The sequence below is a fragment of the Planotetraspora kaengkrachanensis genome (assembly GCF_016862895.1).
Taxonomy (GTDB): Bacteria; Actinomycetota; Actinomycetes; order Streptosporangiales; family Streptosporangiaceae; genus Planotetraspora; species Planotetraspora kaengkrachanensis.
This window is the reverse complement of the sequence record NZ_BONV01000053.1, coordinates 1-54,473: the sequence shown is the minus strand read 5'-3', so window position 1 is coordinate 54,473 and position 54,473 is coordinate 1. Positions and strand designations below refer to the sequence as shown.

The following is a 54,473-nucleotide window of genomic DNA, read 5'->3' as shown; positions in this document are numbered from 1 at the left end:
GTGGCCGCGTCGCACGGGACGATCACACTGTTCGCCGAACGGGACATCGCCTGAACCGGCGACGCGGCCGCGCCCAGTGTGATCCCCGCCAGCGTGACGGCGCCCACGCCGCCGAGAATTCTCGAAAAAGAGCCCATCGGGCCGCCTCTGCATAGAAATGGACATTTGTCCTGTCGGTGGCGAATGGCCTGTCGACATCGCCGACAATGAGGGAAACACGCCTGGGCTTAATGAATGTTCATGGAGCGCCCGCGTTCGGAACAGTTGACCAAGATTTGCAGGCGCCTTTCACGGCCCCGACAACCTGCATGCCGATGGCTCCGTTCCAGCCGGGACGACATCTCCCTCAGCGAAACGAGGCGGCGCGGACCGGCTCCTCTACTTCAGAAGTTCGATGAGGCAAGTCGGGCATTTACGAAGTTGCCGTGCGGCAAAAGACCGGGTGGGCTAACGCTTCGGCAACGCCCGGCAACCGTTCAGCGAAAAGGCGCGTCCTCACCTCGCTGGACACTCTCGACTCCTGGAGCACAGCCATGACCCAGTCCGACGGCGGGCCCGCCTATCCCATTCATCAGACATCGCAGAATCCCCGACACCAGCAGCCGTACAGTCGGCCGTACGGCCCGGCTGGAACGTTCCAGGCGCCACCGAAGAAGGGGGGCCGCGGCCTCACGTGGATTCTCGCCGTCAGCGCGATCCTCGCCGTGTTCGCGGCGTGCGGCGCTCTCGCGTCCAACGGCTCCGGCGCCCCCGCCCCGGCGGGCGGCACCGCGTCGAGGGAAGCCCAGCGGGCCGAGACGGCGACCGCGGGAATCGGGACACAGGTCCGGGACGGAGACTTCGCTTTCAAGGTCACCAAGCTCGGCACCGCGTCGAGGGTCGGCGACCGCTATCTGGGCAAGGACGCGCAGGGTCAGTTCGTCCTCGTCCACGTCACGGTGAAGAACATCGGCGAGCGGTCTCAGGCGTTCACGGGTGAGGCGCAGAAGCTGTTCGACGCGACGGGCAAGGAGTTCTCCGCCGACTCCGAGGCGGCGATCTACCTGGGACAGGCGTCGAAGTCGCTGTACGAGGAGATCAACCCGGGGAACTCGGTGAAGGGCATCGTCGTGTTCGATGTGCCCAGGGGCACGGACGCGGCCTCGATCGAGTTGCACGACTCGCCGCTCTCAGGCGGCGCCGCGGTCGTGCTGAACTGACGCGCGCCTGGCCGGTCGGCGCAGGCCGGGTCGAGCGCCCGCATTCCCTCAGGAGACGTGAGCTCCTGACGCGAGGCGGGCGCCCGGCGCCGGCCCTGAGACCCGGCGGGAATCCCGCGACTAGGATCTTTTTCGTGCGCGATGACCAGCCCCCTCGAGCCGGGATCGCCGCGGACGGGCCCGCGACGCCCTCGCTCCCTTTGGCCGGCCAGGCCCCACACGAGCGCGCGGACGCAGCGCGCAATCGGAACCGGCTGCTCGACGCCGCCGCCCGCCTCGTGGCACGGCACGGGGCGGAGCACGTCTCCATGGACGCCGTGGCCGCCGCCGCGTCGGTCGGCAAGGGAACCGTCTACCGGCGGTTCGGCGATCGCGCGGGCCTCATGCTCGCACTGCTGGATCACGCCGAACGGACCTTCCAGGAGGCGTTCGTCTCCGGCCCTCCCCCGCTCGGGCTCGGCGCCCCGCCGAGGGAACGGCTCCACGCCTTCGGCACGGCGGCGATCCGCCACGAGATCCGCTACCGCGACCTGTACCTGGCGGCCGAGCAGAAGCCGGCCCGCCGCTATGCCAACCACCCGCCCAGAGACGTCCATGCCCTGCATCTCACGACCCTGCTCCGGGCCGCCGGGGTCACGGGTGACATCGAGTTGCTGGTCGAGGCCCTGCTCGGCTACCTCGACCCGGCGCTCGTCAACCACCTGCACACCCGGCGCGGGATGCCGGTGGAACGCATCGAGGCGGGCTGGACGGATCTGGTCGACCGTCTCCTGCGCTGGCTCCCGGCCTGATCCGTGACCTGACGTGGTCACAGGCGCCGGCTTCTCCAGGCACCGAAGAGCGACGCCAGGGAGATCGCGAGCACGGTGGGCGCATGGTTCGGCGACAAGATCATCGCAAGGATGAGCGCGGCGGCGACCAGCAACCCCACTGCGACACGGCGCGGTCTCCCCGAGAGACGGATGAGCGTGAAAACGCCGATGGTCCGGCGTGTGAGGACCCGCACGTGCGCCCAGGCGCGCTGATGCCACCGGGTGTGCGGCTTCGGGATCTCCTTGTCCTCCCGGGCGGGCATGTGGACGACGAGCGAGGCCGGCACGGCGGCATCGAGCCTTTCGATGAGATCGGCCGACTTCCGCCACAGCCCCGGTTCGACCGCGACGCTCACGCCGTCGAGACCGATCAGTGTCCGCCCCCCGTCCGGCCGGCTGAGCATCGCGGCGACCGCCTTGAACCGCACGGTCCACTCGTCGTCGGGACCGAACAACGAGATCCCCTTGGGCCCGATGACCAGGTGTGACCGGTCGACCGGGTGATCCGTCGGCAGGTACCTGTCCCCCTCCACCCATGGTTGCGAGCTCGCCGGTGCCGCGGCGAAGCGCTGGTAGGGGAACGGGTGCCCCTGCGGCGCGTGAAGCAGGGCGTTGGTCATCGCCTCCTTCGCCACGGCGTTGAGCGCGTCGGCGGTGACCGCGTCCAGTTCGCGTGCGCGGTCCTCCTCGTCCCTCCACTCCCTTCCGTGCAGGACGTCCCACGCCGCGGTCGCGACCGTTCCGACTTCGGCACCGGGTTCTTTGCGCTGGGCCCGGACGGCGTCCACCGCTGCAGACGTCTCCTCCACGGTGAAAGGTCTGTCGAGCTCCGCCAGGAACGCCTCGACGAGATCGGGCAATTGCTCCGGCCGCCCGTCCGCCCAGACGACCAGCTCGGCCCGGTGGGCGTTATGAGGGTGGTAGCCGATCGCGGGCGTGTAGGTGAGCCCGCGATCGTGCCGCAGCGTGCGCGTCAGTCGCCGCTCCAGCGCCTTGCCGTAGACGGCCGAGGCGGTCGAGCGGGTGATCACCGAGTGCATGCCGACGCCGTCGGCGGGGCCGGGGAAGTACGACGGCGTGCGAATCAGCAGGTCGCTCGCGACGGGGGTGGGCATGCGGGGGCCGTCGGGCAGGTCCAGTCGCAGCCCCTCGGGCGGCGGGCCCCCGGCGATCCAGAAGACCGCGTTGCCGCGCGTGAACCAGCGCCTCGCCCACTCGGTCAGCTCGTCGGGCGTGATGTCGTCCAAGCCGAGCTGGTCGTAGGCCGGGAGACCGAATTTCTGCGCTCCGTAGCGCCAGATGAGGAACCGGCCGATCACCCCGTGCGACTGTCCGGCCTCTTCTGTGCGGAGAATGCCACGTTCCACCGGCAGTCGTTCCAGCGGCAGGTCACGCAGAGCCGCGCAGACGACCTCGAAGAAGGACACGATGTCGTCGGCCTCGCCGTGCGTGACGAACAGTGTGGTCGTCGCGTCGACCTGGCCGTTGTAGTGATAATCCGCCTGGCCGACACGATAGAGCGTCAGGTGCTCGGTCAGATGGGTGATGCCTCCGCGAGCGAGCACCTCGTCCGCGCGGCCCACCCGGAACGCCAGCCCTGCGGTCAGCTTGTCGCCCGACGGCGTCCAGACGACGGGTACCCCGTCGACCTCGGCACGCTCGATGTTCACTGTTCCTCCGTATTCGGTCGCGGCAATGGTGAAGCGGCTCTGCGGCAGTGGGGCGTGATTAGGCGCGAGCCGCAGCGGTGTTAACCGGCTGGACGACCGAAGGACGCACTATTGTTACATCAGCCACAAAAGCAACATTGGGCACTTATGTAACATATCGGCGTGTTCTCCGCTTTGCGATCCAAAATTTCCCGGAAACCGATGCTCGACGCATGCCTTGGCGACCCGGACGCGTCACGGCTCCGGGACGCGCTGGAGCGACGCGACTGGCGGTCGGCCGGCGATTTCTTGAATTCGGTCACCGACCCCGACCACCGCGCCTTCTACCTGGGCATCTGCCAGGCGGCCCCGGGAGTCCAGGAGTGGATCGACGAATGGGTCGCGGCCGAGCCGGATGTGACGCTTCCCGTCCTGGTACAGGGCACGAACGGCATCCAGTGGGCGTGGGACGCACGAGGGAGGGCGCGCGCTTCTCACACGACGGCCCGTCAGTTCCGTGAGTTCCATCGACGGCTGAAAATCGCGGAGGACAGTCTGCGTGACGTCGCCCGCCGGGATCCTGACGACGTCGACGCCTGGTCCGGCCTCGTCACCACCGCCCGGGGGCTCGAGCTGGGAAAGACCGAGGCGTGGCGGCGCTTCGACGAGGTGACGAGCCGTCATCCCCTGCACGTGTACGCGCACGAGCAGATGCTGCAGGGGCTGTGCGCGAAGTGGTACGGCAGCGACAAGGAGATGTTCTCCTTCGCCCGCAAGGCCGTCACGAAATCGCCGGAGGGAAACCCGCTCGGCCATCTGGTCGCCGTGGCCCATATCGAGTTCTGGTCCGGCAACGGGCAGGACAACCACCTGTCCCGTTCGGAGGTGCGGGCCGAGTTGCACGCCGCCGCGAACCGCTCCGTACGGCATGCCGACTACCGGGCCAAACTCGGCGGGCAGGTTTCGCACAACTGGTTCGCCCTCGCGTTCAGCCTCGCGGGTGACCACACGGCGGCCCGGGAGCATTTCGAGGTCATCGGGCGATCCCTGACGCCTTCTCCATGGCAGTTGTTCGACGATCCTGTGGGGATGTTCAGGAAGATGCGGGCGACCGCCCGTAAACGCGGGTGACACGCGTCCGGCGATGAAACGCGGCCGCCGCCGCGGCGCGAAAACGCCGATCGACCCGTCCATTTCATGGTGCTATCGTCCGGTCAAAGTGGATCTTCCGGGACCGACGGGAGTTGACGTGGGTTTATTCGACTCCGAAGCGCGACGTGAGCGGCGGCTGCAGAAACTCCAGGACGCCTCCAATGCCCATGCCCAGGAGGCGCTGCTCTACTGGCGGACGGGGAGCGTGGACCAGGCCGTCCAGAGCAACCAGAAGGCCCTCGACATCATCCGCGGCCTCCGGCAGGAGGAGCCCGAGAGCGACCAGCATCTCGCCCAGCTCGCGGGCAAGCTGTACAACCACGCGGGAATGCTCATCCAGGGCCGCCGTTTCGACGAGGCGCTGGTCGCCGCCCGCTCCTGCGTGAGCAGCTACCTGGAACTCACCGGCGGCGAGGTGAGCAGGGACGCGATGATGATGGACGGGCTGCTCAGCCTCGCCCATTCGTTCCGCCCCGTGACGACCCCCCGCGGCGGGCTCGCCAAACTGGCCGGGATGACCGCCGACGCCAAGTGCAGACTCGCGACGGCTCTGGCCCTGTCGAACGCGCCGGGCTCCGCCGCCAAGGCGCGCAGGCTCGGCTCCGAGGCCGTCTCCGCGTACGAGACGCTGGTCGAGTTGGACGCGGGCTACGGCGCGGACCTCGTGCGGATCCGCGAACAGGAGGCCGAGATCCGCCGGCTCGTCGGCGGGAGGAGCTAGCCACTCGACCGGCGGGAGGAGCCGGACGCTCGACTCACGTGCTGCCGACCAGGGACCGGCCCAGCGTGATGAGCGTGTCCTCGGACCGGCTGCCGGGCTCGGCCTGACCGACGACGAGGATCTGGCCGGGGGCGCTGTTGACGTTGAACCCCTCGAAGTGGATCGCCAGGTCGCCGAACTCACGGTGGTGCATGTGCACGAACTGCTGCGTCCTCGCGTACACGTCGTGGCGCGCCCACACCCGGCGGAAGGCCTCGCTCGACCGCGTGAGCTCATCGACCAGTTCGCGCAGGAAGGGGTCCTCGTCGTCCCCGCCCGCCAGGACGCGAAGGTGCGCCACGTAGGCGTGCGCCTCCCGCTCCCAGTCCTTCCAGAAGAACTCCTGCGACTCGGGATTGAGGAAGATCAGCCGCAGGAGGTTGTCGCTGTGCTCCATCCACCCGCACACGGCCATGGACAGCGGGTTCCGCACGAGCACGTCCCACCGGCGGTTCACGATGAACGCGGGGCCGCAATCCCAGTTCTCCACGAGCCTGAGCAGCTCAGGGACGGGATGGTCGACCGGCTGCCGCTGCGACGCCCGCGCGCGGGCGAGGCGGTGCAGATGCTCGGTCGCCTCGGAGCCGAGGAGGAGCGCCCGGGCCAGGGAATCGATCACCTGATCCGACGGGTGGCGTTCGCGCCCCTGCTCGAGCCGCATGTAGTAGTCGGTGCTGACGCCGGCCAGCATGGCCACCTCGTCCCGGCGCAACCCCGGCGTCCGGCTGTTGTCGTCGGCGCGCCGCAGCCCCACCTGGTCGACGGTCGTGGCCTCTCGCCGGGCACGAAGGAACTCACCAAGAGGGCTCCCCATAAGGGACACAATATGAAGAAATAGGTCAAAGCCCCGCAAACTCCCGAAGGTTTACCAAGGCGCCGGAATGTCCCGCGCTGGGCGGATCTTCCGGCGACGGCGCAGTACGATCATCATCGGTTCGAGAGCGTCCCCTCCGGCGACCACCCACGCAGGGTCGCCGCCCTTTCGGAGCGTCGAATGACCGAGCAGCCCCCGTCCCGCCGGCCCTACGCTCGCCCCTCCGCACCGCCGTCCCACTCGCCCCGTCTGGCCGTCGCCGGTCTGCTCCTCGGGGTGACGGGGCTCGTCACGGGTGGGTGCTCGGATGACCACGAGGTCACGTTCGAGGTGGTCGGCGCGAACGGGACGAAGACGGCCCAGAACGTCTCGGTCGGCGTCGGATTCGGCACCTCGTACGACTCTCCCGTCACCCTCCCTTACGCCAAGACCGAGCCGGCGCCGGATGACGTCCACGCGTTGTCGCTGTACGCGGACGCCGCAGGCGCCGATGGCGCCATCACCTGCCGGATCAAGGTCGACGGAAAGACGGTCGCCGAGTCCGGCGACTCGGTCCACTCCTGCCACGTGGAGACCAAGGGCCTCGGCACGTAGCCGCGACGCGGAACCCGCCCGTCGCGCGATCACGCTCGTGTCCGCGTGATCGTTCACCGAATGTCCCGTCACCAGGAGTCCGTACGGCGATGTAAAAAATTCTGGACATGAGGTCAAAGATTGGCTACTTTCGAGATGTCAAAGATTCTGTACATCACGGAGAAGGTCATGACCCTCGAAGAGAAACGGGCGTGGATCCGGCTGGTGGTGGCCGTCGCCGCGTACGGCGGGTACGTCGTGGTGGTGCTGGGCCGGGCCGCGGGGCGTCCGCCGGCCGAGGCCCCCTATGCCGCGGCGCTGCTGTGGAGCGTGGGCGCGGCCATCGTCGCCGCGATCGTGGCCGAGGTCGTGGCCGGAGCGGTGAACCCGAAGGCGTCCCGGGCCAAGGACGTGCGGGACCGGGAGATCGGGCGGCTGGGTGACTACGTCGGCCAGTCGTTCGTGACGATCGGCGCGGTCGCGGCGATGCTCATGGCGGTCGCCGGCTGGGACCGGTTCTGGATCGCCAACGTCATCTACCTGTGCTTCGCGCTGTCGGCGGTCCTCGGCAACGTCACCAAGGTCGTCGTGTACCGCGGGAACTTCCCCCAATGGTGAAGCCGACCCGTGTGACCAACCGAATCCGTGCTCTGCGGTTCGCGCACGACGAGATGACCCAGGCCGAGCTGGCCGAGCGCATCGGCGTGACCCGGCAGACCGTCATCGCCATCGAGCAGGGCCGGTACTCGCCGTCCCTCGAGATCGCCTTCCAGATCGCCCACGTGTTCAAGGTTCCGCTCGAAGAGGTGTTCCAGTACCCCGGCTCACAGGAGGAGACGACATGAAAGCCATCGCCCAGGACGTGTACGGCTCGGCCGACGTGCTCCGATTACGCGAGGTCGACCGGCCGCCGATCGGAGAGGACCAGGTGCTGGTCCAGGTGCACGCCGCCGGGGTGGACCCCGGTGTGTGGGTCTGCATGACCGGCCGGCCGTACGGCGCGCGGGTCGCGTTCGGGCTGACACGGCCCAGGGTCGCCGTGCGGGGCCGGGCGCTGGCCGGGGTGGTGACGGCGGTCGGCTCCGGCGTGACGCGGTTCCAGCCCGGCGACGAGGTGTACGGCACCACCCCGAGCGGCAGCTACGCCGAATACGCGGCCGCCCCTCACAAGCGGCTCGCTCCCAAGCCGGCCAAGCTGTCGTTCGAGCAGGCCGCCGCGGTTCCCATCTCCGGGGTGACCGCGCTGGAGGCCGTCCGCGACGGCGGGCGGGTCCAGCCGGGGCAGAACGTGATGGTCGTCGGCGCCGCCGGCGGCATCGGGTCGTACGCGGTGCAGATCGCCAAGGCGTTCGGCGCGAGGGTGACCGGCGTGTGCAGCACCGGCAAGGTGGAACTGGTGCGGTCGCTCGGCGCCGAGGAGGTGATCGACTACACCCGTGAGGAAGTCGACCGCGACGGCCCGCGTCACGACGTGATCATCGACACCGCGGGGTGCCGGCCGCTGTCGCTGCTGCGGCGCGCCCTGACTCCACGCGGGACGCTGGTGCTGGCCGGCGGCGGCCACGACGCCGGCGGACTGCTCGGCGGCTACACCCGCCAGCTGCGCGCACCCTTCGTTTCCATGTTCATCGGACAGCACCTGCGCGGCCTGGCGTCCAAGGAACGCGCGCAGGAACTGGAGGAGCTGGGCCGGCTGATCGATGCGGGCACGGTCACCCCGGTCATCGACCGCACGTACCCCCTCGGCGAGACCCCCGACGCCATCAGATATCTCGCACAAGGCCACCCCGCGGGCAAGGTCGTCATCACCCTGAACGACTGACGGTCCGTCAGATCCACCGCGGCCGCCAAGCGGCGGCCGCGGCCGTCAGCGGTTCGCGGGCATTCTGAGCAGGAGTGCGAGGCCCGCCGCCGCGACGGACAGGACCGCGGCGAGGGCGAAGGCGTGCTGATAGTTGGCGAGGGCGACGGTCGTCGTGGCGCCGCCGACTCCCGCGGCCAGGATGGCGCCGGCCGCCGGGGAACCCGCGGCGGAGCCCACCGACCGGATCACCGTGTTCAGTCCGCCGGCCGCGGCGACCTCGTCGACGGGTACGACGCGAGCGATGATCTGGTAGATCACCGAGACGCCCCCGCCGATGCCCAGGCTCAGCACACAGAACGACGCGATTATCGACCACATCGCCGCCGGCCAGAACGTCAGACCGAGCGCGCCGAGGCCCATGCTCGCCATCGCGATGACCATGCTCGGACGGTGACCGACGCGTCCGAGCAGAGCGGGAGCCGCCCGGCCGCCGACGAACACGCAGACCGCGGACGGGAGAAGAACGAGACCGGTACGCAGGACGTCGTAGCCGTACCCGTAACCGGTGCCGGGATCGGCTTCGAGGATGCTCGGCAGGCAGACGTAGATGATGTAGGAGACGAAGCCGTTCACCAGGACGAGCACGTTGGCGATGGCCAGGGACGGCCTGGTGAGCGACCTCACGTCGACCAGCGGTGTCGCCACACGGTGCTCGACGATGACGAGGACGGCGAAGGCCGCGACCGCTCCGCAGAACAGGAGCAGGGTGGGCCCTGCCGTCCAGCCCCAGGAGGGCGCCTGGGTGACGCCCAGCAGAAGGCTGACGAGCGCCACGGTCAGCAGCACGGCGCCCACCCAGTCGGTCCGGCTCGCCTGCCCGGTTCGGTGAGTGTGCGGCACCCAGGCGACCACGAACACGAGGCTGATGACGATCAGCACTCCCGTGAAGACGAACATCCCCTGCCAGCTGGTGACCTTGAGGATGGCGCCGCCGATGACGAGAGCGGCGCCGGCGCCGAGCCCGAGCACTCCGGAGATCCAGCCGATCGCCGTGTTCATCGCCTTGCCGGTCGAATGGCGGCGGACGATCGCCAGCGCCAGAGGGAAGGCCGCGGTGCTGATCCCCTGCACCGCGCGACATGCGATCAGGACACCGATGGTGGACGCGAACGCCGCCGCGAACGTCGCGATCGCGAAGACCACGAGGACCACCACGAGCACCCGTCTGTGGCCGAGCCGGTCTCCGAAGGATCCCGCAATGGGAGCGAGAACCGAGCCCGTTAGCAGGTAGGACGTGAGCACCCACCCGCTCGCACCGAGCCCCGCATGGAGGTCCGAACCGAGAACCGGCAGGGCCGGCACGAGCATCGTCTGCATCAGCGCGTACACGAGCACGACGAAGACGAGCGCTGACACCATGCGGCCGTTCTTCGCCGCGGCGGGGGCGCCGCGGGCGGGTGTCAGGACGGCCGTCTCTGGCGTCCCCGCAGTCGGGTGGGACATTTGTTTCCTCCTTCAATCGGAACGGAATTTCCGTTCCGATTGATTCTGATAGCGTCGCCGCATGGGTGTCAATCCGTCTCTCGCCGCACGTCAGGCCGAGCCCGACCGTCCGGCACCCGGCCGCGTCCGCGAGGCCCGGGCCAACGACCTGTCCGTCCTCATCGCCGCGAAGGAGATCTTCGCCGAGCGCGGTTTGTCGGCCCCGATGTCGGCCATCGCCGAACGTGCGGGAGTGGGCGTCGGCAGCCTCTACCGTCGCTATCCGAGCAAGGAGGCCCTGGCGCAGGCGCTGCGGATCGCGGCGATGGACCAGATCTGCGAGATCGCGGAGGACTCCATCGAGCAGGTCCCGGCGGAACAGGTCTTCGCGAGATTTCTGGATCGCTACCTGGCCGATTCCTTCGGGCCCCTCGTCTCCGTTCTCGGAGGCCGCGTGGCCGACCCCCCTGAGGTACTCGCCGCGGCGGACCGCATGCGCGACGCTCTGCAACGCGTGGTCGACGTGGCTCGGGAGTACAAGCAGATCCCGGAGGACTACGGACCGACCGACATCGTGGTGATCATCGTTCATCTCCGGGGGGCTCTTCCGGGCGATCCGGCCACGGTGGCCAGGTACACCCGGAGGCTGCTGGAGCCGTTGCTCGCGGGTCTCCGCGTGATGGCCTCGTCCGGACGGGCCCACGACGCCGCGGCTGCCCCTCAATGGGACGAATGGCTCGCCTTCTGGAGCGGCAGACAGCCATGAATCTTGCAGTGACCCGGAGTCACAGGGCCGGGTGACATCGTGTTGCGGTGAACATCTTCCGACGTCGGCGGGGTCGCATCCGTTTCCATGGCGATTGCCCCGCATGCGGCCACGACTGGCGTGAGCACCCTGGCCAGCCACCCACCTGGCCCTTCTGAGCCGCCTGGAGAAAACACTACGATCACGGCATGGGAAGCAATCCTGTCGGAACCTTTCTCCCCCTGATCTTCATCTGCGCGCTCATCGTCGTCGTTCTCGTGGCTGTAAGGGGCGCGAGAGCGCGCAGTGTGGGTCGCAGCGTTGGTTCTGGCGGTCCTGCCGACCTGGCGACGAAGGTCCGGGGGCTGAAAAGCCAGGGACGGTACGAGCAGGCCGTTTTCCTCGTCCGGGGTGAAACCGGCTTCAGCGAAGACGCGGCACGCTCGTTCGTGGACAGGGTGTGACGGAACCTCTGCCAAGCTCTATTGGTACCCGGCCGGGCGGACCAGGCCCGTCTCGTACGCGTAGACGGCGGCCTGGGTTCTGTCGCGCAGCCCCAGCTTGACCAGTATCCGGCTCACATGGGTTTTCACCGTCTGCTCCGCCACCACCAGGCGGGCGGCGATCTCCGCGTTGGACAGGCCCTGCGCGATGAGGCTCAGTACCTCGGTCTCACGTTCGGTCAGGTCGCCGACGCGCTCCTTGAGCGGGGCCCGGGGGGCGGCGGTCATCCGTGAGAACTCCGCGATGAGGCGTTTGGTGACGGCCGGGGCGAGCAGCGCCTCACCCGCCGCCACCACCCGTACGGCGTGGGCGAGCTCGGCGGCCGACGCGTCCTTCAGCAGGAATCCGGACGCTCCCGCGCGCAGCGCCTCGTACACGTACTCGTCGAGGTCGAACGTCGTCAGCACCAGGACCTTGACGACGGTCCCGGCCGTCGTGGTGATGCGGCGGGTCGCCTCGATGCCGCCGAGTTCGGGCATCCGGATGTCCATCAGCACGACGTCCGGTGCGAGTTCGGCGGCCTTGGCGACGGCGTCGAGACCGTTGACGGCCTGGCCGACGACCTCGATTCCGGGCTCGGCGTTCAGCAGGACCGTGAAGCCCTGACGCACCATCACCTGGTCGTCGGCGATCAGCACCCGGATGGGCGTCATGCTGTGTCCTCCGCATGCGGTCCCCCTGCACCGGCGGGCAGGGTCGCGCGCACCTCGTAACCGCCGTCGGATGTAGGGCCGGCCACCAGCTCGCCTCCCAGCATCACCGTACGCTCGCGCATGCCCAGCAGCCCGTGCCGCGGCTCGGAGGAGGGCGCTGCCGGCCGGTCCGGTACGGCGTTGACGACGCGGACGGTCAGCGCGTCGGCCCGATACCCGAGCTGCACGCGCACCGCGGCGCCGGGGGCGTGCCGCATGGCGTTGGACAGCGCCTCCTGGATGATGCGGAACGCGGAAAGTTCTACGCCCGGCGGCAACCGGCGCGGCTCGCCCGTGGTCTCGATGGAGAGCGTGAGACCCGCACCCCGCACCGTCTCGGCGAGTTCGCCCAGCCGTTCCAGGGTGGGCTGCGGCGCATGGCGGGCCTCGTCCGCCGGCGCGTCCTCCGACCGCAGCACGCCCAGGACCCGCCGCAGTTCCGTGAGAGCCTCCACGGCGCTCTGACGGATGCCCGCGAGGTTCTCCTTCAGCTCTTCCGGCGGGTCCTTGACCAGGTGGGGCGCGACCTGCGCCTGAATGGAGATCAACGACATGTGGTGGGCGACCACGTCGTGCAGTTCCCTGGCGATCCGGTTGCGCTCCTCGAGCACCGTGCGTCTGGCCCGCTCCTCGGCCGTGAGCTCCTTCTGTGAGAACAGCCGGGCGCGGGCCACGCGTTCGCCACGGAGTACCGCACCGATGCCCACCACGGCGCCGACCGCCGTCACCGACACGAAGAAGGGAGGCGTCACCACGATCTGAGCGGGACCGATGCCCGGGTTGACGAACGTCAGGCAGGCCACGCCGGTCAGGACGCTGATCGCCAGCGTCTCGCCCACGACCCGGGGACGGACCCGCAGCGCCACCAGGTACAGCACCCCCACCTGGAGCGCGATCAGCTGAACCGACCAGGGGATCGACATCACGCGGAGCGCGGCACCTCCCGGGACGTCCCAGGACGCGGCGGGAGGTTCGACAATCCTCGCGGCGACGACCAGGACGACCGTCGACGCCCACCAGGCCGGCATCGGGCGGAACATCGCGGCGACGAGCAACCCCGCCTGCACCATGGTCAGTGTCGAGACCCGCGGATCCGGACCGGAGCCCTCGATGGCGCCGGTGACCGCGAAGACCACCACCACGACGTGCGGCAGCCGGGCCAGCCAACGGGGCCCCACCATGGGCGGAAGCGGATCGTAGACCCACGTCAACAGGTCCGTGCGCAGAACACGCGGCAGCGTCGGCAGCACCCTCATCAGCTCTCGCCCCACGCGCCGTTTGCCACCTTCGAGTCTTTGATCGGCGACGTCCACCTTAGGGCGGATGCAGGACCTTCGCCCTCGGCACTGCCGCGATTTCCCGGCGTTCCCCGCTCGTACGTGCGGAACGCGGCCGAGCACACGAGCAGCGCCGCCGCGAACGCCGGCAGCCAGGCCAGCCGGGCGAGCACCCAGCCGGGGCCGTCGGGGACGGTGTGCAGGCCGGGGAGGGGCTCACCCCCCAGCAGGCCGATGGCGGAAACGGCCATCATCGCGGTCTGATGCCAGAGGAAGATCGTCATGGCCGACAGGTTCACCAGGGCGACCGCGGCCCACGTGATCCTGCGGCGCAGTATCCGCCGCAGCCGGCCGAGCAGCAGCAGGGCCACCCCGCACTGGGCGAGACCGAAGGTTACGGCCGCGATAGTGGGCGGGTCGAGGTTCGAGACGGCGGCGCCGGGCACCCCGACCATGTCGGCGGGGTAGCCCGCCAGCAGGACGAGCCCGGCGGTGGCGGTGACCCCGCCGACTACAAGCGCCCATCCGGTCCCCCGGCTCCGCATCGCGCCCCGGGTCCAGGCCGCCCCCAGGCAGTACGGCACCAGCCAGCCGGCAGCCACGTTGACCCAGCCGAGCCAGGCGGGGCCGCCCAGGCCGTACCGGACGAGGTCGACGAGCGCGACGACGGCGAGCGGCACGAGCGGGTGCAGCCGGGCGGCCAGCGGGGTGCCCGCGGTCAGCGCCGCGAAGACCAGCAGGAACCACAGAGGGGACACGACGAGCTTGACCAGCGCGCGCACCGTCCCCGAGTCGGTCCCGAAGGCGAGCATCGCGACCGCCGCCACGGCCCACACCGCGAGCACGGCGGCGACCGGCCGGAACAGCCGGGACATCCGGGCGCCGAGCCACCGGAAGTACGTCACGTCGCGGGCGCGGGCGGCGGCAAGGCTCTTCGCGCCGGCCAAGCCGCCCACCAGGAAGAAGACCGCCAGCGTCTGGAGCAGCCAGGACACAGGAGCGAGGTGCGGCATGGCGCGAAGCGGGCTGGCGACGTGCATCGTTCCGCTGTCGACGACAAGAGCGCTCACGAGCCAATGGCCGAGCACCACGCCGAGGATGGCCAGCGCGCGCAACGCGTCGACGGCGCGATCACGGCCGGGTGGGGTCGCCGCGTCGATCCGCAGGACGAGGTCACGCACGAGGGTCCTCCTCGCACGGCGCCTGCCCCGAGACGATCCTGGCGATGTTCGACAGGGCCGCCCCTGGCCTGAGGTAGTCGCTGTGTCCGCCGTCACCTGCCACGAAGACCCTGGCGCCGAACGAGGGCGACACCGGGTCGGCGCCCAGCCCGACCGTGATGAACGGCAACCTGAGCCGCGTGTGCGGCACATCGCCGATCCAGTCGCCGGCGCTCCGGCCGGCCCAGACGGTGGCGCGGGTGTGCAGCGCGCCGACGTCGTCGACACCGATTCCGGCACTGCCGACCAGGACGACGTCGGCGACGTCCAGCCCGGACGCCGCCCGCCCGCAGACCACGGTGCCGTACGAGTGACACACGAGCGAGAGCCGGGCGGCGGGCTCGGCGACGGCCAACTCCCGCACGAAGGCGCTCAGGGCCGGGGCGGCCCGGTCGGCACGGCCGGTGGTCAGCACCTCGGCGCTCACCGTGCTCGGCGTCTCATACCCGAGCCAGCCGATCACGGCGGATCGGTCACCGAGCGCCTGCTGCAGCCTCATCGCGCCACCGCGCAGGAGTCCGTACTCGTCGAGGTTGGTATCGGAGCCCGGAACGAGCACGGCGATCCGCTCGGCCTGAGCGAGATCGCCGAAGACCTCCACGGCACGGCCGCCGTCACGGCCGTCGAAGAACAGGAAACGCCGCGTCCGGTCGGCCATGGTGCGCAACATCGCGGCCCGCCACCGGTCAGCGTGGGCGGCGGCCGTTCGCCCGGCCGCCTGGATCGCGTCGCGGGTGGCGGCGTACCGCTCGGCGAGCGCGGCCGGGGTGAACGTCCGCAAGGGGGCGAGGGCGGGCGGGACGGGTGCCTGGACGGCCGCGGGGCGGGCCGCTCCCGACACCGGTCCGGCGATCGAGAGGGTGACGACTGCGGAGAGCAGGGCGCGGCGCAGACGGCTCATACGTGGGGGGAAGGCCACAGGTGAGGCCCTTCTGTACGGCTTCGGAGGCTGACGGCACCGAAGCTACGCATCACACCCCGTAGTCGGCCTCCCGCTGGAGAGTGCATCTCCCGCGTAGCTCCGAAGTACTACGAGAGGGAACACCGAGCCGTCCGCGGGCGCCTTCCGGCATCGCCGAGTGTGCGAGTCAGCCGAGCTTTCCCAGCTCCGAGACCGCGAGATGCCAGGGGTATGACTGGAACGCGTCGGCTCCGGAGTCGAGAGCGTGCGGTTCGAATTCACCGGGACCGAGGAGGACGCGGACTCCCTCGGCACGAAGCGTCTCAACGCTTCGGTGAAAGGGCTCTCGGCCGGCCAGCGCGCTGTTCACAAAGGGCAGCACGACGACGGGGATGCCGAGTCCGGGCGCTTCGGCCAGGAGGCCCAGGGCATAGGTGTCCGTGATGCCCAGGGCGACCTTGTTGATCGTGTTGAAGGTCGCGGGGGCGACGATGAACGCGTCCGCCCGTGGCGGCTTGGGATCGCCTGGCTTGCGGTACCGGCTGCGGACGGGACGGCCGGTCTGCTGCTCCAGCGCCGCGACGTCGATGAAGTCGAGCGCGGGAGGGGTGGCGACGATCTGGACGGTCCACCCTTCGTCCTGGGCCATGGTGACCAGGCGGCCGACGTCGCCGGCCGGGCCTGCGGCGCAGACGATCACATAGAGGACCTTGTCAGGCTGGGTCACGCGGTGAAGATACCGCGCTCATCCCGAGTCTGCGGCCGTCAGCCGTCCAGCCCGAGCAACCTGGTGACCAGCTGGTGCAGGTACGCACGGAACCGCTGCAGGTACACGGTGTTGCGCGGCCCACGGAGCTCGCCGCTGGGGGTGAGCATGCCGCCCACCACGAAGCCGCGTACGCACCAGACGATGATCTCGAGGGTGACGTCCAGGTCCACGCCAGGTCTGACTATGGGGCGAAAAACGTCCTTGACCCGGTCCCGAAGTGGTTTGAGGTACAGAGCCTCGACCTCGGTGATGTCGGCGGCGTCGGACAGCCATCGGTGGATCCACAGCTCGGGCACCTCCGGGTGGTCGATGTAGAAGTCCAGATAGCGGTCGACGACCAGGAGGACACCCGCTCGATCAGGTGTGAACGCGGCGAACGCGGAGTCGTACATCGCCCGCGTGTGGAGGTAGGTCTCACGCATCACCGTGAGGTAGATCTCGCGTTTGTCACCCACGAGGTCGGTGACGGCATCCTGGTCGAGTCCGGCGGCGTCGGCGATCATCTGGATCGGAGTTCCGTCGTACCCGAGAGACGCGAAGAGCCGGGTGGCCTTCTCGATGATGCGCTCCCGCATCACGTTCGGCTCGAGCCCGACTTCGCGGCCGGCCCCTCCCATGAACCTCACGTTAGTCGCGTCTCTGCCCCCGCCACCCGTTGAGGGGTCCCGATGGCGCCACATGCGAGGCGTCAGCGGGCGTCACAGGCTACGGCCGGCACCTCCGAGGCCCACATACTCGAACTCACCGGCCTCACCTGGCTCACCGGCGGCGCAACCGTGGTCTACCGCCGGGCCTGAGATCTCCCCTGGTCGGAGGAGTTCCTGGGCGCGTTGCCAGTCAGTGCCGCGGCTCTTCTGAGGTGCCGGTTCGCCGGTTGTGGTGGTCCAACAGCCTGGACAGCAGCTCGGCGAACCGCTCTCGATCCTCGGATGAGAGTGGAGCCAGCAGTTCGTCCTGGGTTTCCGCCAGCCGCTTCTCCAGTCGCCGCAGCTGCAGCTCGCCCTCGGGCGTCAGCGAGATGATGTTGCGCCGCCGATCGGAGGGGTCCGGGGCGCGCTCGACCAGGTTGCGCTCGGCCAGCTCGTTGATCGTCGCGACCATGTCGCTGACGTGGATGCCGCTACGGCGGCCCAGCGTGGCCTGGCTGGCCGGGCCGAACTCCTCCAGGGTCGCCAGCAGGCGGTAGTGATAGCCGCGGGCGCTGACGGACGAGAACCCGTCGGCCACCAGGCGGTGCGCGTGGTTGGCGGTCTGGGTGAGCAGCCAGCTCGGCAGGCTCTCCCACCCGGCGGGCGGCTTGTCGGACGGGTTCTCCATGTGGCAAGCCTAACGAATCGTTGGGAGCACCAATGATTGTGATATCGTTCGGACGCCAAACGTTAGGCGCACAAACGTTTCATGCCCAAACGAATCCCCCCGGAGTCAGGACCATGATCAAGCCGTTCCGCATCGACATCCCGCAGGCCGACCTCGACGACCTGACCGACCGGCTCTCCCGCACCCGCTGGCCCAACGAGGTCGCCGACGCCGGATGGGACTACGGTTTCCCGCTGACGCGGCTCAAGGAACTGGCCGAATATTGGCGCACCGGTTACGACTGGCGCGAGCACGAGGCCAGGCTCAACGAGCTTCCGCACTTCACCACCGAGATCGACGGCCAGAACATCCACTTCGTCCACGTCCGGTCTTCGAAACCGGACGCGCTCGCGCTGATCCTCACCCACGGCTGGCCCGGTTCGTTTCTGGAGTTCCTCGACGTGATCGAGCCGCTGTCGCGCGACTTCCACGTGGTGATCCCGTCCATCCCGGGTTACGGCTTCTCCGGGCCGACCCACGACCGCGGCTGGGACATCGTCCGGGTCGCACGGGCCTGGGCCGAGCTGATGCGCCGTCTCGGGTACGAGCGCTATGGCGCGCAGGGCGGCGACTTCGGCTCGGGCATCTCGACGGCGCTCGGCGCGGTGGCGCCCGAGCAGGTCGTCGGGGTGCACGTCAACTACCTGCCGACCCGGCCGATACCGGACGCCGACATCGAGCTGTCAGAAACGGACGAAGCTCGGCTGGACCAGGTCCGGCAACTGATGGCGAATCGTCCGCCGTACCAGGCTCTGCAGGCCACCACCCCGCAGACCATCGGCTATGCGCTGACCGACTCTCCGGTCGGCCAGCTGGCCTGGATCGCCGAGCGCTTCGCACAGTGGACGGACCCCCGTTCGCAGATCAGTGACGAGCGGATGCTGACCGGCATCTCGCTGTACTGGCTGACCGCCACCGCGGCCTCCTCGGCGCGGCTGCACCGCGAGACTCCGCGGCGGACCGAGCCGTGCCCGGTACCGGTTGGCGTGGCGGTGTTCGCGCACGACATCACGCAGTCGGTGCGGCCACTGGCCGAGCGGCTGTACGACATCAGGCACTGGTCGGAGTTCGAGCGCGGCGGCCACTTCGCCGCGATGGAGGTGCCGGAACTGCTCGCCGAGGACGTCCGGGACTTCTTCCTCACCCGCATCAAGGAGGACTCCCAAGTCGGCACTCTCTAGGAGACACCGCCGGCTTCCATTCGCCCACTTCTCAGAAGGGCGGGATCTGCTCCGGCACCAGGCCGGCCTGCCGGAGCAGGCCATGCAGATCGGTTTCACCCCAGAATTCGACTATCCGTCCGGCATGGAGGCGGTAGGACTTGATGCCCGTCATGGTGAGATCGCGCCCGGTGCGGTCGTGAGTGTAGGTCAGCGTGAACACGACTCCGATCGCGGCCCAGCAACTCCTTCTTCTCATCACCGGCTTCCGTCGTAGGCTGAACCTCGCACGTGATGAACGGGAGGCGAGGTGGCCGAGACCACGGTGGCCGAGGTGATGGCCGAACTGGCCGACCTCGAGGACCCGAGGACACGCGAGGTCAACGAGAAGCACGGTGACGATCACGGTGTGAATCTCAGCAAGCTGCGCGCGCTCGCGAAGCGGCTGAAGACGCAGCAGGAACTCGCGTGCCGGCTCTGGGAGACCGATGACACCGCGGCGCGACTGCTGGCGATCCTGATCTGCCGTCCGAAGGCGTTCGAGCGTGACGAGTTGGACGTTATGTTGCGCGAAGCGCGCACACCCAAGGTGCACGACTGGCTCGTGAACTACGTGGTGAAGAAGAATCCGCACTCCGGAGAGTTGCGCCTGGCCTGGTCAGCCGATCCGGATCCCGTGGTCGCGAGTGCCGGCTGGGCGCTGACCACCGAACGCGTCGCGAAGAAGCCCGAAGGCCTCGACCTCGCCGGACTGCTCGACGTCATCGAGACGGAGATGAAGGACGCCCCGGATCGCCTGCAGTGGGCGATGAACCACTGCCTGGCTCAGATCGGGATCGAGCACACCGAGCACCGCGCCCGTGCCGTCGACATCGGTGAGCGCCTCGAAGTGCTCAAGGACTACCCGACTCCCCCGGGCTGCACCTCTCCGTTCGCGCCCATCTGGATCACCGAGATGGTGCGCCGGCAGCACGACAAATAGGGATTCGCGCTCACGCTCGTGCCGCTCGCGCCTGGGCTGTACTGACCATGGACGTCAGTGACGGTGGAGTGGGATCAGCGACACGCTGTCGATGGTCTTTGAAATGGGTGAGGGCCTTCTGGCGTGGTGTAAGTCGACCAGTTACTCAGCCCGGCCGGCACCGTCGCTCGCGAAGGACACTGTGATGCCCCTTTGGCACGTCTACCATCCGGTCGGCACCTACACCGCGCGGCAGAAGGAGGAATTCGCTGCAGACGTCGCGCAGCACTACGTAGGTGCCGGTCTGCCGAAGTTCTACGTCATCACCCTCTTCCACGAAGTGCCGGAATCCTCGTTCCTCATCGGCGGCGAACCGTCGGACAGCGCCGTGCGAGTGGTGATCGAGCACCTCGCTCGCCAACCGCGGGATCCCGCCGCGCGAAACCGGATCGCCGAGGAGTTGAGCCACCTGCTGGCCCCCCACACTCGGGACCGGGGCCTGTACTGCGAGTTCCATGTCGACGAGACTCCCCGGGATCTGTGGATGATCGACGGGCTACGGCCTCCTCCCGAGGGCAGTGAAGCCGAACGGCTCTGGGTGCGCGAGAATCGGGCGGTTCCCTACTACTGACCGGCGGGGACCGCGATACCGCGCGATTTGAGCACTGCGAACTCTCTGAACAGGCCCGAGACGCCCCGCCCGCCGTTGTGACAAAGGAATGGGCGGGGCGTCCGGCTACTCAGATCTCCTGCTCGTGCGAGTGTCGCTGCCGGCCGCGTCCTGTTGGGGGGACGGCTTGCCGAGCGCTCAGCGGATCAACCTTGCACGGGAGGCAGGCCGCCCGCGAAGTCCCCTCGTCAGTCCGCGGTCATCCCGCCATCGATCGCCAGCGCGGCTCCGGTGATGAACCTGGCTTCGTCGCTCAGCAGGAACGCGACGAACGCCGCGATCTCGTCCGGCTGGGCGACCCGCCCGATCGGGTGCATCGCCCCGGCTGCGCGCAGGGCCTCCTCCGGTGTCGGGCCCATGTTGGCACGCAGCAGCGGGGTGTCGACGCCGCCGGTGATCAGGGCGTTGATCCGAATGCCGGCCGCGGCCGTTTCGAGTGCCGCCGACCGGGTGAGGCCGACCACGCCGTGCTTGGCGGCGCTGTAGGAGGCCGCGCCCGCTTGCCCGGTGACGCCGTTGGCCGAGGCGTTGTTCAGGATCGCGCCTCCGCCGTTCGCCAGTAGCACCGGAATCTGGTGCTTCAGGCCGTAGAAGACGCTGCTGAGGTTGAGCGCCAGCTCGGCGCGCCAGGCGTCGCCCTCGATCTCGGTCAGCGGGCCGACCGCCGTGGCGGCGCCGACGTTGTTGAACACGCCGTCGAGCCGGCCGTACCGACTCACCGCCTGGCGGACCAGCTCCGCCGCCTCGGCCTCCACCGTCACATCGGCCGGGATGAAGGTGGCCTCTCTTCCGGCGGCGCGGAGGTCCGCCACCAGCGCGTCGCCTGCCTCCTTGCCACGTGCTGCGAGGACGACTTTCGCGCCCTCGGCCGCGATCCGTTCGGCCGCGGCACGGCCCATGCCGGAGGTGGCACCGGTGATCAGGATGACTTTCTCTACAAACCGCGTGGACACGATTTCCCCCTAGATGGTTCTCATTGGATACCAGGTGCGTAATCCGTACCTTTGCAGCGCTGCGGGAACGCGGCAAGAGAGCACTTCAACGTGACCAGGTATCACCGGGAGAACCACCCCTATGGGAACCAGGTACCTCTCGTATACTGCGGGCATGGCACACCCGATCCCGGAGGTGGACGACACCACGTCCGAGTTGTGCGAGCAGGCCCGCCTCGCCCTCATCCGCGACGTGCTCGAACGGGTCGGCGACAAGTGGTCGGTGGTGGTCATCTGCCAGCTCGGCGACACCACCCGGCGGTTCAACGAGCTGCGCCGGATGAGCGAGCCCATCACCCAGCGCATGCTCAGCGCGACACTGCGGGGGCTGGAACGGGACGGCCTGGTGACGCGGACCGTCCACGACACCAAACCCCCACGAGTCGACTACGCCCTGACTGCTCGCGGGCTCAGCTTGCTCGGGATCCTCCGCTCCCTGGGCGGATGGGCGGAGGACAACTGCGCCGGCATCCTCGAATCGAGGACCGAATTCGACGCCCGATGAGTCGGACGCCTCGACTTGTACGCCCCGAGGCGGGACATCACCGCCTACTGGTCGTTTCCGATAGACGTACGGGCTGAGGGCGGGGACGGGCCCTGGACCGTCCCCGCCCCGCACGTCACCCTTCGAGCGCCATGTACAGGCGGGTGCCTTGCGGCTTGTAGCCGACGCGTTCATAGACGCGGCGTGATCCCTCGCCCGAGTACTCCAGCCACACCGACTGCGCCCCCTGGGCGAACATGGTCTCCGTCAGCGCGGCTGTGACCGAGGCGGCGATGCCGCGGCCGCGGAAGGCGGGTCGAGTACCCACACCTGCCAACTCCGAAGTGCCCACGGCCGGCGCGGAGCAGGAGGCCCCACCGGCGCAGCCGCCCCCGGGCGCCCGGACGAACCGCACCGCGCCGCCGTTCTCCTGGGTGCGGCGCAGCCGGGCCACACCTTCAGGGGAGGAGGCGAACTCGCCGGAGAACGCCTCGGCCAAGGCACCGTCGATCGACGCGTAGTCCTCGTCCGTGGACGGGGTCTCCACAAGGAGGGGGGCTGCCGTGGCTGGAGGCATCGTCAGCGTGGCCGGAGTGCAGACCAGGTACTCGTGTACCTCCTCCACGGTGAATCCCGCCGCGCGCAGTGCGGGCTCCACGTCGGGCGCGGCGTCCGGCGCGAACTCGAGCCTGGGCTTGAGACCGCGATCGCGGAACGCCTCGATCAGCGCTGCGACATCCCGGCTCGTCGGCCGAGCGCCGGGCTCAGGGGTCGCGTAGTTGATGTACGGGCTGGTGGTGCTGGGATCGAACCCTGCGACGAAGCCACCTGCCTGGACGACCACGGGGCGGCGACGAAGGTTGGCGACGGCAAAGCTCTGGACGTTGGAGTCCATGATGATGTTGACCTCACGTGTATGACATGGTGGAGCGCGATCCCGCCGCACCGGGGCGGATCGGTGAGCCGCGCAGACTTGTCAGACCCGGCGCTGAGCCGGGACCTCCCTGTACAGGGAGGCGAGGCGGTGTGTCAGACACCGCGCGTAGGGCCGCCGTGAGGAGACGAACGTGGCACTGACGATGCCGGTACTGGAGACCGGTCAGTGCCGACGGCGGCCGCTGAGGGACGCCGAGACCATGGACTTCAATCCTTCTGCCGTATATATGAGTGCCGCAAAGCGGGGCCAACTTTGCCACGGCAACCGCGAGTGCGCAACGGGGGTTCTTTTCATCACCGCCGACCAGCAGGTCGGCGGCCCGATCATCCTCGTCCGCGGGCGACGCGGTCAGGATTCGGGGGTGTGCCAGCCGATGCCGGTCAGTTGCTGCGAGCGCTCCCACAGGCGACGGCCGAGTTCTGGATCTTGGGCTGCCGCCGACGGCTGCACGGGTATGGGATGTCCAGACCGTCCGCCCCGGCCGTCAGGTCCGATGTAGGAGCCGCCGGCGAGATCGGGCTCGGTCGCCGCGAAAAGCTGCGGCAGAGCTCCCATCTCCGGACTCTGCGCGAAGAGCCTGCCGAGAACGCGCATGGCGATCCCCGTGATCCCGGTGCCTTTGCTCTGCATCGGCGTGTTGCTGTAGCCCGGGTGCGCAAGAATGCTGGTGATCGGCGACGATGACGACTGCTCGCGCCGGGCGAGCTCCACGGCGAAGACCGCGTTGGCCAGCTTCGATGCCGAGTAGGCGGCGATAGGCGAGTACTTCCGCGACCACGCGACATCGTCCAGATCAAGTTCGCCCTTCTCATGCATGTACGACGTCACGGTGACCACCCGCGGCGCAGGCGACCGGCGCAGCGCCGGTTCCAGCAACGCCGTGAGCGCGAAGTGGCCGAGGTGATTCGCAGCGAGATGGCGCTCTGCGCCCAGCGCGGTCACGGAGTGCTCGACCATGGAGATGCCCGCGTTGTTGACCAGTACGTCGACGGACTCCTCCGCGCCGATTTGCTCCGCGGCCCGGCGAATCGAGTTCAAATTCAGCAGATCGATTTGACGCACCTCCACCTCGGCCCCGGGATACGCCCTGCGGAGCGAGGACGCCACCTCTTCTCCCCGTGCCGCGTCACGAACAGCGAGCAGCACCCGGCCGCCGTGCGCCGCGAGCTCGCGCGCCGTCACGAGACCGAGACCGCTGGTCGCACCCGTCACGACGAAGGTGCGGCCCTTCTGTTCGGCCATTCGGTCCGCGGTCCATCCCCCACCGTCCGGCTTGCTTGCGTTCGTCCTGGAACCCGTCGTCATCTCTTGATCTCACATTCTTTGCTGGCGCGCGCCGCGGCTGTCCAACGCGATGGCCGGCCCCGGATACGCGGCCTTGATCAACCCGCTTCAGCAGGTCTGGGAATGTGGAGAAGCTAAACCTTTCCATTAATGTGAAGGTCAAGCGCCGACCGCGAGGTCGCGTACCGGTGCGACGGCGAGGCGCGCCGTCTGCGCGGATGCCTAATTGAGGAGAGCGATTTGAAGATCGGAGACCTGGCCGCGAAGACGGGGGTCGCGCCGCGACTGCTTCGTTACTACGAAGAGGTCGGCATCCTGCACCCGTTCCGGAGCGGCAACGGATATCGCACCTACGGCGAGCCTGCCATCGATCGTGTACTGCAAATTCGCGAACTTCTCGAAGCCGGTTTCACGACGGAGATGATCCGCGAGGTTCTCCCCTGTCTCGATGCCGCGAAGGAAGAAGCGAAGGCCCCGGTGTGCCCGGCAATAAAGGACCTGGACGGACTGCGACGCCAACTCGTCAGCATCGAACGACGCATCGACGTGCTGCAGCGCAACCGGCACGCGATCGAGACATATCTGCGCGCCTGCGAGGACGCCGCGGCCGCCACCCCTACAGCCTCCGATAGGGTCCCGGACCTGGTTGTGGAGTGATCGCGGCGACATGCCGAACCTCTATCCCGGGGCGACGGTCATGGCCGAATCGACGACGGCTGATTCGTGGGCCGCAGCCATCGGGATTGAATTCCACGAGGTGCGTATCCAGACCAATGCACATGACCTGTCACTGGTATTTTCCGGCTTGGACGTGAGCGAACTGCCGCCCGGCTACACGCCTTTCTCCGTACCTGGAGAGGCCGCGGACAACCTGCAGTAGCGCACACCGAACGGTTCTTTCCTCGATACGGTCAGTTTGCCGTGCGCGTGCCGGGCGTCGCGACGATCATTGGGGCGTCCTCCGCGACGGCAGATCGTGACGACTGTGCGCCCATAATGCAGAGCCACTGCGTGGACTATCTGATCATCGGGCTGTACGCCAGGGCACACCCTTGATCACAAATGGAACCAATGGATGCGGCGGCACGTGGTGCACACGAAGCAGGTCGCGTCACGGTTCGCCCAGTCGAGGTTCATGAATGTCATGCCCGTGGTCTGGAGCTTCCACTGATGGTATTCGAAGAGCTCGTTCTGGCATGTGTCACAGCTCAAATTGTCGCCGTGTGGAAGCGTGACGGTCTGGGGTTCGCTCATGTTGACGATACTAATCGCACCCCCCATCTGACACGTGATCATGCCGTTGATATGGCCTAATGCGACGCCTCACGTATTTGTCGGCAGGTGCACGGCACCCAACTTTCGAAACCGGGAACCCCTTGCCGCCGCCGTCAGGGGCTACCCAGAATCGAACCCCTGTCTAATTGCACGCCAATTGAACGACGATCAAGTCGACGATCCCGTCACCGGTCGGACCGAGATCGTTTCTTCATCGATGTAGTGCTCCAGTGGAAGCGCGACATCCGTGGGAAGGGTCGCGCCGTCTCGGCGGTCGATGAGGTGAGTGCGTCGCCGGCCAGCATGGCGCGCCAGGCGGCCCGAGCGGACTACCAGGTCGGCCGTCTCGTGGTGCTCTACCACCGAGGCGCTGGCGCGGACACGCGGCGACATCCTGCAGGACCGCCCGGCGCCCGGCCGACACAGGGTTCCAGGGGCCGGAGGAAGGCCTCCATAACTGCTGATCCTGCCGGTCGCCGAGGTGATTCAGCCAGTTCGTCCGATCGCGACCACAGGTCCGGCCGTACGAGCGCAAGGCGCGTGGCACTCACGCGGCGCCTCGTCCGACCGGAATATCGCACCATCGCAGACATGACATATCAGGGCATAATAGATTATTTCATGCCAGAATAGCTAATATGGGGCTAAGAGGTTCAATAACTAGGTAAGTGATACACAAAAGCGACCAATCGCCGTTTGTTGCTTAAGAGACATGGAAAACAACGCATTACACAGACAATTCGGCAATAGCTCGCGATCAACACTTCGTGACCATTTGGCGAAATAGAACACGGGGCGCAAGCCCGTTCAAGGGGGAATGAATGCCCAACTTGAAAAGCATCGTCGGGACTCTCGCAATCGGCACCGCGCTGACCGGCGGCACCCTCACCGTCGCAACTGCCTTCACCGCGAGCGCCGCGAATGCCGGCGTCATCTCCGGCTGGGGCGATTCCGACCGCGGCTCGGGCAGCAGCAATTGCGGGCGCAGCAGCGGCTGCAGCAGCAGCAGTTGCAGTCGCGGCAGCAGTTGTGGCCGCGGATGTGGCGGCGGCGGATGTGGCGGCGGCTGGGGCTGGGGCGGCGGCCGCGGGAACCACAACCGGAACTCGAACCACCAATCCCAGCATGCACGCCAACACGAACACCAAAGTCAGCACCTGATGCGGGACTTCACCCTTCAGGTGTCGCCCTTCCAGACGAACCGCAATCAGGCCAACCCATGGCAGAACTCCAGGGCAAGATCTGCTTCCGCGCTGCCGACCACACCGTTCATGTAGCGGGAATGGTGAGATGATCCCGTGATTCAGCCTCCCTGGCGGTGCCAGGGAGGCTGGGCACCGCAGCGGGTCGGCGGCCGCCGTCCTGATCCGCTCCGCCCGCCAACGACAGGAGCCACGGGAGAGGCAATGGACGTCGATAGCGTCATCAAGCAACTCCACGACGTCGTCCGCGTTCTCCTGACGGACTTCGAGATCAGGTACGGCTACCCGCCAGACACCAACGCCCTGGTACCGGCCGATGGAGACGAAGAGCTTCGCGCCTTGTCGCAGCAGCTAGGAGCTCCTCTTCCAGCTGACATCTCGGCCTTCTTTGGCGCCGTAGAAGAGGCGAGTCTTCCGGACCTGTGGAACGGCTACTTCATCGGACCCCCGAGCTGGATCGCCGAGCTGCACCGTTCCCGAGAACCGAGGTTCATCCGCCATGGCACCACGACCCACGAAGTGATGATCATCGCTTCGTGCGGTGGCGGAGTGCTCTACGCGGTCCCCCTACCTGATGGCCGTCCGATCCTGGCGCTACCGAACAGTGCAATCCAGAACGGCGTCTACGATGCCGACGTCGCAGGCTTCGGACCAGTGGCAGCCAATCTCGACGAGTTCATGCGGACGTTGATCACCGCAGCACTCGCTGAGGACTCCATCGATCCCTTCGATCCGTACCAGCACCATCTCGGGGACCCGAAAGTGGCTACGCCGTTGGTCTCAGATGGCGATCGCCCTCGAAATTAGAATGCGCGCGGAATATCGCTCCGCTACCGTCTCTTTTGTACCTCCCGGTGCGCAGGCAACGGATGCTTCGCTCTCTCAAAGCGGTAACGCGGGTTCGAATCCCGCCGCCGGCTTCGGCCGGTGTCGTCTAGTGGCCCAGGACGCTACGTCACCGTCGCCGCCATGACCTCGGGAGGCCACAACTTGATATGCGCTCCCCGGTGCGAAGGCCCCGGCTACTTCTCTTTCTGTAAAAAGACAACGCCGGTGCCGCTCCCGAACTCGGGGAGTCACAACTACATATGCACCTCCCGGTGCGACGACAGCGGTTACTTCAACACGGGTTCGATTCCCGCTGGGCCGACTCCGCCGAAGAGTCCCCAGCCGCTCATGGCGAGCAATCGGCTTCGGCCGATCGAAATCGACCGCCGTCACCTTGATCTCGGGAGGAACACAACTTCAGAACGTGCCCGGTGCGCAGATGAGGGCTACTTCCACTGTTAATGGGGAGGTCGCGGGTTCGAATCCCGCCGGGGGCCACTGGTCCCTGTAGCTCAGTTGGATAGAGCGCCTATGTTTCCTTCGTCGCTTCTGACCTCGGGCGCACCCTCTGAAAAGCGGGCTCCTCCCACCACATGGGGAAGGGGCCCGTTCTCACGTCGAAATGCAACACCAAGGCCCTAGTTGGTCAGGCTGGGGGCCACCCCGAACGCCTTGAGCAGCAACTCGGCGCCTTCCCTGTCGAACGTCGGATACTTGAGCAGCAGCCCCTTGTCCTCACCGCTGATGGACAGTGTCACGGACGTCATGACGGCGCGCTTGACGTCCTCGATCGACAAGAGCGCACGGGGGATGTCGCCGACGATCTTTGCGGTGGGGCGGGCGGTCAGCCAGTGCGCCTCGAGCAGCAGCAGCCGCTCGCTGGTCAACAGGACGTAGTAAGCCTTGTTCATGGCATACATGCCGACCGTGCCGCCAGAGAGCACCATCGAGGCGGCGGCCAGGGCGGCGTTGCGGGCAATCGAGACCTTGCCCACCCGGGCCCTACCGGTCGCGGCCGGCGTCTCACCGGGGTTGAGCAATGGGGTGGCAATAGTGACCAGGGCATCGTGCAGCTTCTGCTTCATGTGTTCTCCCCGCAGCGGCCGGGTCCGCCAGATCGGCGGCGGCAGTGAAATTTCGCATCGGCATGCTACGGGCAACGACGACACCCAACCACTAATAATTCGGGCGACTAGGGCGAAGTATTTGGATCGAGACATTAGGGGCATCAGCCGCTCGCCAACGCCGTCCGCCTCGCGCAACTCCTACCTGCCCATCGGCGACCGCAGCCTGACGTGCGGTGCTAAACAGAGACACCGTGAGAGAGGCAGCAATGGACCAAGGCACCCGCGGCGAGCTCATCAGTCGGCTGGCCGAGGCGATCAGGTCCGTCACGACCGCGCACCCGCTGCGGGTCGCCATCGACGGGCCGCCCGCCGCCGGCAAGACCACGCTGGCCGACGAGCTCGCCGTCGTCCTGCGCGCGCAGGACCGCGACGTCATCCGCGCGACCATCGACGACTTCCTCTTCCCCCGTGCACAGCGCTACCGACGCGGCCAGTACTCGGCCGAAGGCTGCTACTTCGACGCCCACGACCACGCCGCGCTGCGCCGGGTCCTGCTCGATCCGCTGGGCCCAGGCGGAGACCGAAGGTTCCAACACGCGGTCTACGACAGAGACACCGATACCCCATCGTCCCCGCCGGCCACGACCGCCCCCGTAGACGCCGTACTGCTCTTCGACGGCGTCTTCCTCCTGCGCCCAGAACTCATCGACCGGTGGGACCTGCGCATCTTCGTGTCCGTCCCATTCGAGCAGACGGTAGATCGCGCCCGGGACCGAGGCACAGCGCCGGCCGGATCCACCGCCGACACCGCCGAAATCGAACGGTCCTGGCGCAACCGCTATATCCCCTCCCAACAGCTCTACTTCGCCACAGCCCGCCCAACCGATCACGCCGACATCATCGTGTACAACGATCAGCTCCAACGGCCGACCTGGGAAGTCCGAGCACACTCATCGATACACAGGATTTGACAATTGCTCCCGCACGAGCAGGACGCGCATCTGCACCGTTGAGATTCCAATCCCGGTGGGGGCTCAATGGGTTGCGGTCCCTCGTCATAGTCGGCTGGTTGTTGACCACAACGATCGCTGCTGGTATCTCGCGCAACCTTTCGCGTCAATGATCGCGAGAGCGGATGCCCCTCGCACGAAGGTCTTCGTGGCACAAGCCAACCGTGGGCTCTGAATTCAACCTCGGGGCTGCATCGCGAATCTCGGAGGTTTCGCCACTACCGCCTCAGGCGTGACGGCGATTATCGCGCTGATGAAGTAGACCATTGAGATCATCCAACGATCGCCGCCATGGATACGTATCGAGGCGGTCGGCCCCAGTGCTCGGGGGGTGCGGCTCGAACTGGCCAGGACCAATGAGGATTCGAACGCCTTCAGCGCGGAGCAGTTTGACAGCCTCCCGGAACGGTGCGCGAGTAGCTAGGGCGCTGTTGACGAAGGGTAATACCACCACGGGAATGCCGAGTCCTGGTGCTTCAGCGAGAAGCCCGAGCGCATACGTGTCGGCGACGCCTTGGGCGAATTTGTTGATGGTGTTGTAGGTCGCGGGGGCGACGATGATCGCATCAGCTCTTGGCTGCTTCGGTTCATCGGGTTTGCGATATTGACTTCGGACGGGGCGGCCGGTCTGCTTCTCCAGCGCTGGGACGTCAATGAAGTCAAGCGCCGGTGAGGTAGCGACGATCTGGACGGTCCAGCCGTCGTTTTGGGCCATGGTGACCAGGCGGCCGACATCGCTGGCCGGTCCGGCAGCGCAAACAATCACGTAGAGAACCTTGCCGGACTTGGTCACGCGGTCACTCCCAAGGATTCGGCGTATTCGCGTGCTTCGCGCCGCACGCTGATGGGCGCGGTGGTGAGGATGTCGTGGATAAGCCGGTGCGTTGCCGGGCGACTGGTGATCTCCTCGGGGGCGATCTCGCCGGCGGCCCGCAGGATGTGAAGAGCGCGATCATGCTTGCCCCAAGCGAGAAAGGCGCGGGAGGTGTCAAGCAGGACGGTTGCCTTGCGCTCGTTGATCGGTAGGGCATCGAGGTCGATCCTTCGGGCGTTCTTGATCGCGGTGCCTGCGTCGCCGAGAACGAGTGCGATGCTCACACGGTGGCACAGGACGTTGTTCGGCCCGAACGCGGTCCACATGTGGTTACCGTCGTAGCCGAGCCGGCGGCCGGCATCCTCGGCTTCGTCAAGGAGTTCCGCGGCGGTGTGCCGGTTGCCGAACTGTGCGGCGGCGACGGCTCCACGTAGAAGGAGCGTGCCGTACACGGACAGGTCGTTTGGGGACGGCTGGGTCAGGGCGGCATTCAGGCGTTTGGCGGCTGTACTCGCCATGTCAGTCGCTACGCGGTGGTGGCCGCCGTCCATGAGGGCATGGGTGATGATCCTGGCACTTGAGCCGATCATCAGCGGGTTGCTGCTGGCATGAGCGGATTGGACGCTGCGGTCAGCGGCGAGCCAAGCAAGGCCTTTGTCCTCCTGCTTTAGCAGGATGGATGCTGCCACGTGATGCGCCTCGGCGGACAGAGCATGCGCTCTGATTCGGGCGTCGCCTTCCACGGAATCGGAGGCGATGCGCAGAGCACGAATCAGGGACGGCAGCGATGCGGCGACCTCGGAGTATCGGCATGCCTGGTACGTACGCTTCGCCTGCGCCACGGTGGTGGCCAACTGCCCCAGGTCCGGAAGGTCTCCCGCGGCTATGGGGTATTCGGTGAGTGCTGCGGCAAGGTCGTCGATGCCAGCAAGCTGCTCGTTGTCGGTCAGAGGTTGCGCTATTACTGCGCTGAACAAGGCGGCCCCCGCAAGCCCCACGAAGTCGCGTCGTCGCACGCCGGTCACGTCCTCCCCTCGTTGGACGAGATCCACGGTACGGGGCGCGTTTGGGGTGATGAATCCCGCAACGGCATCCTGCCGTGGGATGAAGACGCCCTTGGGGGCCAGCCCCAGAGCCATTCGTGCCGGGTCGGGCAGGTTGAGGCCATCGGCGAGGCGCTCGAACACCTCTAGAGCTGTGACCTGCTGGCTTCCGTTCATGATGGCGCTGACCTTGCCCTGGCTGAAACCAGTCATGCTGCCAATCACCGTCTGGCTCAGCCCACCATACTGACGGACCAGTCGGAAGACCACGCCGATGTCGCGGACCGTCAGCGCGGCGAGCATGTCCGGACGCTGCCATATCGAGGCGGGGACCTCGTATGGCCGGGCGGAGCCTGGCTGCATCCGCGGCCCTCCCTTCACACGGGCGACAGAGAGTGTCTTCACTACTACGCGGTCATCATCCATCCCGCCGAGGGATGCCGCACGGGGATGGGCTGCGAAGGCCCGCGCATACGACCCTTAATCCATGATTGCGGAGACGAAGACGCGCGGCTGTCCAGGGAAGGACCTGCGATTCGTTCGCGGGACATCGGTTGGTCCTGAGCAGTGGCTTCACGACGTAGCCTTCGACCCGGTCGCGGGCGGCTACGAATGCTCAGGTTCCGGCTTGCCAGTGGCGGTGTGATGGATACTGATCGCCTCATTGCGGCACGACCGCGTCCGACGATCACCCCCGCTCGCTGTGCGGAGCGATTGCGCATCCAGCTGGAGCGGCACGGCGTGGAGGCCGACGTACACGAGGGATACGGCCTTGCCTTGGTGTCGGTCTGGATTGAGTTGGTCGTCTGGACCGACGGACGCTGGTTCCGGTGGAGTTCAGGCCGCACGTCGATCAGCGGACGCCCCGTCTACTCCTTCACCCCAGCCCTCGACGTCGTCACCGCGGCACGCCGAATCGCCGACCGCTACAACGAACTACGACGCAACCACCCGTGTTCGCCCCACTTCCTCGGTGAAGAGTCGTGAACCTCTCTGATCGTCTCCACAGCCCGCATATCCCACTGCCGCAACACGAGTGCCGTCCTCTGGCCTGGGGACAACCATGGCCGACGCAGCGGGTGCTGGTCCTGGCGTGGACATGCGATTGCCGGGCGAAGTTCTACGAACTCTGCCAGTCCGGAGGCATGGCATTCATCCGACGAACCATACAGTGCGACGGCGCACCACAAATCTCAGAAAGCCACCGCTGGCCGATACACCAAGGCTGGACAATCTGGAACTCCCTACTGGCCGGCCAAACCCGATGAAACAACAACATCACCAGTGGATCGCCCTTCGCGAACAGGGACGCTGACCTGCACGTGATCGCTCTTAGTAGCGGTGGCCAGGCCAGTGGGGGTCATCCCAGCGGGCCGGGCCGGCAAGGCCGAGCAGTCGGATCCGGTGGAGTAGCTCTACGGGGGCGTTCCGAGCATGGAGCCGGGCAGGGGCATGGCGGATCAGCCAGGACGTCAACTCGATACGCGTCTCTTCCTTGTCGTTCCAGCTTTCCCAGGGGAGTTGGTCTCCCAGTAAGTCGTACTCCCAGTGCGACACCGCTTTGGCCAGGTGGTGGTCAGAGACGGTGCCCGTCTGTGCTTCCCAGACGTGCAGCCACGGGCCGATTGCGGCGGAGGCTTCGGTGCATAGAGCAAGGACTTCGTGCGTGGGCACAGTGGGATCCGGGTCGATGAGAGTGTTGGCCCACCAGGCGCTCAGGAATTCCCGCACCGCTGCGGCTTGCTCGGTAGGCCACTGCTGCCAGTCGCCGCGAGCGAATGCGCGTCCGACCTCATCCATGCCGAAGAGAGGCTCGATGAGGCCGATGATGAGAGCCCTCGACAACTGGGGCAGAATGCGGCGCAACACGGATGCATGGTCATTCCAGTCGCTGGGCCAAGTGCGACGCAGGAGATCAAGGTCCAACTCCACGTCCGGCACCTTCAACTGCGCGAGCTCTTCTGCGCTTCCCCAGTGGCACACACAGTTTTGCTCGTCAGGATGGGCGGTCATGCCGCGGAAAGTGATCGCCATGTGGTTCAACGCGGCGTCGAGACGGAATCGCGCGGGCGTCTGGGCGAGGTTCATCGTGGGCATTCGCCTTCAAAGACTCCGGAAGGTCACACATCCGAAGATTGCTACTTTAGCGGCATCCGTGCCCCTGACGCGCTGTGAAGAGACGGAAGCGACGTTGTCAGCTTGGGAAGTGCATGGATCACACCTCGTGGGGGCGCTGAGCTGGGCTTCGGGCCGGTCCTGAGCGACCGTTGTTGCCCCCTCGTCACCCTGGCCAATGGCCGCTAATGGCCCGGCGAACGTAGCTCTGAGCCGTCCTTCTCGATTGATTCGACCGGCAGACGGAGCTGTGCAGGATCTCAGAGGCGGCGATGGACTGGGAGGATTCTCGTCGTGACCCCTCTGCCCCAACCCGACGACCTCACATCGTTGGTCCTGCGTACCGACTTCACCGACAACACGGCGTGGGACGCCCTGAAAGCCGCCCTCATCACTGCAGATCCTTACCCCAACGCGACCTTCGTCAGTGACGCTCAGTATGCCGGGGTGAGCATTGAGGCCCTGGTCCAAGCGGATGCCGAGGCGGACGACGAGGACAAGCTGACCTACCTGTTCCTCGCTGACGCGACCACCATGGCCGACGACGAACACCCACTGCTCGCCGTCGACCTCTACGACGAGCCCGGTCGCATCTTCCGGGTGCCGCTCCGCTGGTACGACGAGGTCTCCGCCAACCTGTCCATCGCGAACCTGGACTTCGCCGACTTCGCCGACTTCGCCGACGCCACCAATGAGTCCGGCATGTTCCGGGGCTTCGAGGGGGACTGACGGAACCGCGGCAGGGCACACGACGGTCGGTCTGTCGCGTGGTCTTTTCGACGCGGCGCGCACCCTCCGCGGCTGATCATTCGGCCTTGGTCTGCTCGGCTTGTCCCGGGTCGATGGTTGGGCGGGATTGATCAGGCTCCTGCCTCAGCCCCTTACGGTCCCGACGGCTGTGTATTCGTATCGGAGTCGGAGGCCCCGCCGGAGGCCGGCCTTATCCGCGGGCACGCCCAGGCGGGGCCTGGCACGATGGCGGAGTGGCGACTTACACCGACCTCGTCTTTGTGAGCAATGACGACCTACAGTCGGTCGCGGCCGAGGTGGCGTTGGCACTGGGAGTGACCCTCGAGTGGCGCGAGAGTTGGTATCGCGGCGGTGAGTACCTTCTTTCCATCGGCGAGTTCGGGGACGAGAGAACGTCGGTCCAGCGAAACGTGGAAATAGATGAACTCGCCGAACCGGATTACCCCGATGCGCTCACTCTCGTCCAAATGGAAGGGACAAGGCGGCCGGAGGAGATTGAGCACCGGCTTAGCCAAACCAGCATGATCCTGATCCGCCGGTCCACCCGGGACCAGCCCGATCGAGGCAGCGAACAGGACTCCGAGACCAGGCGTTGAAACCGGCGCGAACCGCAGTGCTGCGACTGATTCGTCGTGTCCCATGACTTGGACGGGGTCTTCCCCGTGGGCACACTGAACGCCCTCCGGCTCGGGCGACTCCTCGTCGCCGAGGTGATGGCGAGCCGGCCCGAATGTCGAGCGTGGGTGGCGGTTCACCCGCTACTTACGGATGCCGACAGTGCCGCTCAGCGGGAACACTGGACACGTAGCGACGCTCGACGCAGCTTTCGGCTGACGCATCGCGAGTTCCTCACCGAGCATCTCGACGGCTGGGACTACGACATCGGAAGCAGCGAGATCAAGCGAACCGTCGCGACTGACGAGGCGGACCTACGTGTCCGACTGCGAGCTTGGGAAGTACCGCCCGAACACCTCACATACCACTGGGATACCGACTTCCGGCGTAGCGCGCTGCCAGCTTGGGAATTGTAGGGAGCCTCCCGCTGCTAGGGCCCCCGACAAGAGCTACCCGGAGCCGCCGCACCACCGTCGACGCCCGTTTATCGCACCTCCTTCAACGGTCATGAGGCTGCGGCCCGTTCGCGGATCTCCACCGCCGTCTCAAGCATCTGCCGAGTGCTGGTGAACCAGTCCTGCAGATTCAGATCCACGATGAGCTCGTCTGCGCCGGCCTCTGCGGCCGTGTGGATGTCGTCCATAATCTGGTCGAGAGTGCCGACGAACGGCGATCGGTCAGGTCCTGGCGGACGGTCGGTGAAGGTGACGTTCCCCACCACGACCATCTCCATCCGGCTTGCGTCCCGGCCATACTCAGAAGCCATTTCCCGGATACGGTCCCAGCTTGCGCGCAGTTGTGCGGCTCCGTCCGGGCCTGGCGTGGCCAGGAACGGCAGCCAGCCGTCTGCGCGCTTGGCGATGCGCTGCAGGGCCTTGGCGCTGCCACCGCCGCCGAGCATCACGGGGATTTTCGCAACGGGCTTGGGCAGGACCGAGGCCTTGTCGATGACTACGCGAGGACTCCGGAAGTTCACCGGGTCCGGCCCCCACACGGCATCGAAGACGTCCAGCGTCTCGTCGAGGAAGCGGCCGCGATCCGCTCGAGTGGCGCCAGTGGCCCGGAATTCGTCGCTGGACCAGCCGGTGCCCAGGCCTGCGATCATGCGCCCGCCGCTGATCTGATCGATCGTGGCCAGCGCCTTCGCCAGCTGGACGGGTGTGTGGAGTGCAGCGATCAGAACAGAAGTACCGAGGCGGACCTGTTCGGTCGCCACCGCCGCTGCCGTGAGGACTGCCAGGGGGTCGGCGGCCTGCCGCTGGGTTTCCGGCCACGGCACGTTCGGCGGGGCATATGGTTCGGCGGGTGTCTCCGGGAAGATCAGCCGTTCGTAAGTCCACAAACTGGCGTACCCGGCCGCTTCGGCCGTTCTGGCCGCTTCGACCACGTCGTGTTGTAGGTCCACTCCCAATCTCTGGGGCAGACGAAGTCCGAGTCTCATTTGAGGCCTCCGATGTAGTCGTGAATGTCGTGGCCGCCGCAGGAACTGAGCCGAGCCTCACACCCACCCCCGTTTTCCCAGCGGAGGGCAGATTTCGGCTGTTCCCGGTCCACCCAGCGAGTCTTAAACACTCACATTGATGTGAAGGTCAAGGCGTAGGCTTGAGCACATGAGAATCGGAAAGCTCGCGGAGCGTACCGGCGTATCCCGCCGGCTACTGCGCTACTACGAGGAGCAGGGGCTGATCACATCCAGCCGCGCTCTCAATGGTTACCGTGAGTACAAAGAGTCACATGTGGACGTCGTGCTGCAGATCAAGGGACTGCTCGATGCCGGACTGCCGACCCGAATCATTCAGCAGCTCCTGCCGTGCCTGGACAAGCCGCAGACCATCTACGTCCCCAACGTGACACCCGAAATGATCGCCACACTGCAGTGCGAACAAGCTCGGCTGTCCGAACGCATCGAGTCCCTGACCCGCAACAGAGACGCAATCGCCGGCTACCTCGACACGGTTCTTAGCGTCAAGGCGGCGAACATCCAGAGCAGGGCCACGTCATGATTTGACGAGCATCTCGCGTTGGTCACGCGGCACCGACCTCGACGGGGAGGGCGCCGCCCTGCGTTGTTGGTCGCCTATGTCAGAGTGAGCAGCATGCTTGCGATCACGGTAGAGACTGAGGACGGGCAGCGGCACGTCCGGATAGCCGCACAGGAGTTGGCCGGTCTCGTCCGCCGGATTGGGGCCGAGGACGACAAGTTCCTCGTTGTTCAGCGGATCCCCGATCTGCCCGATGTCTTCATCCAGGTGTGGCACCAGGCAGGGGCCGTCTACACGCTGGAGTACCGCGACGGCGCGCCCGACCGGCACTTCGAGGTGATGCTCGACGGACCAGAGCCGGTGATCGCGGCGATGACCGGCTGGGCTCGCGCGGACCGCGGCTGGAACTCTGGGTTGGACTGGGTGCCGGTGGACCTGGGGCCGGCGCCGGATCCGGTGCCCCCGCTTGATCTCGACGAGGGCGAGCGCGAGCAGCTTGAAAAACGCGTCCGTGAGGTGCTGGTTGGCGGCTATGTCACGCGAGCACAACTTTCCGAGATCGCGCAGGACTATCTCGTCTCTGGAGACTACCGGCCGGTCTCGCCCGAGCAGGCGCGGCAATTGGCCGACCGGATGTGGCTGGAGCGCGTTGAGGAACAAGCCGCCTGGGAGGGCGAGACGGACCCGGAGCGGCTCACCCGGGCTTTCACGGCGCTGGAGACGGCCGGCGTCACGGCACGGGAGGACTTCACCTGTTGCCGTTCGTGTGGTCAGGCGGAGATCGGCGGAGTGGGCCCTTCGGACGCCCGTGGCTTTGTCTACTTCCACTCCCAGTGCACAGACGCGGCTGCGGGCGGCCATGGACTGGCGCTCTTGTACGGCGGGTTCGACGGTTCGCCGGAGACGACGGCAACTATCGGCCGGGAGGTCGTGGCGGCGCTTGAGGAGAGCGGGCTGTCGGTGGAGTGGAATGGGGACCCCCGGCAGGCCATCACGATCACACCGCTGGACTGGCGCAGACGACTCGTCGGCTAGGGGTGCGTGGCTTCCGGCGTCTCCTAGGACCTGGTCCGTCTTGAGTCGGCGGCCCGAGTCGCCGACGGCGGCAAGGACCGGTCCCCAGGCCGCATGCCCGGCCGCCGAGCGGGCGTGAGGCCGCGAAGCGCCGCCCTTGATCTTTATAAGCACAATTCGGCAGACCAGGCGTTGTCCTGGTTGTCCTGTCCCGGGACATGCCTGACGTACGCGGTTGGCGTTCGTCAGCATCTCCAGTGACACCCAGTACGTGGCATCGATGCGCCGGTGACTCAGCTCGCCGCAGTACCAGGGTCCCCTCGCTTGTAAGTCAACCGAGAAGGGGGCGGGATCAGCACGCACACCATCCATGACTGCTTCTAGGACGGAAACTGGAACGGAACTGGGCGCGCCTGCGGGCTGCAGCTACGGGACGTTGTTCCAGGCGGAGATGACTGGCTGTTCATGCTCGGTGCCCAAGGCGCTGAGGGTGCCCGGATGTGGGTGGCGAAACAGCCGAGCGGCTGAGGGGTCGAGGCCGAGCCAGCGTGCGGTGAGCACTCGCTGCAGGTGACCGTGAGCGATGAGGGCAACGTCGCCATCGTGCAGTAACGGCCGGACCCGGTCGAGCACTGCGTCCGTGCGCGTGGCGACCTGGTGCAGCTGCTCGCCGGGATGGTTGGCGTCGCCGGGGATGACGCCGTCCCGCCACAAGTGCCAGCCTGGCTTGATTTCCCGGATTTGCGCTTCGGTCATGCCCTCGTAGCCGCCGTAGTCCCACTCCAGCAGGTCTGGATCGGGTTCGACGTCGGTCAGGCCCGCTAGTTCGGCCGTCTGCATGGCGCGGCTCAGCGGGCTGCTGAACACCGCGACCAGTTGGCGGCGGGCCATTGCCGGGGCGAGTGCTTTGGCCGCGGCGACACCCGCGTCGGTCATCGGAAGGTCGGTGCGGCCGGCGTACTGGCCCGTCCTGCTCCATGCGGTTTCACCGTGCCGGATCAAGATCAATTCACCCATTCGCGGGACACTATCTCACGGTGTGATTGCGCGCGTTGCGACCACCTGAGAGCGAAACCCTCCTGACAGGGAGCACCCGAAATTGCTACCGAAAGTGGCGATCTGCTACCAACAGTTACACTCAGGGGGTTGTCGTATCTGAAGTTCTATTCATCGTGCTAATGCCGACATTTGGTCATCAGGAGGACGATCTGGCGTTGCCGAGGGATCCAGTCCAGGTGCTGATCATCCTTGTTACGAACGAACACTGAACCTGAACCTCGCGCAGCGCAGACGACAGAACCTGATCACCCAACCCGGTCAGCTGAACGGCTGCAGGCCGATCGTCGCCAGCAGGTCGAGCTGCCCGGCCGCCTCGCTGTCCTGCGCGCTGGTGTAGACGATCAACCGGAGGTCGGTGTCACGTACAGTGAGGAAGTCGCTGTCCATTGTGATCGGTCCGACCTCGGGGTGCAGGAACGTCCGACTGCTCAAGCCGGGCTGGGGGGCGGCCAGGCGCTGCTCCCACAGGTCGGCGAAGTCTGTGCTGACTTCCAGCAGATCGTCGATGAGGTCGCCGAGCAGCTTGTCCTTCGGATAGCGGCTTCGAGCCTCGCGCAGATCGGAGACCAGTTCCAGGCGGAGCAGGCGTTCCTCGGCCTCGGTGCGGATATAGCGTGTTGGAGCGCCGGTGAAGACGGTCCAGGCGAGGTTCCGCTCACGCATCGGCAGTGCCGACGTGTCGCCGGCCAGGGCATACGCGAGCGGGTTGGACGTGATGCACTGCCACGAGGCGTCGACGACCTGGACGGGCAGGTCGGTCAGGCGGTCCAGGATCCGCTGCACGCTCGGCGTGATGTGACGCTTGATGCTCCCGTGGGCCGGCTCGGCCTGATCCGCGACGCGGAAGAGATGTGCGCGCTCCTGGTCAGAAAGCCGCAGCACCCGGGCGAGCGACATGAGCACCGACGGCGACGGGTGGATCGCGCGGCCCTGCTCCAGGCGGGCGAGGTATTCGACCGACAACCCGGAAAGCTGGGCGACCTCCTGCCGGCGCAGGCCGAGCACGCGGCGCCGGCCGCCCTCCGGAAGGCCTACCTCGGCGGGTGACACTCGGCCGCGCCAGAGGCGCAGGCTGCACGCGAGCTCGTTCGAATCTGAAACCACAACCTCACTCTAGGTCCGCGCGGCAGGCACAGGGTCGCCCTGCCAGTACGAGGCTCGGCAGGTCCATTTCGCCTGGTGTGCGGACAGGTAAGTATCGGATCGCGGCCCCGTTCTGGGGCCGGCCGGATCAACCCGTCACCACGGGTGTGGCTACCAACAGAGTGGAGAGATTGACGATGAGTACAGGCATGTCTGCGGAGGAGCTGCGCGAGTTCTACGGGCGGTACGTGGAGATGGCGAACACGCGTGACTTCGACGGGATGCGCGAGCTCCTTCACGACGAGGTCATCCTGGGCGGCACTCCGGTTGCCCGTGAAGCCATCATCACCGAGTTCCGCAAGCACACCGATGCCGTCCCGGACATCCACTGGGAGGTCCAGGAACTTCTCGTGGAGGGCGGTCACATCGCTGCTCGCGCGCTCGACACCGGAACGCCGGTGGCGGAGTGGAACGGTCTGGCCCCCAACGGAGCGAGCATCTCCGTCGCCGAGACCGCGTTTTACGAGGTCGTGGACGGCCGATTCAAGGTCATGTGGTACATGATGGACGTCGACGCACTGCGGCAGCAGCTCGTCGGCTGACCCACGATCGGTCCCCCGCAGGGTGACCTCGGTGTCCGCCAACGCCCATGCCCCCGCCGGAGTGACGCGAGATCGTCGCCGTCACTCCGGCGGCCACTTCCAAGTGAGCCTTTTCCATCGTGATCATGCTGGTCACGGTGATGGGAGTGAGGCCAGATACGGGGTGAGGGGAGGCCCCCGGTAAGACAGCAGTCGACCAAGATCCGATGCCCCGACCGGGAGCCTCGTTGCTGTCGTACCCTGCCGCGATTCCGCTGCCGAACCGCACGCTCGTCCGCCTGGCTGATCTCATCCGCGCTCAGCGTGCCCAACGTCGATGCCGGTGGCGGCGCCTGGATCCGGGCCGGCAAGCGCTGCTGGTTCTGGCCCACCTGCGCAACGGGGACACCTACGCCCGCCTGGCCGCTGGGTTCGGCATCGGCACCACGACAGCCTGGCGCTATGTGCGGGAGTCGGTCGACCTCCTGGCAGCCCTCGCTGACGACTTACACGCTGCCGCCGTCCGAGCTTCTCGACGCTCGGCCTCATCGACGCACTCACCAGCAGCAACATGAAGGCGTTCGCCGACAAGGGATACCAAGAGGCCGGCGGCACCATCCGCACCCCGTTCATACGTGATCGCCTAGCCTGCCGCGACGCTGGTCACGCGCCTGTATCGATACCACGATCAGCGACAGAGCATGATCATCCAAATTCAAAAAGCTCGTGGACCACTCTTAAGATCACTCGAAACCAGCCCCCACAGAAAGAGCTCACTCATGCGCACCATTTACGCCGTCACCCATCCAGAGGCGACGCACCACGTCGAGAGGGTTGTCGGCGGCTGGCATGATTCGCAGCTGACACCAGCCGGCCTCAGCGCGGCGGCCTCCATTGCCCAGGCGCTACGGGCCCAGATCCCAGGCGGCGTCGATGTGGAGCTGTTCTCCTCGGATCTGCGGCGCACCCGGCAAACGGCCGAGAAGGTGGCCGAACTGTTCGGCGTGAAATCGCTCCTGGACCACAGACTGCGGGAGAAATCTTACGGAGAGGCGGGGGGAAGGCCACAGGAATGGCTGGACCAACGATTCGTCCCGCCGCCGGCTGCCGGGGAGCGGTTGGAACACGACGAGGGCGTGGAGGGTGCCGAGACCAAGGCGGCGTTGGCGCAGCGCATCTACGCGGCCATGGACGAGATCTTGCGGCGCCCCTGCGAACACCAGATCATCGTGACGCACGGTGGCTCCCTGACGTTCGTCGTGACGTCATGGATCAAGATGCCGATCACGGCGGTCGGCCATGCCAGTTTCCGGGTGCCATCCGGCAGCATCACCACGCTGCACGAAGACGACTTCTTCCACAACCGCACGGTCGTCAACCTCGGTGACACCCGCCATCTCGACTTCGCCAAAGCCGGCTGATACGCCCGTGCTTCGCGTACGTCTATCCCTGTCCATCCCGTCTGGCACCGACCCACCGCGAAGCGTCCGCCGCATTCATACTGCGATTCATGATCGTTGAAGAGGTACGTGTCCACCACCGCACTGGGCAATGGTGCTCTGGTGTCCGAACCGGCGACAACATCGTGGCCTACGACGTTGAGATCCTTGCCCCGTGGCGAGTTCCCGGCCGACCCACGACCGATCGCTGCTTCATAATCGCCGACGAAGGGATACAGATCAGAAAGCCGGTCACCTTCATCGACGCACTCGAAGGCGGTTGGTACATCGACCTGGTCGAACTGGAGGAAGCGGGCCCGAAGCAGCTGATTGTCCACGACCTCTACGCGGACATCCTCGTGCCCCCGGTCAGTCTGCGCTACGAAGTCCTGGATCTCGATGAGCTTGCTGACGCACTGGAGGTCGGCACCATCGATACCGCCACCACAGTCAGGGTGTTGCGCAATGCTCAGCGCTTCATCGACAAGCACCTGCGCAATCTGAACCAAGACCCGCCGAGCTCATGGCCGGACTTCCCGCCAGCAGCCATTCTGAACCTGGCTGAGCTGCCGCCCTTCGACGGCGGATGAGGCTGAATCAAGAGCCCTGAGGCCCCTGGTTGCATGACCCGCATGTTGCCATCGGGCTTACTCGGCGCTTGCGGTCCGTCGGCCCACGGCTCCAACCCAATCAGGTCCAGCACTCCGACCAGATACCGCAAGGCATCCTCGGGGCGGGCTGCGATCTGGTCTTGGGCGACAGGATCGGGCTCGACAATCGAGTGCACCTACCGCTCGATCCCGCGATCAGCGAGTAGTTGACGCCAGGTCTTGTCGCCCCGCGGGATCCTTGCTCCTTCTCGGCGGTAGCGGCCGTTCCGTGGCGCATCATGCTCGAGCCATGCTCAGCGTTTAACGGCGGAGGCGGAGAGAAGAGTCACGGCGGCGAGGCTGCCCCAGAGGGCAGCCGGGCCCTGCGGTGCGAGAGCGGTGATGACCGCTGGGGAGACGGCGAGGCCGAAACCCGTGGAGAGCTGGAAGCGGGCGAGAGCGCCTCCCAGGGCAGGGGCCGGGGCGAGGGCGGTGACGAGCGCGGTGGCGCTGCCTGCATAGATGATCTCGCCGAGGGTGCAGACCACGGACACCGCGGCGATGGCCGGGGCAGCCCAGCCGTGTCCCAGTGAGGTGGCGGCGAGGAAGCCGAGGTAGGACGCGGTGAGCACCAAGCCGGCGAATGCCAGTACGGACCGGCGGGGGAAGCGTGACGTCAGGACGGTGACCGGAACCTGCAGGGTGACCACCAGCACCGTGTTGGCCACGAAGATGGCCGCCGACCACACCGGGGAGGCGTGCATCTGCGTCACCAGGACCAGAGGGAGGGCGACTTCGGGGACGTTGAGGCAGAAGACGTAGATCACGTTGGCGGCCAGCAGCGCGCGCATCCGGGGTGTCGGCTCGTCGTCCCTGTCCTTGGCCGCGGCAGCGGCCGGGTGCGCGTGCACGTGGACCGACCACGCCAAGGCCGCCGCGGCGAGGTAAGCGAGCCCGGTCACGCCTGCCAACGTTCTCAATGCGGTGGTTCCGCCCGCCAGGCAGGCGGTGGCGACGAGTCCACCAGCACCCAGGCCGGCGTTGCGCAGGGCACGGCCCCCTGCGAGTGCGACGTCGCGTTCCCGGCCGTGGGCGACCGTGGCCACGAGGGCGGCGTGGGCGGCCGGCCATGCCTGGTTGCCGATGCCGAGGAAGAGCGCCGCTGTCGCGAACAGCCAGACGTTCCCGCTCGGGGCTGCCAGCAGCAGCGCCACGCCCAGCACCCGCACCAGCATCGATGCCGCCACAACCGTGCTGCGTGCGCCCCGGTCCAGCCATCGGCCCACCACAGGCATGCACACCAGGCCCGCGACGACGCCGGCCGTCATGGCGGTGCCGGTGACCGGCGTGGACAGCCTCAGCACCGTTACTCCGTAGAGCAGCAGAAAGGGCCGCAGCAGACCGGTGCCGAGCGCGTCCACGGCCAGGGCAACGGCGTAGCGGGGGCCTCCGGAGGCATGGAGGAGGGCGCGGGGCTGGATTCTGGTGGTGGTTGCCATGGCGCCTACGGTTGTGTCGGGCGGCCGGATGCGGCACGTCGGTTGACGGACATCGTCAACCGACGCCGCCGCCAACCGCCCGACCAGCAATGATGGGGGGATGACGCTGCGCATCGACATCACCGGGCTGCCGGCCGAGCGGCTGCGGTTCGCCGCCTCCCCGCTGGCCGAGCTGACCGCGATGTTGCACGTCCTGGCCGAACCCGGGCATCACCCGCGGCTGGCCGGCTGGGCCGGGGAAGTCTGGTCCGAGCTGCGGCCGGAGCTGGCCGAGCGGTTGCGGGAGGCGGAGTTCCTCTGGCGTTCCTCACGAGCCGATTTCCTGGTCCCCGCCCGACCTCGGCAGACCCTCGCCGAGGAGTTGGACGATGTGGACCGGATCGACGACGAGACCTACGTGACCGCCGCGCTCACCACCACGTGCGGCAGCAATCGGGTCCACTTCGGCGCGCCGTCGCCGCTCTCTGACGCAACCGCGCGTGAGCGGGCCCTGGACCTGGCCCAGGCCCGCGGCGCACTCCAAGAAGCATTCGCGGAGCGGCTGCTCGCGGACCCGGCCGCGGTGCGGGCGCGGGTGCGCCACACCCTCGAACAGTGCGCAGAGGCGTTCTTCGACGCCGCCTGGACGCGCGCCGCCGCGCAACTGGCCACCGACCTGCGTCTCAAGAACGACCTGCTGAAGCGCCAGGGCATCGGGGCGGCACTCTCCTCGGTCTCCGGCGCTGTCACCTTGGCACCGGACGGCGACTGCATCATCGTGGACAAGCTGCAGGACAACGCAACCGCCGCACACGGCACCGGGGTCACCTTCATCCCCAGTGGCTTCGGCCGCCCGCACCTGGTGGTGATCCACGCGCCTGGATGGCAGCCGGTGGTGCAGTACCCCGTGGCCGAGCCGAGTCCGTCAGAGCCGGTATCGCTGGAAACGGTCACCCTCCGGCTGGAGGCACTCGCACATCCGGTACGAATGCGTCTGCTGCGCACCCTGGCCCGCGGCCCGCACACCACCGGCGAACTGGCACACGCCTGGGAGCTCTCTTCCCCGGAGGTCTCCCGCCACCTCGCCGTCCTGCGCCGCGCGGGCCTGCTCACAACCCGGCGGCGCGGGCGCTACGTCCACTACACCCTCAACCTGCCCGAGATGACGACGCTGGGCACAGACCTGCTGGCGGCCGTCCTGCGCTAAGCACCTGCGGTATGCCAGAACGACAACAGGGCTTGCAGCAGATGGACATAGCTTTCTGGATCCCTGATCTCGCCCAGGCACTGATCAGTGAGCCGATGCAGGTCGGCAATTGAATCCGCGGACGTCTGGAACATGTCGTCGCCGGTGTGGGCGCAGGCCATGATCGCTCCGGCCGCCTGCAGTATCCACACCCGATCATCCGGGGCGCAGCCTGACGCAAGCTCGGCCAGCCGGGGCAAAGTGGCATAGCTCGCGGAGAAGGCCTGGTCCAATTGCAGGCATAGATGATCCATCAGTTCCGGCCATACGCCGCTCGGATCGTCCCTGAACCGGTCGAGAAGTGCCGGAATATGCTCTGCCGAACCGCAGGCGTCGCTGAGCATCGACCAATCCGGCTTATGGCCCGGCGATCACACTCGGACCTGCGGCGAGATGCCTTGAGCGGTCCGTCCCCTGGTCTCCCCCGTCCTCCTCGTAGCTGCCGATCCCCAGGCCGGGATCGCCGCGTCAAGGGTCAGCGAAGCTGATCGCGAAGCGACGCCGCAGGCGCCCTTGACTCGGTGGGCACGGCCGGGACACTCAACCAGCGTGACGGGCGGGCTTGATCGCGTCGATCTGAGAGACTACTTTCGAGACATGTCTCTCACGAATCCGTACGGAGATATGGAGCTGACTTCTCCGCAGGCGCTGCGGGCGTTGGCTCATCCGGTACGGCTGGCTTTGCTTGATCGGCTACAACGACACGGCCCCGCGACGGCCACCCAGCTTGCACCGCACGTTGGTGCCACACCATCGGTCGTCAGCTGGCACCTGAGGCACCTCGCTTCCTTCGGTCTCGTCACCGACTGGGACGGGGCGACGAGTAAGCGAGAGCGGTGGTGGCAGGCTGCGGGTAAGGGCTTCCGGTTCACCATGCCCGACGATGCAGAGGGTCAGGACGCGGCGCGGCAGCTGCGCGCCGCGATGTTCGCCCGATCCGCGGAGGCGCCCGTGCAGTGGTCGCTGCGCGACGAGCCGCGGCTGGATCCGGAGTGGCAAGCCCTGGCGGGGCTGGCCGATACCCGGTTCGCCGTTACTGCAGAAGAGTTGCGGCAGCTCGAAGAAGCGATCGAGGCACTGCTCGCGCCGTACGTCCGGCGTAAGGGCGGCCAGTTGCCGGACGGTGCGCGGCTCGTCCGGATGCTGCGCTATCTGCTGCCTGAGCCCGGCGACGACCCGGCCGCCTCATGATCGCCGCCGGCACGAGGCCCCCGTCGATCCTGCGCGACAATCGGCGTTTTCGAACTTTCTGGGTCGGGGAAAGCATTTCCCAGTTCGGCGACCGAATCAGCGAGCTGGCCCTGCCGCTGATCGCTGTCACCGTACTCGCCGCGACGCCCGCACAGGTCAGCATCCTCACCGCACTGATCTGGCTACCCAACTTACTGGGCATGTTCGTCGGCGCATGGGTGGACCAACGGACCCGCAAACGCCGCCTGCTGATCGTGGCCGACCTCGTCCGCGCGGCGGTGCTGCTCAGCCTTCCGGTGGCCTACCTGCTGAACGCAGTCACGCTGACTCATCTCTATTTGGTCGCCCTGCTCACCGGGGCCGCTGCGGTCCTGTTCGGCATGGCGCGCCAGGCGTTCTTCGTCGCTCTGGTCCCGCCGTCGGCATATGTAGAGGCGAACAGCAAGCTGAGTCTGAGCCGGGCAGCTTCGTTCGCGGCTGGGCCGGCCCTTGGCGGCGGTCTGATCCAGGCCCTCACCGCCCCGGTCGCGGTCCTCGTCGACGCGATGTCCTTCGTCGGCTCCGCACTGTTGATCGGCCGAATTCCCGTGGACGAGGCCCGGCCGACGCCACCGCGGTCCTCGACTCTTGGTCTGGTCCGGGACGGGCTCGTCCTGGTGCTGCGTCATCCGGTGATGCGCGCCGTTCTCGGCTGCACCAGCACCGTCAACTTCTTCACCCTCATGACCAGCGCACTGCTCGTACTGTATGCAAGCCGTGAGCTCGGTCTGTCGGCCGGCGCCATCGGCATCGCGTTCGGCGTCGGCGCCGTCGGTGGGCTGGCCGGTGCGGCACTGGCACCTCGGTTATCCCGCACCATCGGGCTGGGCCGCACCGCGATAATCGGAGTGATTCTCTTTCCTGCTCCCTTGGCACTGACAGCGTTCGTGTCCGGCCCGACCTGGGCCCGAATCGCGGCGCTCGCGGCTATCGAGATGGTCTCCAGCGTGGGCGTGATGCTGATGGACGTCAACCTCAACGCCCTGCTCACCTCGGTCACGCCCGACGACGCGCGGGGACGGCGGGCGGGCGCGTACAGCGCCGTCAACTACGGGATCAGGCCGCTTGGAGCGCTGGTCGGCGGGTGGTTGGGCACCACCATCGGCCTGCGACCGACGCTGGTCGTCGCCGGACTTGGCGGTGTCCTCGCCGTACTGTGGCTACTCACCTCACCGGTGCGTCACATCGCCACCATCGACGAGCCGGCGACTGACACCTCGGCTGCCGAAGGGCGGCAGAGCACGCCACCGCCCGGCCCGCGCAACCCGCCAGACCCTCCTCCTGCATCAGCTGGACCACCTCATCGGGATCAGAGGGCGTCTTCCGAGCAAGGACCCCATGCCGCTGCCCAGGATGGAGTCGGAGCAGGAAGCGTGAGGTAGATGCTGCCGCCGGCCGGGACCGGCTGGCCGGCGAGCGGGCGTAGGGCCGCGAGGCGGCGCGGAGCGCCGCCCTTGATCTTTATAAGCACAATTCGGCAGACCAGGCGTTGTCCTGGCTGTCCTGTCCCGGGACATGCCTGACGTACGCGGTTGGCGTTCGTCAGCAGTGACACCGGGTTCATGTCACTCGACGCGGCGGTGACCTAGCCCTGCCGCAGTACAGGGACAAGCTAGAGCCACTACACGCGGACGATGTACACCTCGCGTTGAGGCTCCAGCACCAGATAGGTCACGAGCCCACGTTCTCCGAACGGCATGACCCGCATGTTGCCATCGGGCTTACTCGGCGCTTGCGGTCCACCCGCCCAGGGCTCTAGCTCGATCAAGTCCAGCACTCCGGCCAGATACCGCAAGGCATCCCCGGGGAGGGCCGCGATCTGTTCTTGTGGTTCGCGCTGTGGGACGCCAGGTGAGACCGATCGGCTTATACGGTGATGACGACCTTTCCTCTGGCGTGTCCTTGTTCGAGGTAGTGGATGGCGTCGGGAACCTCGCTGAGCGGGTACGTCCGGTCGATGACCGGGGTGACCTTTCCGGCTTCGATGAACTCGCGCAGGACGATGAGGTCGTCGATGCTCTGCTTCGCCAGGACGGGGGCCAGCGTCTGGCTCACGACCAGGGAGAGCGCGAGTAGCTTGATCGGACCCGTAAAAGGTGCGATCCACTGCCCCTTGACCGGTCCTCCGACCGCCACGAGCACGCCCTTTGGAGTGAGTAGGCGCCTGATCTCGAACATGGTGTGGTTACCGGCCATGTCGACGATCAGGTCGTAGCGCAGACCGATGCGGGCGATGTCGTCGCGGGTGTAGTCGACGACGTGGTGGGCGCCGATCGAGTGAACCATCTCCACGTTCCTGGTGCTGCACACGCCGGTCACCTCGGCGCCGTACGCCCTGGCGATCTGAACCGCGAACGTGCCCACACCCCCGGCGGCGCCGTTGACGAGAACCTTGTGCCCTGGCTGGATGCGCCCCTTGTCGCGAAGAGCCTGCAATGCGGTGAATGCCGCTATGGGTACCGACGCCGCCTGCTCGAACGTCAGGTTGGCCGGCTTGCGCAGCACCGCCCGATCCTGGTGGATGCTGACGTACTCGGCGAAGGTCCCGCCGCGGGCGCCGAACACCTCATCCCCGGACTGAAACTTGGTGACTTTCTCGCCCACCGCCTCAACGCATCCCGCCATGTCTGTACCCAGCCCGTTGGCCTTGGGCCGGGACAGTCCGGCGGATACGCGGACGGCGTACGGCGTACCTCTCATGAAATGGAAATCGAGCGGGTTGACGGAGGCCGCCTTCACCCGGATCAGTATGTCCTCGTCGCCCACAACGGGCAGGTCGACGTCCTGGATATTCAGGACGTCGGGCGAGCCATACCGGTAGTAGCGAATCGCCTTCATGGTGTCGCTCAACTTGCCGGCAGTCGGGGCAGGGCTTTCCGTGATCCGTTCCATCATCGTCCTCCTGTCGTGATCGCCAGCCTAGGAGGCACGCGGAACGGACGAAATCACCGAAATTCGTGATTGGGTGGCTAGCACGGCCGGCGGCGGTGTCCTTCTCGCGGGCTCGCGGCGGTAGTAGTGTCCATGGCAACGATGGCCAGACCCCCACGCCCCTCCGGCAACCTGCCGGCCGAAGTGACCAGCTTCATCGGCCGCCGCCGCGAGCTGGCAGAAGTCAGGAAGAAGCTCACCCAGGCCCGCCTGGTCAGCCTCATCGGGCCCGGTGGGGTGGGCAAGACACGCCTCGCGCTCCGGATGGCGACCGATCTCGGACGCGGGTTCCCCGGCGGCGCGTGGTTGGTCGAGCTCGCCGAGGTCCGCGATCCCGCACGGGTCGGCGACGTCGTCACGGCGGCCCTGGACCTGCGAGACCAGGCCGCGACCGAACCCTTGGCCCATCTGCGGGCGTACCTGCGGGACAAGAAGCTGCTGTTGGTGATGGACAATTGCGAGCACCTGCTCGAAGCGGCCGCTCGGCTCATGACGGAGATCATGAGGGCCGCACCGAGTGTACGCGTGATCGCCACCAGCCGGGAGCCGCTGTCGGTGCCGGGCGAGCATGTGGTCCCCGTCCCACCTCTGGAACTGCCTTCGGCTCACGCGGCCGCGTCTCTCGCGCGGTTACGAGAGAACGAGGCGGTCATGCTGTTCGCGGAACGGGCCGCGGCCGGATCGGGCAGGTTCCAGCTGACCGCCGCGAACCAGGCGGCCGTGGTCGATCTGTGCCGTCGCCTCGACGGGCTGCCGCTGGCGATCGAACTGGCGGCCGTCAGGACACGGGTCCTCACCGTCGAGCAGATCCTCGATCGCCTGACCGACCGGTTCGGGCTGCTTACCGGGGGAGGCCGCGCCGCGCTACCTCGTCACCAAACGCTGCGCACCACCATCGACTGGAGCCACGACCTGCTGGCGGCGGGCGAGCAGACGCTGCTGAGGCGGTTGTGTGTGTTCGCCGGCAGGTTCACCCTCGAAGACATCGAGTCGGTGTGCACCTCCGACGACGTGCCTCCGACGCGCGCACTGGACGTGCTGACGTCGCTTGTCGACAAGTCCCTGGTGATGAAAGAAGACGCCAAGAGCCTGGCCTGCTACCGACTGCACGAGACGATGCGCGAGTACGCCGGCCTCAAGCTGCGGGAGGCCGGCGAGGAGGAGTCCATCCAACGGCGATGCGCCGAGTACTACAGATCGAGGTGTCAGCGATCCGCAGCCGAAGCTCGATATCGGCTTGCCGAATGGCTCGAATGGATGGACCTGGAGATCGACAACGTCCGATCAGTCCTTCGGCGATGCCTGACCCATAAGGACTTTCCAGGCGGAATCGCCCTCGCCCACTCCCTCGGCTGGTATTGGATGACCCGCGCGACCAGCGAAGGCATTCGGTGGTTCGATGAGCTACTCGCGGATGGAGACGGCAATCCACGGGCGCACGCCCAGGCCTACTTCATGCGTGGATTCCTGGCTGTGCTGCAGTCCGATCCGTCGGCTGCCAGGCCGGCGCTTGAAAGAGCGGTGACGGCGGCTGAAGAGGCGGGACAGCTCAGTCTGCTGTCGCAATCGCTCTCCCTGGCATCGATCGCCGCGAACATGGCCGGTGATCGCACCAGGACTAGGCGCCTGGTCGATGACGCCCAAGCCGTCACAACGGGTCTTGACGACCTCCCGGCCACGCTCATGTTGCTCCAGTCGCGAGCACTCAACGGTCTGTTCGACGGCGATCTCGACGCGGTCAGATCCGCGTCGTCAGAGGGCGCGCGTCTCAGCCGCGAAGCAGGTGACCTCTACAGCCTCGGCATGATGCTGATGAACCTGGGTTTCGCCACGCTGATCGCCGGTGATCTTGATGAGTCGAAGCCGCTGTTCGCAGAGGCATTGAGGATCGCTCACCGGATCGACGACCGGGTGGCACAGTACTGCCTGCTCGACGCCTTGGGCTGCCACGCCGCAAGTTCCGGCCATACGCGGCTCGCGGCGCGGCTGCTCGGGGCGGCCGAAACCGTGCGAAAGGGCGTCGGCGCAAGCGTCATGTCATTTCTCGCTCCACTACTGACCCAGGCCGAGGAGTCGGTGACAGCGACGCTGGGGGCACCCGAGTTCGAGGCCGAGTACAAGGCCGGAAAACGCCTGAGCCGAGATGCCGCGGTCGGTCTGGCACTTGGCGAGCCCGCTCACGCCGCCGCTGCGGCTTCGGACGACGCGGCTGCGGCACCACTCGGGAAGCGGGAAGCAGAAGTCGCGCGGCTGGTCGCCGACGGCCTGAGCAACAAGCAGATCGGCGCGCGCCTGTTTATATCCGAGCACACCGTCGACAGCCACGTCCGCAACATCCTGAACAAGCTCGGGTTTAACTCGCGCACGCAGATCGCCGTCTGGACGGCGTCGTCGAATCAGTAGCGGATTACCGGGTGCGTCACCTTGAGGGAGTGGTGACCTGGAGCTGGCTCGGCGGGAGGCGGCGGCGGTGGCCACGACTGGCGTGAGCATCCTGGGGGCGCATTCGATGAAGATGATGCGTCACCCTGCGGAGAGACACGTTGAGTGATCAGCGACACCATCAGCCTCTGACTACGAAAAAGAGAGGGTGATCAGCATCGCCATCGACCAACACGCCGTTGCCGGCATCCGACCTGACTGCATGAACAATCTGCGATACATAGATCAGAGCCGCCGGGGAGATGATCTCGTTCTTCTCGAAGCAATCCAACCGAATTGCTCCCTGAGCCGCCGAAACGACCAGAACAACCATCCCCCCTTCACTGTCTTGTAGTGGCTCCGGAATGGTACAGCCATCGAGGGAAAACCCAATCGGGACTGTCACCGTCCACGAATGCACCCACCATGCTCCGCGCCGAACCGGCACAGGAAAAGCGATCTTCCTGATTCGATCCATGGAGTACCCTGCCATATCATGATGTTACCCGAGGGAATCTCAAACGCATCATCCCATCGAACATGCCGGTTGAACAGGGCAAACCCATCGGGATGGAAGACTGGCTCGAAGATTGCAGGATGGTCAGTGAGGTGACCGGCTTCTTCTAGTTGCCTAACAATCGATTTCGGCAAGCTGAACACCATAACACTCACGCCGTCATCTCCAGCACTTCGCGCAGCCCGAGCCCTCCAACTCGCCGCATTGCTAACAGCTGGATTTCCATCAATTGGATCCAGTCGGCTAGTGAAGAATGATCCAGGATGCTGTGAGCAATTTAGATTGGCGAGCCCGTCACTCTGGCTTAGCCCGTTAGCTCGAATATTTGCCGAAGAAGCCCTACTAGTCCCATGCGCGAATTGAACCCGGTCACAGTTGTGAACCAGTACCGGGGTGTTGCCAGCGAGCACGTAGTAGGTGTGGGTGTCGGCGATGGTGAGGTCGTGGACGGTTGGGTGGCCCCATCAGATCGGCACACCTCATGCCCCGCCAGCCACCGGGACACCGTGGCCACCGAGACCGTCTACCGCAAGCAGATCCGCCCGGCGCTCACAAAAGATGAACAGCCTCTTCGAGGCATAGTCACTCAGTTCGTCACTCAGCCCGGGAAAACAAGATCAGAGAAGGTGCGTTTTGCCTGGTGGGCGGTACTGGGTTCGAACCAGTGACCCCTCGCTTGTAAAGAGCCGAGAGCGCTACTTTGCGGGGCGCTGACCTGCGGGTCTACCTAGCCGACCCCTCCCCCGGTGGCCACCTCTGACGCCGCCTAATGGCACGCTAATGGCACGCCGATCGCCTCGGCCGGTGCAGAGCTAATGACACAAGCCACCCATGGCGCACGCCACGCATCCGCGGCCCCCGATCGCCTTGTCGAGATCACACATGACTCTGCTAGTCGCCTCTCGTCCTCCGGGGCGAACTGCTCGATAGGCACACCCGCAGCGAAGTGCTCGCCAACCATGTAGATGTGATCGCGAAGAACTTCGCCAATCCGGCCGGGGTGCACAGTGGGCGATTACGGTATGCATAGTGATCTATGGGAGTATTTTCCCATGGTATCCGTTAAGCAGATTCAAGTCGCCTTCGATTGCGCTTCACCTGAGCGTGTCGGTCGCTTCTGGTGCGAGGTGTTGGGGTATGTCGCGCCGGCACCGCCTGAGGGGTTCGCCAGTTGGGACGACTTCAATCGCACGCTGCCGCCCGAGCAGCGGGACTCATGGTTCGCTTGCAGCGACCCCTCGGGTGTCGGTCCGCGGCTGTACTTCCAGCGCGTCCCCGAAGGCAAGGTCGCCAAGAATCGGCTGCACCTTGACGTGCGGGTCGGCACCGGACTCGTCGGTGCAGAGCGCCTGGCAACCCTCGAGGCCGAATGCGCACGATTGATCCCTCTCGGCGCGAAACGCGTGCGACTCCTGCCCGCCGATGAAGAAAACGAATCGTGCCTCGTGATGCAGGACATTGAGGGCAACGAGTTCTGCCTGGGCTGACGAACGTCTACCTCGTTGAACGCGACACAGACCTGACTCGCTGATCGGCTCCCACGGGGAAGGCTGTCCGTCAGCTCTCCCTTCGCACCGCGCCGCTGTTGATCTCGGGAAGATCGGGGATCTTGCCGAGCTCGCGCAGTCCCTCGGAAGGCCCGGACGAAGCGATGGCATAGCGACCCAGGAAATTCACGTGGGCGTGGCCCAGCGGGCTGAGCCGGGCGACTGCACGCAGTGATCAGCCACGTTCCTCGGTGAGCCAGGGTGAGGAACGAACCCTGGATCATCTATCGCCCCCAACCATGTGCGGCGTCCAGCCATGCAGTGGCGATCGTAGGGCTGCATCTGTGCGGCGGCGCGGCAACCCCGGTCGGCGCGTTCGGGAAGTGCGGCGGGGCCGGCGTGCGTGCCCGGCCCGGTGTCCCGCCGCCGTCCGGGACCGGCCCCCAGGTCGCACGCCCGGACGGCGGGCGGAGGGCCGGAGGTACGGCGGCGCGCCGCG

61 protein-coding genes, 1 tRNA gene and 1 pseudogene (1 of these 63 running past the window's edge) are annotated in these 54,473 nt (G+C 66.8%); 35 read left to right on the top strand and 28 right to left on the bottom strand.

Annotated features, from left to right (window positions below; genetic code table 11):
• On the bottom strand, window positions 1-107 hold the 5' portion of the coding sequence (locus Pka01_RS37770) for a hypothetical protein (protein WP_203887803.1). The gene continues 766 nt to the left of window position 1, outside the view; the window shows 107 of its 873 coding nt (coding positions 1-107); it begins with the start codon at window positions 105-107; the stop codon falls past the left edge of the window.
• Window positions 108-533: 426 nt separating this feature from the next.
• On the opposite strand from Pka01_RS37770, the gene Pka01_RS37765 reads away from it, so the two are divergent.
• Window positions 534-1,199, top strand: a complete 666-nt coding sequence (locus Pka01_RS37765; protein WP_203887802.1) for a DUF4352 domain-containing protein — start codon at window positions 534-536, stop codon at window positions 1,197-1,199.
• 134 nt (window positions 1,200-1,333) lie between these two features.
• Window positions 1,334-1,990 (top strand): TetR/AcrR family transcriptional regulator, encoded by a 657-nt coding sequence (locus Pka01_RS37760; RefSeq protein WP_239116112.1) that lies wholly within the window; start codon window positions 1,334-1,336, stop codon window positions 1,988-1,990.
• A 17-nt stretch (window positions 1,991-2,007) separates the two neighbouring features.
• Here the strand turns inward: Pka01_RS37760 and Pka01_RS37755 are convergent, their stop codons facing one another.
• A complete protein-coding gene (locus tag Pka01_RS37755; protein WP_203887801.1) occupies window positions 2,008-3,681 on the bottom strand; it encodes a peptidase M16 family protein in 1,674 nt (557 codons plus the stop codon).
• Window positions 3,682-3,882: 201 nt separating this feature from the next.
• Between Pka01_RS37755 and Pka01_RS37750 the strand changes: the two genes are divergently transcribed.
• Together Pka01_RS37750 and Pka01_RS37745 are read left to right on the top strand one after the other, a co-directional pair.
• Entirely contained in the window at window positions 3,883-4,791 is a 909-nt protein-coding gene (locus Pka01_RS37750; RefSeq protein WP_203887800.1) for a hypothetical protein, read from the top strand.
• A 118-nt stretch (window positions 4,792-4,909) separates the two neighbouring features.
• Window positions 4,910-5,533 carry a hypothetical protein gene (locus Pka01_RS37745; protein WP_203887799.1) on the top strand — a complete coding sequence of 208 codons (624 nt, stop codon included), beginning with the start codon at window positions 4,910-4,912 and terminating at the stop codon, window positions 5,531-5,533.
• A 34-nt stretch (window positions 5,534-5,567) separates the two neighbouring features.
• Here Pka01_RS37745 and Pka01_RS37740 read toward each other — a convergent pair whose 3' ends face one another.
• Window positions 5,568-6,386 carry a helix-turn-helix transcriptional regulator gene (locus tag Pka01_RS37740; RefSeq protein WP_203887798.1) on the bottom strand — a complete coding sequence of 273 codons (819 nt, stop codon included), beginning with the start codon at window positions 6,384-6,386 and terminating at the stop codon, window positions 5,568-5,570.
• A 180-nt stretch (window positions 6,387-6,566) separates the two neighbouring features.
• Between Pka01_RS37740 and Pka01_RS37735 the strand changes: the two genes are divergently transcribed.
• From Pka01_RS37735 to Pka01_RS37720, 4 genes are all read left to right on the top strand, one after another.
• Window positions 6,567-6,980, top strand: a complete 414-nt coding sequence (locus tag Pka01_RS37735; RefSeq protein WP_203887797.1) for a hypothetical protein — start codon at window positions 6,567-6,569, stop codon at window positions 6,978-6,980.
• 168 nt (window positions 6,981-7,148) lie between these two features.
• Window positions 7,149-7,577 carry a hypothetical protein gene (locus Pka01_RS37730; protein ID WP_203887796.1) on the top strand — a complete coding sequence of 143 codons (429 nt, stop codon included), beginning with the start codon at window positions 7,149-7,151 and terminating at the stop codon, window positions 7,575-7,577.
• Between the two features lie 11 nt (window positions 7,578-7,588).
• Complete coding sequence (locus Pka01_RS37725) at window positions 7,589-7,804, top strand: helix-turn-helix transcriptional regulator (RefSeq protein WP_373318237.1); 216 nt, start codon at window positions 7,589-7,591, stop codon at window positions 7,802-7,804.
• A complete protein-coding gene (locus tag Pka01_RS37720) occupies window positions 7,801-8,781 on the top strand; it encodes an NAD(P)-dependent alcohol dehydrogenase (protein ID WP_203887794.1) in 981 nt (326 codons plus the stop codon). The genes Pka01_RS37725 and Pka01_RS37720 overlap by 4 nt, the downstream gene beginning before the upstream one ends.
• Before the next feature lie 45 nt (window positions 8,782-8,826).
• Here Pka01_RS37720 and Pka01_RS37715 read toward each other — a convergent pair whose 3' ends face one another.
• Entirely contained in the window at window positions 8,827-10,266 is a 1,440-nt protein-coding gene (locus Pka01_RS37715) for an MFS transporter (protein WP_203887793.1), read from the bottom strand.
• 61 nt (window positions 10,267-10,327) lie between these two features.
• Between Pka01_RS37715 and Pka01_RS37710 the strand changes: the two genes are divergently transcribed.
• Genes Pka01_RS37710 through Pka01_RS37705 form a run of 3 tightly spaced genes read left to right on the top strand, consistent with a single transcriptional unit; the run spans window position 10,328 to window position 11,454 of the window.
• Window positions 10,328-11,011 carry a TetR/AcrR family transcriptional regulator gene (locus tag Pka01_RS37710; protein WP_203887792.1) on the top strand — a complete coding sequence of 228 codons (684 nt, stop codon included), beginning with the start codon at window positions 10,328-10,330 and terminating at the stop codon, window positions 11,009-11,011.
• A gap of 47 nt (window positions 11,012-11,058) precedes the next feature.
• Entirely contained in the window at window positions 11,059-11,169 is a 111-nt protein-coding gene (locus Pka01_RS41790) for a hypothetical protein (protein ID WP_505877497.1), read from the top strand.
• A 30-nt stretch (window positions 11,170-11,199) separates the two neighbouring features.
• Complete coding sequence (locus Pka01_RS37705; RefSeq protein WP_203887791.1) at window positions 11,200-11,454, top strand: hypothetical protein; 255 nt, start codon at window positions 11,200-11,202, stop codon at window positions 11,452-11,454.
• 18 nt (window positions 11,455-11,472) lie between these two features.
• Here Pka01_RS37705 and Pka01_RS37700 read toward each other — a convergent pair whose 3' ends face one another.
• The 7 genes from Pka01_RS37700 to Pka01_RS37670 form a co-directional block, all read right to left on the bottom strand.
• On the bottom strand, window positions 11,473-12,147 hold the full coding sequence (locus tag Pka01_RS37700; protein ID WP_203887790.1) for a response regulator: 675 nt from the start codon (window positions 12,145-12,147) through the stop codon (window positions 11,473-11,475).
• Window positions 12,144-13,457: a sensor histidine kinase gene (locus tag Pka01_RS37695; RefSeq protein ID WP_239116110.1), complete on the bottom strand. Its 1,314-nt coding sequence runs from the start codon at window positions 13,455-13,457 to the stop codon at window positions 12,144-12,146. The genes Pka01_RS37700 and Pka01_RS37695 overlap by 4 nt, the downstream gene beginning before the upstream one ends.
• The gene (locus tag Pka01_RS37690) at window positions 13,442-14,644 is read right to left on the bottom strand and encodes an acyltransferase family protein (RefSeq protein ID WP_203887789.1); all 1,203 of its coding nucleotides are present in this window, start codon (window positions 14,642-14,644) and stop codon (window positions 13,442-13,444) included. The genes Pka01_RS37695 and Pka01_RS37690 overlap by 16 nt, the downstream gene beginning before the upstream one ends.
• Entirely contained in the window at window positions 14,637-15,584 is a 948-nt protein-coding gene (locus tag Pka01_RS37685) for an alpha/beta hydrolase (RefSeq protein WP_203887788.1), read from the bottom strand. The genes Pka01_RS37690 and Pka01_RS37685 overlap by 8 nt, the downstream gene beginning before the upstream one ends.
• Before the next feature lie 187 nt (window positions 15,585-15,771).
• A complete protein-coding gene (locus Pka01_RS37680; RefSeq protein WP_203887787.1) occupies window positions 15,772-16,311 on the bottom strand; it encodes a flavoprotein in 540 nt (179 codons plus the stop codon).
• 38 nt (window positions 16,312-16,349) lie between these two features.
• Window positions 16,350-16,970, bottom strand: coding sequence for a TetR/AcrR family transcriptional regulator (locus tag Pka01_RS37675; protein WP_203887786.1), 621 nt, complete (start codon window positions 16,968-16,970; stop codon window positions 16,350-16,352).
• A gap of 220 nt (window positions 16,971-17,190) precedes the next feature.
• A complete protein-coding gene (locus tag Pka01_RS37670) occupies window positions 17,191-17,670 on the bottom strand; it encodes a MarR family winged helix-turn-helix transcriptional regulator (protein ID WP_203887785.1) in 480 nt (159 codons plus the stop codon).
• A gap of 113 nt (window positions 17,671-17,783) precedes the next feature.
• Between Pka01_RS37670 and Pka01_RS37665 the strand changes: the two genes are divergently transcribed.
• Window positions 17,784-18,890 carry an epoxide hydrolase family protein gene (locus tag Pka01_RS37665; protein WP_203887784.1) on the top strand — a complete coding sequence of 369 codons (1,107 nt, stop codon included), beginning with the start codon at window positions 17,784-17,786 and terminating at the stop codon, window positions 18,888-18,890.
• A gap of 31 nt (window positions 18,891-18,921) precedes the next feature.
• On the opposite strand, the gene Pka01_RS37660 is transcribed toward Pka01_RS37665, so the two are convergent.
• Window positions 18,922-19,092, bottom strand: a complete 171-nt coding sequence (locus Pka01_RS37660) for a nuclear transport factor 2 family protein (RefSeq protein ID WP_203887783.1) — start codon at window positions 19,090-19,092, stop codon at window positions 18,922-18,924.
• Window positions 19,093-19,206: 114 nt separating this feature from the next.
• Between Pka01_RS37660 and Pka01_RS37655 the strand changes: the two genes are divergently transcribed.
• Together Pka01_RS37655 and Pka01_RS37650 are read left to right on the top strand one after the other, a co-directional pair.
• Entirely contained in the window at window positions 19,207-19,851 is a 645-nt protein-coding gene (locus Pka01_RS37655) for a DNA alkylation repair protein (RefSeq protein ID WP_203887832.1), read from the top strand.
• Window positions 19,852-19,954: 103 nt separating this feature from the next.
• A complete protein-coding gene (locus Pka01_RS37650; RefSeq protein ID WP_203887782.1) occupies window positions 19,955-20,461 on the top strand; it encodes a tautomerase family protein in 507 nt (168 codons plus the stop codon).
• A 227-nt stretch (window positions 20,462-20,688) separates the two neighbouring features.
• Here Pka01_RS37650 and Pka01_RS37645 read toward each other — a convergent pair whose 3' ends face one another.
• A complete protein-coding gene (locus tag Pka01_RS37645; RefSeq protein ID WP_239116106.1) occupies window positions 20,689-21,453 on the bottom strand; it encodes an SDR family NAD(P)-dependent oxidoreductase in 765 nt (254 codons plus the stop codon).
• A 154-nt stretch (window positions 21,454-21,607) separates the two neighbouring features.
• On the opposite strand from Pka01_RS37645, the gene Pka01_RS37640 reads away from it, so the two are divergent.
• Window positions 21,608-21,997 (top strand): winged helix-turn-helix transcriptional regulator, encoded by a 390-nt coding sequence (locus Pka01_RS37640; RefSeq protein WP_203887781.1) that lies wholly within the window; start codon window positions 21,608-21,610, stop codon window positions 21,995-21,997.
• Window positions 21,998-22,112: 115 nt separating this feature from the next.
• Here the strand turns inward: Pka01_RS37640 and Pka01_RS37635 are convergent, their stop codons facing one another.
• Window positions 22,113-22,871, bottom strand: a complete 759-nt coding sequence (locus Pka01_RS37635) for a GNAT family N-acetyltransferase (protein ID WP_203887780.1) — start codon at window positions 22,869-22,871, stop codon at window positions 22,113-22,115.
• A 390-nt stretch (window positions 22,872-23,261) separates the two neighbouring features.
• Window positions 23,262-24,218: an oxidoreductase gene (locus Pka01_RS37630; RefSeq protein ID WP_275414540.1), complete on the bottom strand. Its 957-nt coding sequence runs from the start codon at window positions 24,216-24,218 to the stop codon at window positions 23,262-23,264.
• A gap of 219 nt (window positions 24,219-24,437) precedes the next feature.
• On the opposite strand from Pka01_RS37630, the gene Pka01_RS37625 reads away from it, so the two are divergent.
• Entirely contained in the window at window positions 24,438-24,854 is a 417-nt protein-coding gene (locus tag Pka01_RS37625) for a MerR family transcriptional regulator (protein WP_203887778.1), read from the top strand.
• Between the two features lie 10 nt (window positions 24,855-24,864).
• On the top strand, window positions 24,865-25,077 hold the full coding sequence (locus tag Pka01_RS37620) for a YxiG-like protein (protein WP_203887777.1): 213 nt from the start codon (window positions 24,865-24,867) through the stop codon (window positions 25,075-25,077).
• Between the two features lie 176 nt (window positions 25,078-25,253).
• Here the strand turns inward: Pka01_RS37620 and Pka01_RS37615 are convergent, their stop codons facing one another.
• Window positions 25,254-25,451 carry a hypothetical protein gene (locus Pka01_RS37615; protein ID WP_203887776.1) on the bottom strand — a complete coding sequence of 66 codons (198 nt, stop codon included), beginning with the start codon at window positions 25,449-25,451 and terminating at the stop codon, window positions 25,254-25,256.
• A gap of 842 nt (window positions 25,452-26,293) precedes the next feature.
• Between Pka01_RS37615 and Pka01_RS37610 the strand changes: the two genes are divergently transcribed.
• The 3 genes from Pka01_RS37610 (at window position 26,294) to Pka01_RS37600 (ending at window position 27,594) form a co-directional block, all read left to right on the top strand.
• Window positions 26,294-26,749: a hypothetical protein gene (locus tag Pka01_RS37610; RefSeq protein ID WP_203887775.1), complete on the top strand. Its 456-nt coding sequence runs from the start codon at window positions 26,294-26,296 to the stop codon at window positions 26,747-26,749.
• A 129-nt stretch (window positions 26,750-26,878) separates the two neighbouring features.
• Complete coding sequence (locus tag Pka01_RS37605; protein WP_203887774.1) at window positions 26,879-27,481, top strand: SMI1/KNR4 family protein; 603 nt, start codon at window positions 26,879-26,881, stop codon at window positions 27,479-27,481.
• Between the two features lie 44 nt (window positions 27,482-27,525).
• Window positions 27,526-27,594: transfer RNA gene (locus Pka01_RS37600), tRNA-Glu, on the top strand.
• A 546-nt stretch (window positions 27,595-28,140) separates the two neighbouring features.
• On the opposite strand, the gene Pka01_RS37595 is transcribed toward Pka01_RS37600, so the two are convergent.
• Window positions 28,141-28,587, bottom strand: coding sequence for a hypothetical protein (locus tag Pka01_RS37595; protein WP_203887773.1), 447 nt, complete (start codon window positions 28,585-28,587; stop codon window positions 28,141-28,143).
• A gap of 248 nt (window positions 28,588-28,835) precedes the next feature.
• Here Pka01_RS37595 and Pka01_RS37590 point away from each other — a divergent pair, with 248 nt between their 5' ends.
• A complete protein-coding gene (locus tag Pka01_RS37590) occupies window positions 28,836-29,540 on the top strand; it encodes a cytidylate kinase family protein (RefSeq protein WP_203887772.1) in 705 nt (234 codons plus the stop codon).
• A 265-nt stretch (window positions 29,541-29,805) separates the two neighbouring features.
• Here Pka01_RS37590 and Pka01_RS37585 read toward each other — a convergent pair whose 3' ends face one another.
• Window positions 29,806-30,372: a flavoprotein gene (locus tag Pka01_RS37585; RefSeq protein ID WP_203887771.1), complete on the bottom strand. Its 567-nt coding sequence runs from the start codon at window positions 30,370-30,372 to the stop codon at window positions 29,806-29,808.
• Complete coding sequence (locus Pka01_RS37580; RefSeq protein ID WP_203887770.1) at window positions 30,369-31,739, bottom strand: helix-turn-helix domain-containing protein; 1,371 nt, start codon at window positions 31,737-31,739, stop codon at window positions 30,369-30,371. Before Pka01_RS37580 ends, Pka01_RS37585 begins: the two co-directional genes overlap by 4 nt.
• Before the next feature lie 411 nt (window positions 31,740-32,150).
• On the opposite strand from Pka01_RS37580, the gene Pka01_RS37575 reads away from it, so the two are divergent.
• Window positions 32,151-32,423: a hypothetical protein gene (locus Pka01_RS37575; RefSeq protein WP_203887769.1), complete on the top strand. Its 273-nt coding sequence runs from the start codon at window positions 32,151-32,153 to the stop codon at window positions 32,421-32,423.
• A 345-nt stretch (window positions 32,424-32,768) separates the two neighbouring features.
• Here Pka01_RS37575 and Pka01_RS37570 read toward each other — a convergent pair whose 3' ends face one another.
• Entirely contained in the window at window positions 32,769-33,524 is a 756-nt protein-coding gene (locus Pka01_RS37570; protein ID WP_203887768.1) for a hypothetical protein, read from the bottom strand.
• Between the two features lie 321 nt (window positions 33,525-33,845).
• On the opposite strand from Pka01_RS37570, the gene Pka01_RS37565 reads away from it, so the two are divergent.
• A complete protein-coding gene (locus Pka01_RS37565) occupies window positions 33,846-34,280 on the top strand; it encodes a DUF6924 domain-containing protein (RefSeq protein WP_203887767.1) in 435 nt (144 codons plus the stop codon).
• 254 nt (window positions 34,281-34,534) lie between these two features.
• Window positions 34,535-34,897, top strand: a complete 363-nt coding sequence (locus Pka01_RS37560; RefSeq protein ID WP_203887766.1) for a hypothetical protein — start codon at window positions 34,535-34,537, stop codon at window positions 34,895-34,897.
• A 524-nt stretch (window positions 34,898-35,421) separates the two neighbouring features.
• Here the strand turns inward: Pka01_RS37560 and Pka01_RS37555 are convergent.
• On the bottom strand, window positions 35,422-36,321 hold the full coding sequence (locus Pka01_RS37555; protein WP_203887765.1) for a TIGR03619 family F420-dependent LLM class oxidoreductase: 900 nt from the start codon (window positions 36,319-36,321) through the stop codon (window positions 35,422-35,424).
• Window positions 36,322-36,526: 205 nt separating this feature from the next.
• On the opposite strand from Pka01_RS37555, the gene Pka01_RS37550 reads away from it, so the two are divergent.
• On the top strand, window positions 36,527-36,919 hold the full coding sequence (locus tag Pka01_RS37550) for a MerR family transcriptional regulator (protein ID WP_203887764.1): 393 nt from the start codon (window positions 36,527-36,529) through the stop codon (window positions 36,917-36,919).
• Between the two features lie 93 nt (window positions 36,920-37,012).
• On the top strand, window positions 37,013-37,933 hold the full coding sequence (locus Pka01_RS37545; RefSeq protein ID WP_203887763.1) for a DUF6891 domain-containing protein: 921 nt from the start codon (window positions 37,013-37,015) through the stop codon (window positions 37,931-37,933).
• Window positions 37,934-38,338: 405 nt separating this feature from the next.
• Here the strand turns inward: Pka01_RS37545 and Pka01_RS37540 are convergent, their stop codons facing one another.
• On the bottom strand, window positions 38,339-38,929 hold the full coding sequence (locus Pka01_RS37540; RefSeq protein WP_203887762.1) for a histidine phosphatase family protein: 591 nt from the start codon (window positions 38,927-38,929) through the stop codon (window positions 38,339-38,341).
• Window positions 38,930-39,229: 300 nt separating this feature from the next.
• Complete coding sequence (locus Pka01_RS37535) at window positions 39,230-40,075, bottom strand: helix-turn-helix transcriptional regulator (protein ID WP_203887761.1); 846 nt, start codon at window positions 40,073-40,075, stop codon at window positions 39,230-39,232.
• A 188-nt stretch (window positions 40,076-40,263) separates the two neighbouring features.
• Here Pka01_RS37535 and Pka01_RS37530 point away from each other — a divergent pair, with 188 nt between their 5' ends.
• From Pka01_RS37530 to Pka01_RS37515, 3 genes and pseudogenes are all read left to right on the top strand, one after another.
• On the top strand, window positions 40,264-40,656 hold the full coding sequence (locus Pka01_RS37530) for an ester cyclase (protein ID WP_203887760.1): 393 nt from the start codon (window positions 40,264-40,266) through the stop codon (window positions 40,654-40,656).
• 227 nt (window positions 40,657-40,883) lie between these two features.
• A pseudogene (locus Pka01_RS41710) lies at window positions 40,884-42,056 on the top strand (histidine phosphatase family protein).
• 89 nt (window positions 42,057-42,145) lie between these two features.
• On the top strand, window positions 42,146-42,664 hold the full coding sequence (locus Pka01_RS37515) for a ribonuclease FAU-1 family protein (RefSeq protein ID WP_203887758.1): 519 nt from the start codon (window positions 42,146-42,148) through the stop codon (window positions 42,662-42,664).
• A 314-nt stretch (window positions 42,665-42,978) separates the two neighbouring features.
• Here Pka01_RS37515 and Pka01_RS37510 read toward each other — a convergent pair whose 3' ends face one another.
• Window positions 42,979-44,163, bottom strand: coding sequence for an MFS transporter (locus tag Pka01_RS37510; RefSeq protein ID WP_203887757.1), 1,185 nt, complete (start codon window positions 44,161-44,163; stop codon window positions 42,979-42,981).
• Between the two features lie 100 nt (window positions 44,164-44,263).
• Between Pka01_RS37510 and Pka01_RS37505 the strand changes: the two genes are divergently transcribed.
• Window positions 44,264-45,349, top strand: coding sequence for a DUF5937 family protein (locus Pka01_RS37505; RefSeq protein WP_239116103.1), 1,086 nt, complete (start codon window positions 44,264-44,266; stop codon window positions 45,347-45,349).
• Here Pka01_RS37505 and Pka01_RS37500 read toward each other — a convergent pair.
• Window positions 45,346-45,732, bottom strand: a complete 387-nt coding sequence (locus Pka01_RS37500) for a hypothetical protein (RefSeq protein WP_203887756.1) — start codon at window positions 45,730-45,732, stop codon at window positions 45,346-45,348. The genes Pka01_RS37505 and Pka01_RS37500 overlap by 4 nt on opposite strands.
• Window positions 45,733-45,985: 253 nt before the next feature.
• On the opposite strand from Pka01_RS37500, the gene Pka01_RS37495 reads away from it, so the two are divergent.
• Both Pka01_RS37495 and Pka01_RS37490 read left to right on the top strand, forming a co-directional pair.
• Window positions 45,986-46,579 carry an ArsR/SmtB family transcription factor gene (locus Pka01_RS37495; protein WP_203887755.1) on the top strand — a complete coding sequence of 198 codons (594 nt, stop codon included), beginning with the start codon at window positions 45,986-45,988 and terminating at the stop codon, window positions 46,577-46,579.
• On the top strand, window positions 46,576-48,000 hold the full coding sequence (locus Pka01_RS37490) for an MFS transporter (RefSeq protein WP_203887754.1): 1,425 nt from the start codon (window positions 46,576-46,578) through the stop codon (window positions 47,998-48,000). Before Pka01_RS37495 ends, Pka01_RS37490 begins: the two co-directional genes overlap by 4 nt.
• Before the next feature lie 484 nt (window positions 48,001-48,484).
• Here the strand turns inward: Pka01_RS37490 and Pka01_RS37485 are convergent, their stop codons facing one another.
• Window positions 48,485-49,456, bottom strand: a complete 972-nt coding sequence (locus Pka01_RS37485) for an NAD(P)-dependent alcohol dehydrogenase (protein ID WP_203887753.1) — start codon at window positions 49,454-49,456, stop codon at window positions 48,485-48,487.
• A 186-nt stretch (window positions 49,457-49,642) separates the two neighbouring features.
• On the opposite strand from Pka01_RS37485, the gene Pka01_RS37480 reads away from it, so the two are divergent.
• Window positions 49,643-51,952 (top strand): LuxR C-terminal-related transcriptional regulator, encoded by a 2,310-nt coding sequence (locus Pka01_RS37480; protein WP_203887752.1) that lies wholly within the window; start codon window positions 49,643-49,645, stop codon window positions 51,950-51,952.
• A gap of 160 nt (window positions 51,953-52,112) precedes the next feature.
• Here Pka01_RS37480 and Pka01_RS37475 read toward each other — a convergent pair whose 3' ends face one another.
• Together Pka01_RS37475 and Pka01_RS41705 are read right to left on the bottom strand one after the other, a co-directional pair.
• Window positions 52,113-52,463, bottom strand: coding sequence for a hypothetical protein (locus tag Pka01_RS37475; protein ID WP_203887839.1), 351 nt, complete (start codon window positions 52,461-52,463; stop codon window positions 52,113-52,115).
• Window positions 52,373-52,921: a hypothetical protein gene (locus Pka01_RS41705; protein WP_373318239.1), complete on the bottom strand. Its 549-nt coding sequence runs from the start codon at window positions 52,919-52,921 to the stop codon at window positions 52,373-52,375. The genes Pka01_RS37475 and Pka01_RS41705 overlap by 91 nt, the downstream gene beginning before the upstream one ends.
• Here Pka01_RS41705 and Pka01_RS37465 point away from each other — a divergent pair.
• A complete protein-coding gene (locus tag Pka01_RS37465; protein WP_203887838.1) occupies window positions 52,838-53,155 on the top strand; it encodes a hypothetical protein in 318 nt (105 codons plus the stop codon). The two genes, Pka01_RS41705 and Pka01_RS37465, sit on opposite strands and share 84 nt — an antisense overlap.
• A 384-nt stretch (window positions 53,156-53,539) precedes the next feature.
• The gene (locus Pka01_RS37460) at window positions 53,540-53,974 is read left to right on the top strand and encodes a VOC family protein (RefSeq protein ID WP_203887750.1); all 435 of its coding nucleotides are present in this window, start codon (window positions 53,540-53,542) and stop codon (window positions 53,972-53,974) included.
• Window positions 53,975-54,473 lie beyond the last annotated feature (499 nt).

What these genes read in the sequence shown, in the direction of transcription:
- Pka01_RS37765 (WP_203887802.1), top strand. Translation starts at nt 534, where the DNA reads ATGACCCAGTCCGACGGCGGGCCCGCCTATCCCATTCATCAGACATCG.
- Pka01_RS37750 (WP_203887800.1), top strand. Translation starts at nt 3,883, where the DNA reads ATGCTCGACGCATGCCTTGGCGACCCGGACGCGTCACGGCTCCGGGAC.
- Pka01_RS37740 (WP_203887798.1), bottom strand. Translation starts at nt 6,386, where the DNA reads ATGGGGAGCCCTCTTGGTGAGTTCCTTCGTGCCCGGCGAGAGGCCACG.
- Pka01_RS37735 (WP_203887797.1), top strand. Translation starts at nt 6,567, where the DNA reads ATGACCGAGCAGCCCCCGTCCCGCCGGCCCTACGCTCGCCCCTCCGCA.
- Pka01_RS37730 (WP_203887796.1), top strand. Translation starts at nt 7,149, where the DNA reads ATGACCCTCGAAGAGAAACGGGCGTGGATCCGGCTGGTGGTGGCCGTC.
- Pka01_RS37720 (WP_203887794.1), top strand. Translation starts at nt 7,801, where the DNA reads ATGAAAGCCATCGCCCAGGACGTGTACGGCTCGGCCGACGTGCTCCGA.
- Pka01_RS37715 (WP_203887793.1), bottom strand. Translation starts at nt 10,266, where the DNA reads ATGTCCCACCCGACTGCGGGGACGCCAGAGACGGCCGTCCTGACACCC.
- Pka01_RS37710 (WP_203887792.1), top strand. Translation starts at nt 10,328, where the DNA reads ATGGGTGTCAATCCGTCTCTCGCCGCACGTCAGGCCGAGCCCGACCGT.
- Pka01_RS37705 (WP_203887791.1), top strand. Translation starts at nt 11,200, where the DNA reads ATGGGAAGCAATCCTGTCGGAACCTTTCTCCCCCTGATCTTCATCTGC.
- Pka01_RS37700 (WP_203887790.1), bottom strand. Translation starts at nt 12,147, where the DNA reads ATGACGCCCATCCGGGTGCTGATCGCCGACGACCAGGTGATGGTGCGT.
- Pka01_RS37685 (WP_203887788.1), bottom strand. Translation starts at nt 15,584, where the DNA reads ATGAGCCGTCTGCGCCGCGCCCTGCTCTCCGCAGTCGTCACCCTCTCG.
- Pka01_RS37675 (WP_203887786.1), bottom strand. Translation starts at nt 16,970, where the DNA reads ATGGGAGGGGCCGGCCGCGAAGTCGGGCTCGAGCCGAACGTGATGCGG.
- Pka01_RS37670 (WP_203887785.1), bottom strand. Translation starts at nt 17,670, where the DNA reads ATGGAGAACCCGTCCGACAAGCCGCCCGCCGGGTGGGAGAGCCTGCCG.
- Pka01_RS37665 (WP_203887784.1), top strand. Translation starts at nt 17,784, where the DNA reads ATGATCAAGCCGTTCCGCATCGACATCCCGCAGGCCGACCTCGACGAC.
- Pka01_RS37655 (WP_203887832.1), top strand. Translation starts at nt 19,207, where the DNA reads ATGGCCGAACTGGCCGACCTCGAGGACCCGAGGACACGCGAGGTCAAC.
- Pka01_RS37650 (WP_203887782.1), top strand. Translation starts at nt 19,955, where the DNA reads ATGGGTGAGGGCCTTCTGGCGTGGTGTAAGTCGACCAGTTACTCAGCC.
- Pka01_RS37640 (WP_203887781.1), top strand. Translation starts at nt 21,608, where the DNA reads ATGGCACACCCGATCCCGGAGGTGGACGACACCACGTCCGAGTTGTGC.
- Pka01_RS37635 (WP_203887780.1), bottom strand. Translation starts at nt 22,871, where the DNA reads ATGGACTCCAACGTCCAGAGCTTTGCCGTCGCCAACCTTCGTCGCCGC.
- Pka01_RS37630 (WP_275414540.1), bottom strand. Translation starts at nt 24,218, where the DNA reads ATGACGACGGGTTCCAGGACGAACGCAAGCAAGCCGGACGGTGGGGGA.
- Pka01_RS37620 (WP_203887777.1), top strand. Translation starts at nt 24,865, where the DNA reads ATGCCGAACCTCTATCCCGGGGCGACGGTCATGGCCGAATCGACGACG.
- Pka01_RS37615 (WP_203887776.1), bottom strand. Translation starts at nt 25,451, where the DNA reads ATGAGCGAACCCCAGACCGTCACGCTTCCACACGGCGACAATTTGAGC.
- Pka01_RS37610 (WP_203887775.1), top strand. Translation starts at nt 26,294, where the DNA reads ATGCCCAACTTGAAAAGCATCGTCGGGACTCTCGCAATCGGCACCGCG.
- Pka01_RS37605 (WP_203887774.1), top strand. Translation starts at nt 26,879, where the DNA reads ATGGACGTCGATAGCGTCATCAAGCAACTCCACGACGTCGTCCGCGTT.
- Pka01_RS37595 (WP_203887773.1), bottom strand. Translation starts at nt 28,587, where the DNA reads ATGAAGCAGAAGCTGCACGATGCCCTGGTCACTATTGCCACCCCATTG.
- Pka01_RS37590 (WP_203887772.1), top strand. Translation starts at nt 28,836, where the DNA reads ATGGACCAAGGCACCCGCGGCGAGCTCATCAGTCGGCTGGCCGAGGCG.
- Pka01_RS37580 (WP_203887770.1), bottom strand. Translation starts at nt 31,739, where the DNA reads ATGCTCGCCGCGCTGACGGTCCGCGACATCGGCGTGGTCTTCCGACTG.
- Pka01_RS37570 (WP_203887768.1), bottom strand. Translation starts at nt 33,524, where the DNA reads ATGAACCTCGCCCAGACGCCCGCGCGATTCCGTCTCGACGCCGCGTTG.
- Pka01_RS37550 (WP_203887764.1), top strand. Translation starts at nt 36,527, where the DNA reads ATGAGAATCGGAAAGCTCGCGGAGCGTACCGGCGTATCCCGCCGGCTA.
- Pka01_RS37545 (WP_203887763.1), top strand. Translation starts at nt 37,013, where the DNA reads ATGCTTGCGATCACGGTAGAGACTGAGGACGGGCAGCGGCACGTCCGG.
- Pka01_RS37540 (WP_203887762.1), bottom strand. Translation starts at nt 38,929, where the DNA reads ATGGGTGAATTGATCTTGATCCGGCACGGTGAAACCGCATGGAGCAGG.
- Pka01_RS37530 (WP_203887760.1), top strand. Translation starts at nt 40,264, where the DNA reads ATGTCTGCGGAGGAGCTGCGCGAGTTCTACGGGCGGTACGTGGAGATG.
- Pka01_RS37515 (WP_203887758.1), top strand. Translation starts at nt 42,146, where the DNA reads ATGATCGTTGAAGAGGTACGTGTCCACCACCGCACTGGGCAATGGTGC.
- Pka01_RS37510 (WP_203887757.1), bottom strand. Translation starts at nt 44,163, where the DNA reads ATGGCAACCACCACCAGAATCCAGCCCCGCGCCCTCCTCCATGCCTCC.
- Pka01_RS37505 (WP_239116103.1), top strand. Translation starts at nt 44,264, where the DNA reads ATGACGCTGCGCATCGACATCACCGGGCTGCCGGCCGAGCGGCTGCGG.
- Pka01_RS37500 (WP_203887756.1), bottom strand. Translation starts at nt 45,732, where the DNA reads ATGCTCAGCGACGCCTGCGGTTCGGCAGAGCATATTCCGGCACTTCTC.
- Pka01_RS37495 (WP_203887755.1), top strand. Translation starts at nt 45,986, where the DNA reads ATGTCTCTCACGAATCCGTACGGAGATATGGAGCTGACTTCTCCGCAG.
- Pka01_RS37490 (WP_203887754.1), top strand. Translation starts at nt 46,576, where the DNA reads ATGATCGCCGCCGGCACGAGGCCCCCGTCGATCCTGCGCGACAATCGG.
- Pka01_RS37485 (WP_203887753.1), bottom strand. Translation starts at nt 49,456, where the DNA reads ATGAAGGCGATTCGCTACTACCGGTATGGCTCGCCCGACGTCCTGAAT.
- Pka01_RS37480 (WP_203887752.1), top strand. Translation starts at nt 49,643, where the DNA reads ATGGCAACGATGGCCAGACCCCCACGCCCCTCCGGCAACCTGCCGGCC.
- Pka01_RS37475 (WP_203887839.1), bottom strand. Translation starts at nt 52,463, where the DNA reads ATGGCAGGGTACTCCATGGATCGAATCAGGAAGATCGCTTTTCCTGTG.
- Pka01_RS37465 (WP_203887838.1), top strand. Translation starts at nt 52,838, where the DNA reads ATGCGCGAATTGAACCCGGTCACAGTTGTGAACCAGTACCGGGGTGTT.
- Pka01_RS37460 (WP_203887750.1), top strand. Translation starts at nt 53,540, where the DNA reads ATGGTATCCGTTAAGCAGATTCAAGTCGCCTTCGATTGCGCTTCACCT.